The organism is Arcicella rosea, assembly GCF_040543805.1.
Classification (GTDB): Bacteria; Bacteroidota; Bacteroidia; order Cytophagales; family Spirosomataceae; genus Arcicella; species Arcicella rosea.
Genome location: NZ_JBEUMS010000004.1, coordinates 1 through 56,436 on the forward strand (window position 1 = coordinate 1; position 56,436 = coordinate 56,436).

The following is a 56,436-nucleotide window of genomic DNA, read 5'->3' on the forward strand; positions in this document are numbered from 1 at the left end:
GACGAATCTTGTAGTTTGTACTTTTACCAGTTTTTAAATTTAATTTTGCCATAAAATGTTACCGTTGGAGGGCAACCTATTTTAGGCAATGACATAGATTCATTCATAATTCATAATTCAAAACTCATAACTATTAAAGTCTCACAATTTCAGCGCCGATGGCATTCAGACGAGTATCAATGTTTTGATAACCTCTGTCAATTTGCTCAATGTTTTCAATGATTGAAGTACCTTTTGCCGACATTGCAGCGATTAATAATGAAACCCCAGCACGAATATCTGGTGAAGTCATTCTGATTCCTCTTAATTGTTGTTGACGATTTAAACCAACTACTGTTGCACGGTGTGGGTCGCAAAGAATGATTTGAGCACCCATTTCAATCAATTTATCCACAAAGAATAAACGGCTTTCAAACATTTTTTGGTGAATCAATACAGTTCCTTTCGCTTGAATAGCAGTAACCAAAACGATACTTAGCAAATCTGGTGTGAAACCTGGCCAAGGATGATCAGAAACAGTAAGCATTGAACCATCAATAAATGTTTCTAATTCGTAATGTTCTTGTGAAGGCACATAAATATCGTCGCCTCTGATTTCTAATTTAATACCCAATTTTTGGAATACTAAAGGAATAATGCCTAAATCTGGAATAGAACAATTTTTAATCGTGATTTCAGATTGAGTCATTGCCGCCATACCGATAAACGAACCAATTTCAATCATATCAGGAAGCATGGTATGTTCTGTTCCATTCAATGATTCAACGCCTTCAATGGTTAATAAATTTGAACCAACGCCTGTAATTTTAGCGCCCATTCTATTCAACATTTTACAAAGTTGTTGCAAGTATGGCTCGCAAGCTGCGTTGTAAATCGTTGTTGTGCCTTCTGCTAAAACTGCCGCCATTACGATGTTAGCTGTACCAGTTACAGAAGCTTCGTCTAAAAGCATGTAAGCTCCTTTTAAATGAGAAGCATCTACTTCATAAATTCCACCTTCTTCTTGGCTATAATTGAATTTTGCACCCAATTTCATAAAACCATAAAAGTGCGTATCCAAACGACGGCGACCAATTTTATCACCTCCTGGTGAAGGGATTCTTCCTTTTTTAAAGCGTGCTAAGGTTGGTCCTAATAACATGACCGAACCACGAAGAGCCGCCGCTTTTTTCTTGTAAGTTTCTGAATTTAAGTAATCTAAGTTTACTTCTGAGGCATCAAATTTTACCGAAGATTCTGCAATGCGTGTACAACGAACGCCCATATCGCCAAGTAGGTCGATTAATTGATTCACATCTCTGATATTCGGAATGTTATGAATCGTTACGGGTTCTTTTGTTAATACTACTGCACACAAAATTTGTAATGCTTCGTTTTTTGCTCCTTGCGGAATAATTTCGCCTTTCATTTGGCGACTACCAGTTACTTTGAATGATGCCATGTTTAAACCTTAAATTGTCTATCTATAATTTGAGATAAGTATTTTGGATTTACCTAAATCAAAAACTATCTTCTATTGCGATTGTTGCTATTATTATTGTTGTTACGATTATCGTTTCTTCCACCATTATTGTTATTACGATTATCGTTTCTTCCACCGCTATTTCGGGTATCTCCACCACGATTACCGTCGTTTCTTCCTCCAAAATTCTGACGACCACCACTATTGTTATTTCTGTTGTCGTTTCTACCTCCATTGCTACTTCCGTGTGTATTTGGCGGAGTAGGGCGATTGTTGGCATTACGTAAATTTCCTAACGATGAATGCCCTGAAATAGCATGAACGATAGGAGCGAGCGTATTGTTAGAAATTTCAAGAATATGTCCCCAAATTACTTCATCATCAACTACTTCACGATTCCAGTTTTGATAGAAAGTTTTCATCAAACGAGCGATATGAGCAACCAAAATGCGTTTTTCATTATCGTCTGTTTCTGCAATCGCTCTAGCAATCAACAATTCTACGTTACGACCATAATAACGGTAACGTAAATGATGCGTGTTATAAGGAACAGTTTTTGGAAGTTTACCAACAGCATCTGGTGATGGTGGAGGGAAGGGACTATCAACATCCAACTTAAAGTTTGACATGATGTATAAATCATCCCAAAGTTTGTTGGTATAATCTTGCGTATCACGCATATTTGGGTGAACCTGACGCATCAATTCAACCAATAAATAAGCATATTTAGTACGCTTTTCTCTATCTTGAACCGTCAGGATATGGTTCACTAATTTCTGGACGTTGGTTCCGTATTCTTTCATGATATAATAAGGACGATTTGCGGTATTCGTCGTGAATGGCTATTGCTAAAAGGCAAAAATAGGAATATTTATTCAATGAATTTCTGAAAGCCATAAAACTTTCAGCAAGATGAATATTTAAAGTGAAAGTTTAGGGAAAAAGATGATAATTCCTACGATTACAGAAAAGATTGACGCAATTAAAACCGCCGCCGCCGCAATATCTTTGGCTTTGCCTGCCAATGGGTGAAAATCTGGAGACGCCAAATCTACCAAAGCTTCAATGGCTGTATTGATAGCTTCCAAAATCCAAACTAAAGCGATTGCCAGTGCAATCCAAAGCCATTCCTGAGCAGAAAGTTCAACATAAATTCCTGTTGAAATAACCACAATACTTGCTAAAAGATGAATCCTTGCATTGTTTTCAGAAATCACCATCGTGCGTATTCCTTTAATGGCAAATGAAGTACTTTTTATGAATTTCTGAAAATCAATCATTTTTTAATTATTGCGTTAAAATTACTGGTCATTCAAATGAATCAAACTGTGAAGCATACAATAAGCTAAACCTATAAAAATCGAAAATTCAAAAGTCATTAAAATGGCAGTTGGATTACTGAACGAATGTAAAACATATTTTAATAATGCCATAGGATGAGTAAATAAATCCCAAGAATTAAAACGTTGAATTCTTCCTAAAAATACTCCGTATCCTGAAAGTGTTACAGACGTTATTACAAAAAATATACTCCAATACTTCGAAAACGTAGTTGCCCAAATTTTCTGAATCCAATACAAAGAAAGTAAACCGCAAATTAAACTCACAAAAGCATAAGTATAAATCATGATTTGATGATGCCAATACGAATTGCCATTATATGGATGTAGATGAACCAAATCGGTAATGATATAAGGTGCGTTTGGAAAAAATAATAGCCATAAAAGGCTAAAAATCAATATTTTGTTTTTTGAAAGGGACTTCTCTTTGATTTGTTTATTCATGTACAAAATAATGAAAAGGGGAATCCAAGCTAAAAATAAATTCCAATTAATTCCTATCAAATAAGTATTATGAAGTACAATAGCTTCAAAAAGAAATAAAACAACTGCTAAAGCAGACATCAGCCCCAAATTGAAAAGTACTTGTTGGCGATTACTCTCTTTGTAAATCTTCATGTTTGAAATAAAATAGATTGTAAAAACAAATATTGATAATTGAATAAAAAAAGAATAACGAGAAAATAGAAACAAAATCTTTGATTGATTCAAAGATGGAAATCTTTGTAAAAGTAATATCCACCATAAAAAATGTTAAAAAATAACAACAGCATATTGCAAAATAATAATAGGTTTTAAAATCGACCTTTTTTAAATAGCTAATTAAAAACAGGCATGGTTCAACAAACAATAACTGAACAAAAAGTGGGATGAGGACGAAAAAATAAACTGCCAAAGTCAGCTCTGTATCAAAATTGAATCCACCGTTAAAAACAAAGTAAATGATAAAATATACCAAGCCTGATAAAATAGGCGATAGAACAAATGCTTTTACTTTCATTATTTATTCAATTGTTTAAAAATCTGCTCATCTGCATAACTCCAAGATTGCCATTGTTTGGCTTTATGTTGTTTTTCAAAGGCTTCAATTTGCTTCAGAATAAATACTCTTTGTGTAATAATAGGTGCAGATTTATAGTATTCATCTTCTTTTAAATAGGTGTAATTGAACACTTTGGTATCAAGATTTACTTTTGGATGTATCAACAATGTTTTTAAAGCTGGCAAAGTATTGTCGCTGAGATTCAATAAATAAGTTACGTCTAATTGATTCGCTTTGCTGATATTATAAGAAGCAATGAGGCTATCCCAATTTGTGAAACTACTGACAATTAACAGGAAGTAAGCAAGCCAAGAATTCTTTCTTAATAAAAACCAAATCGTTTTTTGATGAAGTACTTTCCAGAAAGTACTGATAAGTCCTGCCATCGTTAATATCAAGAAAACATATACTCCGATTCTTTTATAGGTTAAACCGAATTCGTTGATATACAATTGGTTTTTAAAAATGACCCCAATAAGCAAAAGCGTATTTTGGAAAACCCAGATATAAGCAAGTCTTTTTAACCACTGATTTCTTGAATAAAAATTCTGATTTGCCCTGAAATAATATAAAATAATGCTGATAGCGAGAATAGAGCTAAAAATCAACGTATTTACTCCTTGATGCACATAAGCCGAATGATGAAGTCCTTCGGGTAATTTTTGGTCTGAAAAAATGACAGAGAAATCAACAAAATTGAAAAAAAGTAAGAGTAAATTCAGCATTGAAAATACGATAACACCTTTTGTATTTTCAATTTTTAGAATTGTCAATTGGAAAATCTTTTTCTCTTTTTGTTTATTTCTGATTAATGTATTGGGCAATGAAATATCCCATTCAGTTAATTTTTGATCGAAAAATTGATAATAAATGCCAACACTCATCATCGCTCCAACCAGAAAAAATAAGCAAAACTGCAAAGAAATAATATCTTTTGGCAATTGGAAATAACTGCCAAATTCAGGATTTGCAGAGGCATATAATAAATAAAATACAAAAGTGATTAATAAAGGAATAATATAAAATGCCGTAGTTTTCTGGATGGAAATACCTTTCTTTTCTTGCTTTGTTTTATTTAAGAAGTACTCGTCAAAGCTTTCAAATATGATTTTAAATGATGAAAAAGCAATCGAAACAAAACCTTTCAAGAAGCCAATATAAACACTGCTATTTTGATGATTACTTACTCCAATCAATAAAGTTAACGAACAGAAATTTGCTATTATTGAAAGGTTAGAATGATGAAAAACAATCATTCCTGCTGACAAAACACTTCCCATAGCTACAATTTGCCATGCGTTGTTCTTGGTTAAATTTGGTTGGGTAATTAACATGCCAACGATGACGATAATCGTAAAAATCAAGAAATTAATTCCTGCCGATTGTTGATAAAACAAATAGCTAAAAGCTATTGCAGTAAAGGCTAATAATGTTTTTCTATTATTCATGGTAGTGTATTTTGCAAATTACTTTGAATTTCAAAGTAATTAATGATTAAAAAAACGAATGCAAAAGATTCGTTGAATTGATTATAAAGTGCCTTTGATAAGTATTTCCAAAGCATTAAGATGTTCCTGAAAAGCCTGTTTTCCTTCGGCAGTTGCTTGAAAGGAAGTATTGGGCTTTTTGCCAATAAAAGCTTTGCGCACTTGGATGTATTTTTCTTTTTCCAAAGCAGTAATATGCGATGCTAAATTACCATCAGTAACATTGAGTGTTTCTTTAAATTCATTAAAATCTACCCAATCGTTTACCATTAAGATAGACATCACGCCAAGCCTTACACGGTTTTCAAAGGATTTATTTATGTTAGAAATAATAGTTTGCATAATGTTCAATCTGATAATTTTAGGTAAAAAACAATTATCAAATTTTCAAATCAAGATTCATATTTACGGTACATCACAATGCCATAAATAATGTGTAATGCCCCAAAACCAATCGCCCAAAATAACAAACCAAGCTTCCATTGGTCTAAAACTCCGCAAATCAAGCCCAGTACGATTTCAATATAGCCTAAATATCGAATGTCATCATAAGTATATTTTGAAGCATTCACAACGGCTAAACCATAGAAAACCAACGTAGCAGCATCAATTAAATGTGGAGCATGTTTAAGTAAAATTAAGCAGAATAAACCACCCGTAACCAGTGGAATCGCCATGTTTAGTAAAAGTCTTTTAGAAGTATTATCCCAAATTTTTAAGCCTTTGCGTTTGGCATTTCTTAGACTAAAATAGATTGCAAAACTAAGCGAAAGAATTAAAACAACGATTCCATCAACGACAATATATTTTATCAGTGGGATATTGTCTTGTAAATTCAAATAAGTACTTGGGTATTCATCAAGGATTCTTTGGTAGGCTAAATAAGCACCTATCAAGGCAAAAGTGCCTGCGAATATTCCCGATAGTCCACTCAGTGAAATAAATCGGCTTGAACGTTCCATCATTGAACGTATGTCAGAAATATCTTGTAGATGTTGGTTCATGTTTTCAAATTACTTTGTATTGCAAAGTAAGTAGCAAAAAAATAAAATTCCAAATGATTTATTTTATTCTTTGGAATTTTATTGAAGACTAAGATTCCGAAGAGTCATTTCGTAGGCGGTGACATATTCTTTTGCAGGCTCAGGTTCTAAGCCAAATTCAATGGCTTTGATTCGCTCCAAGATGTATTGTTTACGCCAATCTTTCACATAGTTTAAGCCTAAAATATCAATTATATCTTCGATACGTTTGATTAGATTTTCATCAAGGATTGGATTTGGATAAAAAATATGTTCTTCGTGATTGTAGGCTAATAATTCAAATGGATTGTAATTTGGACTGTCTGGTTTCAGAATATTATCTGCTGTTTTCGTACTTTTCTTTCGGTTGATTTTACTTTCAACCATCAATAAATTATCCCATAACCATGCTTTATTATCTTTTAGACTTTCGTCAAAATGCTCTAATTCTCCAAAATGAAAAGGTATTAGATTTATATATCGCCCATCTTCCGACCATTTATCTTGTTCAAAACCATTGAGTAAAATAGCTTTTTCAGTATAAGCACAAAGACCATTTTGGCAATGGTAAAGATTCATTACAATATCTTTATAGAACTCAAATGCACTTGAATTATACTTTGGATGATTTTGATGATTATTTTCTAAGGCTTCTTCCCATGCTTTATAAGCTTTAGAAAGAATTGTAGATTTATCAATTTTTCTCATTTTGTTTTAATTCCCAATTTAAAAGTGTAGCCAATTTTTTATATTCTTCAAATTTTTCTTTCTTGTCTTCCAAACTTAATTCTTTGTTTTTTAACTGACTTTCTAAAGTTGCAATACGGACTAATTGTTTGTTTCTCAAATCATTACCTTCTTGGTCTAAATCAAATACTTTTTGTAAAATGCCTGTCCAAGTTAAGTATTGCGGATTGATGGTATAATTATCAACGTGTCTTCCTTTTCCCTTATCATAATATAGCTCTTGATACACATTGCCTTCGTTATTGAACTTCAATTCAACAATCTCCCAAGGTTCAAAAGAGGAAGCCAGCAAAGGCGAATGTGTAGCAAAGAAAAATTGTGAATCTTTTGCCATACTCGTATAAAAATTGACAATTTCGGCTTGAATATCTGGGTATAACGAACGTTCGGGTTCGTCGAAAAGGATGATAGCTTTTTCAGGTTTTAAACCATAAAGTGGTAAAGCAGTCAAAATCACTTGTTTTGTACCAGTACTTAGCCCTTCAAAAGGAATGTCTTTGCCTTGTTTTGTTTGGATTTTGATGGTTTCAATATCTTCTGTTTTCTCAAAATCTAACTCTGTTTTTACTTTTAGGTTAAAACGATTGAGGATTTTATCTAAAAAGTTATTAGCCAAATAGACCAATGGATTTGGTGATTGTTTTCGCCATGCCAAAAAATCATTCCTTGAGATAATGATGTCTTCTTGAGAATATTTTGGATTTTGTAACAACTTAGAAAGTTCAAGACTTTTTTTGATTTCTAATTCTCGGTCTTTAATAATAGCTTCATTGATAGTTGCCCAACTACTTTGTAAATCATAGTTACTGAAATCGTAAAAATTTTTGTTTAAGGAAGAAGAATTCTCTGATTTTTCCTTTTTGGGTTTATTAATTTTAGGTATTTCAATGTCTGAAGGGTAATAGAATAATTTGAAATGATTTGTTAAAAAATAATTGATATTGCCGTCTTTACTATTGTTATAGTCAATCCAAAAATCACCGCTCATATCGCTCGTATTTTTAATGAAATGAGCAGTTAGTTTATTGTCAAATGAAAGTTTGATGTTTTTTAACAACAATTCTTTAATTCTATCAAATATCAAATATTCATAATCAGATAAGCTAAAAGCAAAAGCATTTTCGCTATAAAATTGTGCTTTTACATTTACAATAAGATAAATTGTCTGATTCAAAATCTCAATCAAACTAGTCTTTCCAGTCCCGCTTTGTCCAATAAAACATACTTTATCTAAAGCTTGCCCAGCTTTTGGATGTCCTTCTGGATAAGTTAAATCCAACCTGAAGTCTTTAAATTGATTGTATTCTTGGATATATAATTCTGTAACTTTCATGGAGTCTATTTTGTATTTCAAATGCAAAATAATTAAAAAAGGTCAGCTTTCTGGGCTGACCTCTAAAATTCTTGGTTTTATACCTTATTCACACTTCCGACGAGTATCTGCCAAAGCAATAATTTTCCAACCGTTTTCGGTTTTGTAAAATTGAAAGGCATCTACACCGCAGTGTTGGCGTTTACCGTTTACATATAATTCGTAGGGCGTCCAAGCGGTTGCCATATTTCCATCAATTCTGATTTCGTAACTTAATACTCTTTCTTCAATTTGCACGCTGGCTGGCAGAGAACCAATTTGTTTGATAAAACCATCCGCATTTTCTTCGGTAGTCAAAGTCATTAAATTAGTTTTGCGATTGATGCCAATTGATTGCATTCTGATAGAAGGATGAAAAGTAGCACGAATCATCGTTGAATCGTGTTTTTGCATGCCTGTAAACAATTGTTCAACGACAGCTTGAACAGCTTTTTCTTCAGAATTTTGTGCGGTAAGGGCGAAAGTAATGCCCAAGAAAAGAAGCAAAAAGAAAATAGAATTTTTTAGCATTGTGGTATCGTTTAGCATTGAAGTGAATAAGTAATTTAGGGATTAATTTACTGAAAAATAATCACTAAATCACTCATTCACTCACTCACAATTACTTAAAATTCTGCTGATTTCGGAGTACGTGGGAAAGGAATTACGTCACGGATGTTGGTCATTCCTGTTACAAACATTACTAAACGTTCGAATCCAATACCAAAACCTGAGTGTGGTGCTGTACCAAACTGACGAGTTTCCAAATACCACCAAATCGTATCTTCATGGATACCAACATCTTTAGTACGTTGTAATAATTTTTCGTAATTATCTTCACGCTGAGAACCACCGATGATTTCACCAATGCCTGGGAACAATACGTCCATGGCACGAACCGTTTTTCCATCTTCGTCAAGCTTCATGTAGAATGCTTTGATGTCTTTTGGATAGTTCGTTAAAATCACTGGTTTTTTGAAGTGTTTTTCCACCAAGTAACGTTCGTGTTCAGATTGTAAATCAATTCCCCATTGAACTGGATATTGGAATTTACCTTCTTTATGACGTTTCGATGATAATAAAATCTGAATCGCTTCTGTATAAGTCAATTTTACATAATCGTTATCAACCACAAAACGAAGTTTTTCAACTAAAGCTAATTCAGAACGTTCTTCGGCTTTTTTAGTTTTTTCTTCATCTTTCAAACGATTTTCAAGGAAAGCTAAATCGTCGGCACAGTTTTCTAAAGCATAATTAATAACATATTTTGTAAAATCTTCCGCTAAACGCATATTGTCTTCTAATTCATAGAAAGCAACTTCTGGCTCAATCATCCAGAACTCAGCCAAGTGACGAGCAGTATTTGAGTTTTCAGCACGGAAAGTAGGACCGAAAGTATAAACTTTCGATAAAGCCATCGCTCCTAATTCACCTTCTAATTGTCCAGAAACCGTTAAATTAGTTTCTTTTCCGAAGAAATCTTCTTTATAATTTACAGAACCATCTTCGTTCAATGGTGGATTTTTCGGGTCTAAAGTGGTTACATGAAACATTTCACCAGCACCTTCTGCATCCGAACCTGTAATGATTGGCGTATGTAAATAGAAGAATCCGTTATCGTTGAAATATTTATGAATCGCAAATGCCAACGAGTGACGAATACGAAGAATTGCTGAAAAAGTATTAGTACGTGGACGCAAGTGAGCGATTTCACGCAAGAATTCTAAAGAGTGTTTTTTCGGTTGTAAAGGATATTTCTCAGGGTCGGCAGTGCCATAAACCTGAGCCGTTTTTACTTGTAATTCTACTCTTTGTCCCGAACCTTTTGATTCAATAAGCGTACCCGTAACGGCAACACATGAGCCCGTAGTTATTAATTTAAGCGTATCTTCATCAATTACACCCGGTTCAGCAACAGCTTGAATATTATGAATAACAGAACCATCATTGATATTAATAAAAATCACATTAGGTTGTACACGTTTTGTTCTTACCCAACCTTTTACAGTTATTTCTTCGCCAACAAGGGCTTCGGCTAAAATTTGCTTGATTTGCATTGCTATAATTTCGGATTTTGGATTTTACATTCGTTCTTCAACAAACAAAAATCACTCGTACTAATCATTTTCTAAGATTCAAAATTACTTACAATTCTTACAATTACCGAATTAGAGTGTATTTTTCGTGGTTTAATAATTCAAGAGATTAAAATTTTCTTCTCGAACGTTAGTATTTTGGAGTATTTCCTTTTTTTATTTTTCCCTAAAATAGCTTAGCAAAGACGGATTCTTTAAATGAATGAAAAGGCTAAAAAAATGATTGCTAATATTTTATGTATTTTTGAAGGAAATAAATTAATAATTAGCACCAATTTGTCATTAAATTCAATAATTTTGGCAAGATAGTTGTTAAGAGCATCTTCTTGTTTTTGTCAACTAATACCTTACTGTTTTATGATGCCCAATCACTTTTAATACTTTATGCAAAAACTTAGTCTTAATCAAAGTCTTCAACAAAGGTTATCTCCACAACAAATTCAGTTTATCAAACTGTTACAGATACCGACTTTTGAATTATCCGCTCGGATTGAGGAGGAGTTAGAAATAAATCCTGCTTTAGAAGAAGGGGCTGAAATTGAAGTAAAAGAAAGTGATGAATACGATGATGATTTTGATGATTATGCTGACGAAGAATTTAAGGAATATGATGATAGAGACATTGATGTAGAGTCGTATTTGAGTGATGATTACAATGGCTATAAAATGCAAGGGGATGGAAATTCGGATGATGAAGATAGAGAAATGCCCATTGCTATGACATCAAGTTTGAACGATCATCTTATCTCGCAATTGGGTTATTTGAAATTAGACGAACAACAAGAAATTATTGGAAAACAATTGATTGGTTCAATTGAATCTGATGGATATATTCGCCGACCATTACAAGCTGTTGTGAATGACTTGGCTTTTACACAAGGAATTTATACGACCATCGAAGAAATTGAAGTAGTTTTAAAGCAAATTCAAACTTTTGACCCTGCAGGCATTGCCGCTAGAGATTTACAAGAATGTCTTTTATTACAATTAGATAGAAAAGATATTCATGACCCTTTTGTTCAAGATGCCATCAGAATTATTGAAGATAGTTTTGAAGAATTTTCAAAAAAGCACTATGATAAAATTCAAAAACGTTTAGGAATTGATGATGAAGAATTGAAACAAACTATCAAACTCATCACCAAACTAAACCCAAGACCTGGCGCTGCAGAAGAAGATGGAGGCGTAATTCAATTCTTATTGCCAGATTATATTTTAACCAATTCAAATGGAAAATTAGAGCTTTTTTTAAATGCTAAAAATGCTCCAGAACTCAGAGTAAGTCATTCCTTTCATGAAATGCTGGATACTTACGACAAAGGGGATAAAAATAACAAAGCTATTAAAGAGACGGTTACTTTTATCAAACAGAAATTGGATTCGGCAAAATGGTTTATTGATGCCATCAAACAAAGACAAAATACTTTGTTGAGAACAATGAAAGCCATTTTGGACTATCAAAAAGAGTTTTTCTTGACAGGCGATGAGTCTAAATTACGGCCAATGATTTTGAAAGATATAGCCACACAAATTGATATGGATATTTCAACGGTTTCGAGAGTGGCAAGTAGTAAATCTGTTCAAACAGAATTTGGTTTGTATCCTTTAAAATACTTTTTTTCTGAAGGTATTGCTACAGATTCAGGTGAAGATGTTTCGAGCCGTGAAGTGAAAAATATTTTGAAAGAATTAATTGATAATGAATCTAAAAAGAATCCACTTTCGGATGATAAATTAGAAAAATTCTTGAACGAAAAAGGCTATAATATTGCCAGAAGAACCGTTGCCAAATACCGTGAACAATTAAATATACCAGTGGCAAGGCTTAGAAAGCAGTTGTGAGAGAGCTTTCAGCCGTCAGCTTTCAGCTTTCGGCAATATTTTCTGTAAAAAAACTTACTGGCTGAAAGCTGATGACTGAAAGCCTAATAAACAAAAACCACTTGAACACACGTTTTGCCCAAATATTATCAGCATTGTTGCATCCATTGGCTATGCCAACCATCATTTTTGCTGTACTTTTTTACATTGGTCCCGAATCAATTCATAACCTTGAATTATTTAATGGTACTTCCAGAGTTGGTATGATGAGCTTAAAGCTTGGGCTTTTATTACTCATCTTTTTACAAACTTTTATCTTGCCAGTGTTCTGTATTTATGCGCTTCATCGTTTCAAAATCATCAAAGATTTAAAAATGGAAACTTTGGCTGATAGGAGAGTTCCCTATTTGGTGACGGTGGCAATTTATACTTTCGTCGCAGTTTTTTTTACTTTCAAACTTCGTCAATTTCCAGAAGTTTCACTTATTCTTACCAGTATTGCTTTTTCTATTTCAGCAGTTTCATTTATTAGTCTTTTTTGGAAAATATCTGCTCATGCCGTAGGTGTAAGTGGAACAGTTGGCGCTTTGGCGGGTATTGGAGCTAAATTTGGGATTGAACAACTGTTTTTCCCTATCTTAATTGCAATTCTTGTTGCTGGTTATTTAATGGCGGCAAGGCTTCATCTCAATGCACATACGCCTGCGCAAATTATAGCTGGAACCGCACTCGGTTTAGCTGTTAGCCTCTCGGTTGTTATCTTCTTTATTTAAAATGTTATGCTTGCATAATAAATAAAAAAATCCCAAATTGGTGCTGATAATCCCAAAAAGCAAATCTCATGTATCAGCATCTCATTTATCAAGTTCAAAACGGCGTTTGCACGATTACGCTGAATCGATCAGAAGTTTACAATGCACTGAATACTTTACTTGTTCAAGAAATTACACAGGCTTTTGAAGTGGCAAAGGCAGATGATTTTGTAAGAGTAGTTGTATTGACAGGAGCAGGTGAAAAAGCTTTTTGTTCAGGAGCAGATTTGAAAAGCGGTATGACTAATGCTACAAGTTTGGGAGATTCTCTTCGAAAAAATTACAATCCAATGATTTTGGCAATCAGGAATTTACCAAAACCTGTCATTTGTCGATTGAATGGTACAGCAGTAGGAGCGGGCTGTTCTTTGGCATTAGCTTGTGATATGATTATCGCTGCTGAAAATGCTAAAATGTCTCAAATTTTCGTCAGTATTGGTTTAATTATGGATGCTGGTTCTTCGTTCTTTTTACCCAAATTAGTTGGTTCACAAAAAGCCTTTGAGCTTTGTTCTACAGGAAGAGTAGTGGAAGCCCAAGAATGTTTAGCTTTAGGTTTAGTCAATTCGGTTGTTACTCCAGAAAACTTAGATTTAGCCGTTTCCAACATGGCGAATCAATATGCCAATGCGTCTACTTCTGCTATTGGATTAATCAAAAAAGTATTGAACCAATCGTCTTTTTCTACTTTAGAAGAGATGTTAGAATTGGAAGCCATTAACCAAGATTTAGCAGGAAAAACTCAAGATTTTGAAGAAGGGGTAACGGCTTTTTTGCAAAAAAGAAAGCCATCCTTTAAAGGTTTTTGATGAAAGATTATCTAAAAAAGTAAAAAAGTCGTTAGCATAACCAACGACTTTTTCAATAACCCTAACCCATAAAAAAATCTGTAAAAAAACTAAAATATGTAATCAGCCAATATAATATTTCTAAAAAATAAGCATGAAAAATAGTCAGGAAAACGATTAAAAGATTGATTTTGCCAAAGGAAAAGAATAAATCAATCTTTATGATTGATACTTAAATATGAAGAATTGTATTCCAAAAAATACGATTTGATTCATATCTTCAATTCATTTGGCGGAATGTTTTGCTGATATTTAATTCTAATACAAGATGAAAAGTAATTTTTATAAAAACAAGATAAGTGCAGATTATTTTTGATTTAATAAGAAAATACCTTTTCGAGTTTTAAAATCATGAAAAGGTATTTTTCTGTTTTATCCTAATTTCATCGTCTCAGGATTCCAAATTACTGGCTTTCCAATCTCTGCACTTTTATTACAAGCCAAGGCTGGAGCTGCGGCTCTTAAACCAAAAGTAGCATCTTCCCACACTTTTTTCCCTGTACGGATTGATTCAAAGAAATTAATAAAATGGTCTAATCTTGAATCATAGCCATCGGCAGCCTTAAATGTAATTTCTTTGCCATATTGCCATTTGGTATCTTCTTCAGAATACATGGCTTTGTAGGCTTTCATTGATTCTTCTTGTTGAGCTTGCGAGAAAGTAGCCAATGAATCATATCCTCCAATTTCTGGAGCTTTCGGACGTTTAAAGTTTTTCACTTTCAAGCCTCCCCATGATAATTCTATTACGCCTTCGGTTCCAATCAAACGAGTAGGAGAGCCACCACTTCCACCATCAGCTAAATTTACTCTAGTGAAAAATTGAAAAGAAGGATTGGTTTTTGAGGCTGGATAATTCATTAAAGCTGTCACAATATCGTAAGCATCTCTGCCATCTTTCCATAAGTTTAAATCGCCCAAAGCAAATATTTTATCTGGACCAGTTGAGCCTGTAATGGTGTGCAAATTGGTGAGTAAATGCACAAATAAATCGCCAGCTACGCCCGTTCCGTAATCTTTGTAATTTCTCCAACGGAAAAATCTTTTTGCATCAAAAGGCATTTTGGGTGCATCGCCGATATAAGTATCCCAATCAACTGTTTGGGTAGAAGCATCCGTTGGAATGGTATATTGCCAAGCACCATTGGCAGAAGTACGGTCGTTTGTAGCTTCCACATAAACCAATTCACCAATAATACCCGATTCGTAGATTTTTTTTGCTTCCCAAGTAACAGTACTACTCGCCACTTGCGAACCTACCTGAAATACTTTGCCTGTTTTTTTCTGTGCATCAATGACTGCTTTTCCTTCTTCAATATGATGAACCATTGGTTTTTCACAATACACATGTTTGCCCGCATTCATGGCATCAATTGAAATTTTATCATGCCAATGGTCAGAAGTACAAACCAAAACAGCATCTATGTCTTTTCTGATGAGAATTTCTCGATAATCTTTTGTCGTGAAAATATCTTTTCCCCATTTTTCCTTCGCTCTTTCCAATCTACCACTATATAAATCACAAACGGCAACGATTTCAACTCCCGGTACTTTTAAAGCCGTATCGGCATCATAATGACCAATAATTCCAGAACCAATCAATGCGATTCTGACAGTATCATTGGCACTGATTTTTGCAGTTGATTCTAAGGTGAAAGTTTTTCCATAAGCATCACTCAGTGCTGTTCCACCGACGAGTAATGCAGAAGTTCCACTGATTTTTCTAATAAAATCTCTTCTTGAATGTGACATAGTTAAATTGAATGTTTGTTTGATTGAATATTTTTAAGCGAGGAATTTCGTTAAATAAATTACTACTTTATTTGAACAAGCGTATGTTACTTTGTCCTGATGCCTAATTTGGCTTTTCGTCTATTTGGAGGTATCTTGCATTATACGTAGGCCTGGGCTATTATTAATTGTACAACAAATAAAATGAACGGAAATCTTAAAGATGGACTAAACCTACTTTCGAAACTTACTCCAAAACGTATTTGGAATGGTTTAAAAGTGGTCACTAGTTTTTATAACTCTAAACTTTTAGGGAAGCCAACGCAATGGGGAATGCCTATCAGTATTTCTTTTGAACCTACTACTTCATGCAATTTGCGTTGTCCTGAATGTCCGAGTGGCTTGCGTTCTTTTACTCGTCCAACGGGAATGTTGGAAGGCGATTTATTCAAAAGAACGCTCGACGAACTGGAAAGTACTTTACTCTATTTAATCTTTTATTTTCAAGGAGAACCTTATCTTCATCCACAGTTTTTAGATTTAGTTGGCTACGCTTCCAAAAAAGGAGTCTATACGGCTACGTCCACCAATGCCCATTATTTAACGGATGCGAATGCTAAAAAAACGGTAGAATCTGGTTTGGATAGATTGATAATTTCAATTGATGGTACAAGTCAAGATACTTACGAACAGTATCGTGTGGGTGGAAAATTGGAGAAAGTACTTGAAGGAACAAAGAATATTATTAAATGGAAAAAGGAATTGAAATCAAGTACGCCACATATTGTTTTTCAGTTTTTGGTCGTAAAGCCAAACGAACATCAAATTGAAGAAGTACAACAATTAGCCAAAGATTTAGGTGTGGATGAAGTAGGCTTAAAGACAGCTCAGATTTATGATTACGAAAATGGCTCTGACCTGATTCCGACGATTGATAAGTATGCTCGTTATAAAAAACAATCGGATGGAAGCTATAAAATCAAGAATGAATTAATCAATCATTGTTGGAAAATGTGGCATTCTTGTGTAATTACTTGGGACGGTTTGGTGGTTCCTTGCTGTTTTGATAAAGATGCGCATCATCGTTTGGGTGATATGAAAACCCAAACTTTCAGAGAATTATGGCATGGAGCTTCATACAAACAATTCCGACAAACATTAATTCGCTCTCGTTCAGAGATAGAAATGTGTAAAAACTGTACTGAAGGAACGCAGGTTTGGGCTTAGAAATGTAGCACGAGTTTCCAACTCGTAAAGCAATCTAAAACCGTGTTCTGTGGCACTTACTTTTGGGCAATGGCAAACTCTACTTGTGAAAAATAGTAAAAAAAGCAAATATGATAAGATGGAAATAAATCTTAAATTATTAGGTGAAGAATTAAGTATAGAAGAAATTATATACTTATGTCAATATTATGATAATCCAGATTGGAGAGTTTGGGGAAACATATCAAATAGTATTTCAGACAATCAATTAGACCAAGTATTAAATTTTATCAGCGAACGAGAATTAAAAAAACAAAAAGCTTGGTTCGATTCGGCAACACAAGATGAAAAAGATGGCTTATTTAGAAGTAGTGCTATATTTAATGCCCGTGACCACTGGTTTGCAACAATCTTTGATGTATATGAAGTAGTCAATAATACAGGAGATTTCGCTAATTGGGGAATTGATAAAATTAGAAATAGTTCCCCTATCAATTATGCCATCGAAGAAATAGAAATGAGACTTAGTTACATGAAAGAAGAGGAACATTTTTACTTTTGTTCAGGGTCAAAACATCCATTTTCTATGTGTTTTCCTGTAGAAATAAAAGCTCATGATACTGTTTTTAAATCTGCTCTTCATTATTTGGTTTATGAAAAAGCATGTTTGTTTTTGGATAGAGATAATATGGATAGTTTATTATCTGATAAAATCGTATTGCAAGACTTGCCCCGAATCAACAAACAAATTAAGTATTATAACAAGATTGTGTGGAACATGGAGGTAGGAGGCACGCTAAGAAAAGTATTGATAGCAAAATTTACACAAAATGAAGAGCTAAAAACGGCTTTGTTCAATACAAAAGGAAAGACCATTGTATTAGCCGATGTTAATGATAATAGATGGGGAGTTGGCTTAACAGAAAACGACTTAAGGATTCTTAAAAGAGCAACTTGGCAAGGGAAAAACTTATTGGGTGAATTATTAACTGTCATTAGATTTGAAATGATGGGAGAATATTAACTATTTTGCTCTACGAGTTTGAAACTCGTACTACGGTAAAATCTTCCCTAACTAGCACAAGTATCAAGCAAAGCGTTACTTGTGCTAGTTTCTAAATTCAGTTTTTAACTGAATTTAGAAAAACGTCCAAGACTTAGTCTTGAACTAGTAGGGGAACGAGTAGGGTTTTATTGGCAAAATTTCAAGTCAGCTTTTATTTTTGTGAGTTCGCCAAGTAGTTTTGTTTGTACTACTTGATTCTTTTTGCCTAATTTTTGAGCAATAGCTACTACTGCAAAATTTAGTGTTTCAATCTCCGTTTTTCGTTTATTATTAATGTCTTGTAAGGTCGAGATAAGCTGTCCATCGCTCATTTTACTAATCATTAATACACTTTCAATTACCTCCTGTTCAGTTATTTCAATACCAGATAAATTGGCAATTGCCACACATTCGCTAATTACATTTTGGGCTAAATCCATAACACCTTTATCTCTTAAGAATACACCATTATCAGTATCTAAAAGCGGGCAAATGGAATTGAAAACACAGTTTGCAATCGCTTTTTTCCAGATAGTATATTGAATATTTTCTTCAGATCTAAATTGAAATATTGGGTTGTTTAGATGGTTTACAATATGTTGTAGGGTATCTTCTTTACCATTAATTATCCCAATTTGTGATACTGCTACAGGTTTGAACCTTACTAGGTTTTCTGCTACTACTTGGCATGTGGTAAACAACACACATCGATGAATATCTGTGAATCCTTTTTCAAGAAATGGAGATTCTACACCTAGTCCATTTTGTAGAAGAACTATCGGTGAGTACTTAGCACTTAACTTTAAGGTTTCAGCTAATTTTTCATTTCCAAAAGATTTATTGGTGACTACCAATATGCCATCGAATGCTGAATGGCTTGAAAGAGAAGTCACTTCGATGTCGGCTTTCAAAATAGTTTGTGTATCTATTTGAACAGATATTGTCTCATATTGTGTAGGAATGTTGTCTACACTTCCCCTGATGATATATACGTTTTTACCCTCTAATTTCAAAAAAACCGCTAACGCTTTACCAACTGCACCTGCTCCAATAATGTATATATTATTTTCCATTTGTTGTATTTGATAAAATGTTTACGGATATTTTACTTTCGCTGAATATTTTATTGTTGCTTTCTGAAAATCTGATTCCTTGGCTTTATAAATATTGTTCACGAATTTTTGAGGATTAATATCGAATAAAGGAAAGGCGGACGATTGTACCTGAATGATGATTCTATGCCCTTTTTTAAAAGTGTGGTAAACATCTTGAAGTCTAAAATCCAGATTCGTTTTAAGGTTTGGGACAATTGGTTCGGGACTGGAGAATGAATTTCTGAATTTTGCTCTCATTATCTCACTTCGTACCATCTGATGGTAGCCAGCCAATTTGATGCCCACAGGAGTGTAGGGACTATTAGGTTCATTTTGAGGATAACCGTCAATAAGTTTAACAAAAAAGTCAGCGTCAGTTCCTGATGTCGAAAATTTTAGACTCACCTTTATCTCTCCAATAAAGGTAATATCGTTCTTTAACTCTTCAGTTTGGAAAGTTAGAACGTCCTTTCTATGAGTAACAAACCTTTGGTCGTCACTCATGTAATCAGGTAAAAAATCAAGGGTTTCAAACACTCCTTCAGCATAAGGAACTGGATTCTTAGGGTCGGATAGATATTCCAGAAATCCTTTTTTGGGAGGATCTGATGATAGTTTTTTATCTGCATGAAGGTATAAATCTAAGCCTGTACCACCTTTAATGGGATATTTCGAAAAACTAGTCCATTCTTTTTTACCTGTATCAAAAAGGTAAGCTTTAGGAACTACCGTACTTTTGTCTATTGAATTTTTTAAATGTTTTTTATAAAATACTAATTCGATGTTTTGCTGAAAAATGTTGCTAAACTATCACCAAAATAAATGTTTCCTTGCAGGTGGTGGCCTTGTTCTCTTGACCAATCTCCATGACCAAACGGCCCCATAATCAAAGTATTTGAAACAGCAGTGTTGTTTTTTTCTATATGTTTATATATATCCAACACACCAATCATATCTTCGGCATCGAACCAACCGCCTACATTTAATATTGAAGGCATTTTTATAGATGTATTCAAATGGGGAATTATGCTCCGTTTTTGCCAAAAATCATCATAGTTAGGATGCTCGATTATTTCATTCCAAAAGAAATTATCTGAATATAGTTTCCCGAAATTTTGTAGAGGTGTCATCGACTTGTACCAATTGAAACTATTTTGAGTTTTAATTTCAGGGAAATGTGCTAGAAACCAATGATTTTCGGTTGGTTTTGGGGTATGAATACCGAAAACTGGCAGGGCATTGCCAACAGCCAAAACAAAAGCTCCATTATGATGGAAGTCTTCAAAGAAAAAGTCTGAAATAGGTGCTTGGGGAGAAACAGCTTTGATAGCAGGATGTCCGCTTAAAGCACCAGAAATGGCATAAAAACCTGTGTAGGAAATGCCATATAATCCTACATTGCCATTGTTGTTCGGGATGTTTTTCAATAACCATTCTATGGTATCGTATGTATCAGATGCTTCATCTACGTCTTTTGTAGTTTTTTGGGATGGAATGAAAGGACGCATATTTGTAAAAATACCCTCTGACATATATCTTCCTCTTACGTCCTGCTTGATAAAAATGAATTTTTCACGCATTACGTGGTTAGAATAATATAGTAGCTTTGGGTAATTATTAGACCCATAAGGTGAAGAGCCAAAACATGTACGATAAATTAAAAAAGGATAGGGGTTTTTACTGGAAATGTCTTTAGGAATATAAATGGAGGTGAATAATCTAATGCCATCTCGCATAGTGATATATACTTCTTGTTTTGAGAAGTTTTCTCGAACAAAAACTGAATCCTGTTGAGCTAATGTTAGCTTTTGTCCCATTAACATAAGAGGCAAAAGAACAAATAAGATGGCAGATAGAAATGTTTTCATGAGCTGAATATTATTTTAGATACTCATCTGTAAAATGAGTGTTCTGTTTTGGCTTAGAGAATTTGTTACTGTTGTAAGTACTCGAATTACCTTTTGGGATAGATAAAGATTGCCAGTTATCAGTAGCCATTTTACCGATATAAACAATTTGCCCAACATGGTATGGATAATGAGCAAGCTGTCTGTTGATGGCTTCCTGCACGGTATGCCCTTGATTTCGGATATAAATGATAGTGTCTAAATCGGAATTAGTTAATGTTTTGAGGGTATTGAATAGACAAGTCCACCCTTCATCCCATTTAGTCATTAATTCATTTTTGGTGAGGATGATGTTTTCAAATTCAGCATCCCTATTTCTCCATTCTTTTTCACCATCTGTAGTTAAGAAATCTGAACATCGAGAGAGCATATTTCCAGCAAGGTGGTTTACAATCATAGCAATACTATTACTTTCCTCGTTGTATTGCCAGAAAAGTTTGTCATCGCTTACTTGGTCAAAGGTCTTTTCAGCAAGCATTTTGTAATACTCAAATTGCTTAATGGCACTATCTAAATAATTGTTATCCATCTCGTTGATATTTATAGTGTTCCTTCTTCTAGTTTTTCTAAGTAAATAAACTCAGGAGCTTTTACACCTGCTTTTATTCTAATTTGAACTAACTCGGGTGACTCAAAGAACTTTCTTGCATTGTCGAGCGAAGTCCATTCAGAGAAATGCACGATGTTGTTAGCATCCTGTTCATATTTAAGCAACTGATAAGAAATTTCGCCTGCTAATTTCCTAATGGTGGCGGCTTCGTCAAAGACTTTTTTCCACAATAGATAATCTTTTACTTCGTGTATAATTAAGACGTATTTCATTTTAAAAGAGTGTTTTTGATTAAGATGTCTATTTTATAAAATTGATAACCTCATGCAGTAATTCTTCACTTTTCAATTCATGCCCAAGTCCTTTAGTAAGTTTCAGTGTTGAGCCTTTCCAAACCTGACTTAGGTTTTGTGAATCTAGATAATTGGTAGATTTATCACCTGTATCATGAACAATGAAGGCCTTTGTTTTAATATGTTGGGCAAAATTGATAGCTGAAAAGTATGATGGCTTTTGATTTAGTTCTTTTTCAAATTGCTCAGCAATTAATCTGATGGCTTTATTTGAAAGTCCCAAGAATTGAACATAAAACTTGAAAAACTCTTCTACTTTTCCTGGAGCAGCCAAAATAATAGCATTTTGAATGGATGTCTGTGGATTTTTACTCAGATAATAAGTAGTCGCAAAACCACCTATTGAGTGCCCAATGATTGTGTGTAAATCGGGGTGCTTTGCTAAGAATGCGGACAAAGTTCTTTCATAGATAACTAAATTCATGATTTTACCAGTAGAGTTACCATGTGCAGGAGCATCTAGCGCCAAAACAGTAAAGTCATTTTCGACCAAAGCCTTGATATATGATTTCCACCTGAAACTATGGCTTGCCCAACCATGGACCAATAGTACTTTTTTGGAACCAGTACCCCATTGGTACGTTTGAATCTTGTTTCCGTCTACTTCAAGAACTTCAGTAAAGGCAGGAATCAAAAAAGCTTGGTGATGTGGCTTGAGCCCTTTTAAAAATGGTGTACAAAAAAGGTTGAAGCCATCTTTTTTTAGCTTTTTAGGAAGCACAAAAGCTAACAGATTGAAATAAAAACCTGTAAAGCGTGCTGATATTTTCTTGATGATTGCCATTCCGAAATTTCAAATAAGAGTAAATGAAAGTTTTTATAAGTTTGAATTAAAATAAACCGAACGGTTTATTTTTTGATAAAAAAATTAGCGTAAATATTGTGTATTAATAGTAGCTTTTAGGTTTTCTAACAAGCCATTTAATATTTTGGGGTTATCTGCCAATTTACTCATCATCAGACCACCTTGGATAATACTAAATATCAATGTGGCTTCTTCCTGAGCATCCAATTCAGCCCTAAATTCTTTCGAATCGATACCCTTTTGAATGATGAACGCTAAGCCTCCTAATAGTTCATTCAGTGCTTTTTGTGCCTTGATTTTTAGAAAGGGTAGATTGTCATCAGATTCTATCGCTGTGTTAAGAAGCGGGCAACCTCCTTCTGTTAAAGGGTTTATGCTATAGTTTTTGTAGAAACTTAAAATGGCGAAGAGTTTTTCTTTGGCAGTATTTTCCTTTTTAATTTTAAAACGTAAAGCTTCTAAAAGCTTTCCAATAGAATGTTCAAAAGCTTCAATAGCAATTTGGTCTTTACTTTCAAAATTCCCATACACACCACCCTTGGTTAATCCAGTAGCCAATAAAATATCGTTCATAGTGGTAGCACTATAACCCTTAGTATTGAAAATAGGAGCCGATTTTTCAATAATGGCTTGTCTGGTAATATCTGATTTCGTAAACATAAAGCAAATATAAACCTATCGGTTTGTAAAATGCAAATGTATTTTTGTTTTTTTATAAATTAATTCAGCTCGCTGAAAATCTTCTCTTTTTCAAAAAGGAGAAGATTTTTTTGTTTAATTCAAAAAAACATTTAAAATTTGCGTAATCACTTACGTAATTGTTTACATAAAAATGGATTTAATATCAGAATTAGGCCCTTTGGCTTTTGGAAGTAGGCTCAAACGACTCAGCGAGACCATCATGCGTGGTGGTGAAGATGTGTACCGTTTTTACGGAGTTGACTTTCAACCAAAATGGTTTCCTATTTTCTATTTTCTTTCACAAAAAAGCGAAGCAGGAATTATGGAAATCGCTGAAGGACTGAATGTTACGCATCCTGCCATTATTCAGATGGCGAAGGAATTGGAGAAAAAAGGTTTGATAATTTCAAAAAAGTCTGACGAGGACGCTCGTAAACGTAATCTGAAATTATCAAAAAAAGGGAAAGTGTTGTTGCCTACTCTTCAAAAAATTTGGGAAGAAATTAGACAGATGAATGCTGAAATTATTGAAAATCAGGAGCATAATTTACTCATTGCCGTCAAAGAAATTGAAGATGCTTGGACGTCCAAAAGTTACTTAGAACGCTTTAAGGAATTTCACAAATTAGGGTGAAGCCGTGAGCTATGAGCAATAAGCTTTGAGCTTTTATACTTCTAAAATCTTGTGTATTGAATCTTATTTTAAAAAGCTAATCGCTCACTGCTCATAGCTAAAAAACCATTTAAAGAAGCCGAAAGCTCATTGCTGAAGGCTGATAGCTAAATATGAACCTAACAATCTATCAATTAGACGCATTTACGAATGAAGTATTTGCGGGTAATCCTGCCGCTGTAGTACCACTTAGGGAATGGATTTCGGATGAATTAATGCAAAAAATTGCAGCTGAAAATAATCTCGCTGAAACGGCATTTTACGTCGCCGAAGGAGAGCAATTTCATATACGATGGTTTACGCCAACAGTAGAAGTAAATCTTTGCGGACACGCAACTTTGGCAACGGCTTATACCATTTTTGAGTACGCCAAATATCCAAAAACAATTATAGAATTTAAGTCCAGAAGTGGCATTTTGAAAGTAGAAAAAAAAGGAGATTTATTAGAATTAGATTTTCCAGTGGATGTTCCAGTACCAGCAGAAACTCCCGAAGAATTACTCATTGGATTTGATGCAACACCAATACAAACACTGAAAGGAATTTCTGATTACTTCTTAGTTTTTGAAAACGAAAGTCAAATAAAAGCTTTAGAACCTGATTTCAGAACGATAGCCCAAGTTAAATGTAGAGGAATTATCGTAACAGCCAAAGGTGATGAAGTAGATTTCGTTTCTCGATTCTTTGGGCCGCAATCAGGGATTGATGAAGACCCTGTGACTGGTTCGGCGCATACAACGCTGACGCCATTTTGGGTGGAAAAACTCGGTAAAAGTACTTTGTCAGCCAAGCAAATTTCAGCCAGAGGTGGCGAGCTAACTTGTACTTTAGTAGGCGACAGAGTAAAAATTGCGGGCAAAGTTGCTCCGTATTTAAAAGGTGAAATTTTTGTTTAATTAAGATGTTAGAAAATGATTAATATACAATCCTTTGAAAATCAATATACTGACCAAGTGGTCGATTTGATTTTAACCATTCAGCAAAAAGAATTTCAAGTTCCGATTACCATTAATGAACAACAAGATTTATTAGATATTCCGAACTTTTACCAACAAAATCATGGTGATTTTTGGGTGGCTTTACACGAAAATCAAGTAGTAGGAAGTATCGCTTTGATTGATTGTGGCGAAAATGTAGGAGCGATTCGGAAGATGTTTGTCAAAAAAGAATTTCGTGGAAAAGAGTTTGGTATTGCCCAAAAACTACTGGATTTATTAACCAGCGAAGCACAAAAAGCAGGAATGAATAACTTGTATTTAGGAACTTTAGAGCGTTTACAGGCTGCCATTCGCTTTTATATCCGAAATGGTTTTGAGGCAATCGAAAAGCAAAATATTCCTTCTGTTTTTCCTTTTATGGCGGTTGACACGCATTTTTTTGAAAAAAACATTCATCCAATTTCTTAAAATATCATGGACAATAATTTGCAAATCATTGAATATAATTCAGCATATAAAGAAGATTTCAAAAGAATCAATGTAGAATGGATTGAGAAATATTTTAAAGTAGAACCACACGATTTAGAGCAATTGGAAGCTCCTGAAGAGATTATAGCCAATGGCGGACAGATTTTTCTAGCAAAATTGGGCGATGAAATTGTAGGTACTTCTGCTTTAATCCATGATGGCGATGACGTGTACGAGTTGGCTAAAATGGGCGTTACGCCCAAAGCCCAAGGTTTAGGTTTAGGTAAAAAATTGTGCATTATCACCATCGAAGAAGCCAAAGCTCGTAAAGCAAAATCATTATATTTATTATCGAATACGGCTTTAAAACCTGCTATTTCCATTTATAAAAGTATTGGTTTTGTTGAAGTACCCATTGAAAAGACTTTTTACGAAAGAACCGACATTAAAATGGATTATCCGCTATAAAATGGAAATAAGAGTAATCAAGGATGAAGACGATATCAAAACTTATTACCAATTGTTGCATAAAGCAATTACGGAAGAAGCACAGTTTTTCAGGCTTACACCAACTGATATTATTGGTGAAGTTTTTCCAACAGAAGATACTTTTGAAAGTTTTACATTGGGAGCTTTTGCTGAAAATGGTGATTTGATTGGAACGGTCGGTTTTAAAAGAGAAAGTTTTTTGAAACTCCGACACAAAGGTTTGATTTTCAGAATGTACGTTGCTCCAGAAGCTAAAGGTTTAGGATTGGGCAGAAAGTTACTTCAAGCGGCTATTGAGAGAGCCAGACAGGGCGAAGGGTTAAAACAAATTGTATTGACGCTCATTGCGGATAATCATCGAGCTAAAAATTTGTATCTTTCGGAAGGTTTTGAAGTATTTAGTTTTGAAAAACAAGCTATCAGAATGAGCGAAGAGCTTTTTGTGGATGAAAATGCGATGGTGAAGTATATTTAGCGAACAGATTTCAGCCTTGAGCTTTCGGCTTTTAAAATTTTGCGGTTTTGACAATTGATGAAGTAATCTTAAAAATTGCAGATTTACAAGAAACTGCAAATAGAAAATATTTCCCCGATGGACTTTTTGAGTCGTATCGGGGAAATAGAATATTGCATTATTATCGTCCAGATACAAATGTTTTTTTTACGGCAATTACTGTTTTTACGTTAAATTCCATTAAAGGAAAATTGCCCCTTTCTTCACAAATACTCATTGAAAAAATCACAGAGAAAGCTATTGCTACTTATCCGCTTTTTCAGAATAAAGATGGCTTAAATACTTATAATTTCTTTCAAACAAAACCATCTCAGCATTTCCCACATGGGAATATTTTGCACAAACTGAATCACTTCAAAATTCCTGATGATATTGATGATACTGCTATGGTTTTTCTGACGAAGAAACATAGTCAGGAAGAAATTATTTGGTTGAAAATCAAATTGATAGTTCATTCAAATACTATTCAAAAAACTATTCAAAATACTTTTCAAGAATACAAAAACTTAAAAGCTTATTCTACTTGGTTTGGCAAAAATATGTACATCGAATTCGATGTTTGTGCTTTGTCGAATATGCTTTACTGTTTGTTAGCTTATGATTTGGAATTGGATGAACATGGAAATGATTCTCTGAAATACATTCAGCAAACTATTCTTTCAAATCAGTATTTAGAAAAGCCTTTTAGTGTTGCGCATCAGTATGCCCGAACGCCACTAATTATGTATCATGTTGCAAGGTTAATGGGGAAATTTACGATTCCTGCTTTGGAGATTTGTAGAGAAAAATTTGTAGAAGATATGTTGAACTATTTGAAGAAACCAGACTTGGCTTTGATGGATAGAATGCTGATAGAAACAAGTCTTTTACGATTGAATATCTCCTTTGAGAAAACCAATCTTACTGATTTTTCAAAGGAGATATTTAATGATTTTCACTTCTTTATTGCGGGTTTTCTGACAGCCTACGAAAATCCTGTTTTGTATAAAATGGCTTCTTCAAAACTCTTTCATATCAATTGGACTTGCGAAGCACATTGCTGGGCTTTGCTGGCAGAATGGATGACTATTTCTTCACAAAAGGATTCATAGCATTTCCCTCAATACTGATACTTGCCGAATCACTTAAATTGAAAGTTGGCGATAAAAGTGAAGTGTTTTTCAACGATAAACTTGCTTTTCCTTTCAATGTAATATCGGTACTTGCTACTTTTGAATCAATTAAGTGAAAATGATAATATTTTTGCCAAGAATCCCACCATTTATTGTTGATAATTTTTGCGTTTTCAGTATTGATATTGATACTTTTCAAATCGCAATTATTTAGGTTTAAATCTCCAGTAGCAGTGCTATTTACTTGCAAAGTATTATTCGCAAACTTGCTTGCATTTCCTTTGATATTTAATGCAATTTCATAACCCTTCAAAGTAATAGCTGGAAGTTTTGGCATCGTGATAATTACTTTTCCATACACATCCGTTAGGCTATCAATCTTCAACGTTGACCCAATTACTTTGGCATTTGGAGCATTTTTGATACTATAAGTTGTGCCTTCTTCAATACTGATGTTAACGCCATCTTCTGTCAATACTTCCAATTTATCAAAAGCCTTTAATTTGATTTCTTGTTTAGAAATATCCGATTTGGCAGCCGCTTTTTTATATTCAGTCTTCAATAAAATCGTGAAGGAGGTCATTCCGATAACGATAATAATAGCTAAAGCCGCTAATAATTTATTTGATGTTTTCATAAGGTTTATATGCTTAAAAATTAGCTGTTTTAAATGCCTCGTATTTCTCTTTAATAAAGTCAAAGTCTAAGCCAAGTAGATGAACATTTTTAAAGAATACAGGTAATTCATTACCTAGAAATTCATCTTTCCTAAATGCCAATACTTTGTCTTCTGCTTCATCTGACACAAAGAAACCCATTCCTCTTTTCGTAAAAATGATTTCTTTTTGCTGTAAGAATTCGTAGGTTCTCACCACTGTATTCGGGTTTACTTCTAACTGAACAGCCAGTTCACGGACAGATGCGATTTTATCGCCAATCTTCCACTGTTTCAGTAGGATACGCTCACAAATATACTCTGCTATTTGGAGGTAAATTGCTTGGTTATCTCTAAATTCCATCTTAAACCTCCTTTTCTTTTAATTTAAAATAGGCTACTACAGCTAAAAATGGCGCAAGTGCATAATACAAAGCATATTTTGAAGCATCAAGAATGAACTTGAAAGCAGGCGATAGATTTGCTCTGTTTTCTATACTCAAGTTGATGTTGTGATTGTGCTGAGAGTCGTCGCCAATGATGATTTTGAATAATAAATATTCAAATAAAATGAATATTGCTACAATCAAAAAGCCTGAAAAAGCCGTTTTGATATACGACATTTTACCAAAGTAAATAGCACCTAACAATGCAAATACTTGTAAAGCAACCCAGACATTTACAAAAAATGAATACTCTTGATAAGTATCTAAGATGACTTTGTAAAGTATTTCGTTAGATTGGTTTCCAGACAGAGTTACGAAAGTGTAATCAACTGCACCGAAGACAAAAAAGAGAGTAATCGGGAAAGCAATCAGGGCGTAAAAAAGACCTACACTGAGTTTTTCAAAATGTGAGGCTGGAGTCATCAAGAAGCTCATTGTTTGGATATTATTCCCAAAATCTTTGAAGATATAATTGGTAAAAAGAGTTCCTCCAGCAAAAAGACCCAATATAAACATCGCTGTTTGCTTACCTTTTTCTAAGGTATAATTGCTCTCAACATCAAAATTGATTGAATAAATGACAGTGACGATACTTGCATAAACAACGACGCCCATCATCAATATAAAATAGTTTTCAGTCCACTGCCGCTTGACAAGTAAAGAGAAACGCTCATAGCTAAAAAAGTTGTTCATAATATTGTTGTTTAATTAATTGATAGCCATTTCGTAAAATGCCTATTGGTTTAAACAGATAAAGGTTATTGAAAGATGTCTTTAATTGCCTGACGATTCGTTAAAGCAGCATTGAATAATAATTCTAAATCTACTTTATTGTTTTCGTGTCCATTGTTTGGCATTACTACTGAAAAACCTCTAATAGAATGTTCTGAGTACAACACTTTTTCATGGTCGGTTACGACAGAAACTGTTTTGAAAGATAGTTTTTCAGAAATTTCCTCGGTGGTTGCATGCAATAATACTTCTGAGCCATCCAAAATGATGATAGGATCAATCAATGAATCTAAATCACGAACTTGGTGCGTTGAGATAACAATGATACGTTCGTCGGTAGCAACAGAAGCGATAATTTTACGAAACTGACTTTTTGAAGGAATATCCAAACCATTGGTAGGTTCGTCCATTATCAATACTTTCGTATTTGTTGCCAAACCAAAACCGATTAAAGCTTTCTTCTTTTGTCCTAATGATAACTCTGTAAACTTCTCGTTATCAGAAATTTGAAATTCTTCCAAATACTCCAAAAATTGTTTCAAAGAGAAATTTGGATAAAATGGCGAATAAGTCTTTACAAAATCCTTAATCTTCACAGGTGGCGTATAAAATTCTTCTGGTAAGAAATACATTTCCTGTAAAAAACTAGGCAAACGATCCTGTGCATTATATCCATTTACCGTACAAGTACCTTCACTTGGGAAAAGCAAACCTGCCATGTTTCTGAGTAATGAAGATTTACCCGCACCATTCTTTCCCAATAATCCATACACATTTCCAGCTGATAGTTTTAGGTTTAAATGACGGAATACGGGTTTTCGTTTTCCATAATTAAACGAGAGGTTGTTGATTGTTATCATATGCTGTATTAGTTTAATAGTACACTACAAATATAGCACAATGACTTTTAAAAAAACAAATGTTACAGAAAGGAAAAGTAGGAGTGGTTTTTAATTATGATGAATGGAAAACGGCTCATGAAAAGATTCTTTCGAGATAATCTTTCGAAGAGAAAACTTTACTAAATTTTGTAATTCTTTAAACGAGAGATATTTAAGGAGGATAAAAATTAATATCTTTAGTAAACCTTTAACTGTAGGATGTTTGCGGTTAATACTCGGTTAAAAACATTTTACTTACCAACATAAACTAGAAAAATATGCAAAAGCATGGAGTACCTGCATTACTGTCGGCCTTTATTCCGGGTTTGGGACAATTAATCAAAGGACAAATCATCAAGGCAATCCTTATTTGGATAATTGGAGGAGTAGCATCCTTCTTCTTTTGGTGGACATGGATTATCCCATTCGCCATTTGGGCTTGGAATGTTTATGATGCTTATAATGATAATTAAGGAAAGAAAAATCAGCTCTTTTTTAGCAATTAAAATTAAGAGTTGTAATTAGATGAATTTTTAATGACATTGAAAAAAGGTCGTCAGGAAAAACATCTCCTGACGACCTTTAAAAAAAATAATATAAAATTCTTACTTCTTATATCTTAGAGTCTCCTAAAATTACTCTACAGTAACTGACTTAGCCAAGTTTCTAGGTTGGTCAACATTGCAACCTCTCAACACGGCAATATGATATGAAAGTAATTGCAATGGAATCGTTGCTACTAATGGAATCAGAGCCTCGTGCATTGCAGGAATTTCAATGGTATAATCAGCCATTGTTGGAATCAATTTATCGCCTTCGGTTACGATAGCAATTACTTTTCCTTTTCTAGCTTTTACTTCCTGAATATTTGACACTACTTTTTCATAAGAACTATCTTTAGTAGCAATAAAAACTACAGGCATTTCTTCGTCGATTAAGGCGATTGGTCCGTGTTTCATTTCTGCCGCAGGATAGCCTTCTGCATGGATATATGAAATTTCTTTCAATTTAAGCGCACCTTCTAAAGCTACAGGGAAATTGTATCCACGGCCTAAATAAATGAAGTTTCTTGAGTCTTTAAATTTTGCTGCAATCTCTTTAATCTTTTCGTCAGTTTTCAGAACAGTTTCAATTTTAGAAGGAATTCTTTCTAATTCAAACAATAATCTTCTGAAAGTATCTTCATGCAAAGTTCCTTTTTTGCGAGCAACTGCAATTGCCATCATTGCCAATACTGTTACTTGTGCAGTAAATGCTTTGGTTGAAGCCACACCAATTTCTGGACCAGCATGTGTGTAAGCTCCTGCGTGAGTAGCTCTAGGAATTGATGAACCAACAGCATTACAAACCCCAATAATTGTTGCTCCTTTTGATTTTGCCAATTCGATAGCCGCTAAAGTATCAGCCGTTTCACCAGATTGCGAAATGGCAATTACAAAATCACCTTCTTTGATGATGGGATTACGATAACGGAATTCAGAAGCGTATTCTACTTCTACGTTAATTCGGGCAAGTTCTTCAAAAATATATTCAGCTACCAAACCAGCATGCCATGAAGTACCACAAGCTACAATGACGATACGTTTTGTTTTGGCTAATTTATCAACATAATCACGTAAGCCACCTAATACTAAAAGTCCGCTATCAGCATTTACACGGCCACGCATACAATCTGCTACAGAACGAGGTTGCTCATAGATTTCTTTAAGCATGAAGTGTTCATAACCTCCTTTTTCTATCGCTTCAAGTTCTAATTCTACTGTTTGGATATAAGGCGATTGAAGAATATTGTCAACGTTTTTAACCGTTAATGCTCCATCACGAACTACAGCTAATTCATAATCATTTAAATAGATTACTTCATTTGTATATTCTATGATTGGCGTGGCATCAGAAGCAAAAAAGAATTCATTATCGCCAACACCAATTACTAATGGAGAACCTTTACGAGCTGCAATTAATTGTGAAGGATTAGTGGCATCCATAATAACAATGGCATAAGCACCTACTACTTCTTTCATTGCCAAACGAACGGCTTCTTCTAATAAACAACCAGTATTTACTTGAATGTCTTCAATGAAATGAATGAATACTTCAGAATCAGTATCAGAATAAAAAACATGCCCTTTTTTAATGAGGTTTTTCTTGATAGAAGAATAGTTTTCTATAATACCATTATGAATGATTGCTAAGTTTTTTGAAGCTGAATAATGTGGGTGAGCATTTACATCATTAGGTTCGCCATGTGTAGCCCAACGAGTGTGACCAATACCTATAGTACTTGTTAGATTTTCGTTTATAAGAGTCGCTTCTAGGTCAACAACCTTTCCTTTCTTTTTATAAATGTTTAGTCCATCGTTCAACAAAGCAATACCTGAACTATCATATCCACGGTATTCTAAACGTTTTAATCCTTTGATAATTAAAGGATAGGCTTCACGATGCCCAATATAAGCCACAATGCCACACATATATTTATAGTTTATTTGGTTAGCACTATTTCTTTTAAATTGATGATTTAAATTAATAATCAAATCATAGAAGAAATAGTCAGTAATATATTGCCACAAAAATAGAGCGGAGAATCCATATTATGGTTCTCCGCTCCAGAATTATTTCGAGAAATTACATTTTATCTTGCAACGTAAGTATAATAGACTTTAAGTTTAATATTACTATGGTCGAAAATTGCACGAGTAATATCAGGATTTAGTACACTTTTTCCAAGTGCTGGTCCTCTTGTACCAGTTGTAGAGTTAGTCGTAAATAACGTTGGTGTAATAATCCAACCATTATTTTTGCCTCTACCTGCGATGATATTTTGTAAAGAACTTGTTATGTTAAAAGTAAATAAATTAGTTCGGCTTGCATAAGAAGAAGTAGTTCCTTCACCTGTTACAAAAACAAAATTACCTTCACCAGTCGTTGTAGTTCTTAATGGTTGATTCGCTGGAGTAGCTTCAACTAAGATTAAATCGCTAGGTAGTGTATAGCCAGCAGTATTTGATTTTGGTTCAAGTACTAATTCCGCTTTATTAATGGCAATGTCGTTACGTTCTTTTAATTTCAGCAAATTAGGGAATTTAACTTTCATCGCAATACCTGTACCAGACTGAAGAAAAACTTGATTATTCGCTTCGCTACTTGTTAAAACATCAGCAGGTTTAGTCAATTTACTTAATGCTCCAGTACGTGCTGCTGTAATTTTATTAAATCTAGCATTAAAGTTTGTACCATCTGCATTGGTAATAGCTACATAGAAATTGTTAGATTTTGTCGTATCTACTGTAATTAAACTATCAGCCGTATTAGCAGTATTTCTAACAGTATAAGTATATTTATAATGATAATATAATTGCATTTGAATACCACCAGCAGAAAAACCGACAACAGCTGCATTTTTATTACTTTCAGAAACTAATGCTAAACCTTTTACTACTCCTTTGAAACCCGTTCCAACAAGTGCTTCACTTTTAGCGATGTCTCTTTGACTTTCTAAAAACTTCACAAAAGACGGTTCAGTAATTGGAATTCTCAATGAATCAAATTTACCAGCTGTTCCAGAAATTACTCTTTTATCTCGGATTGGACGAATTTTTACATTGTTCAATTGTCCAATCGGAGTAGGATTCAAAGCAGGAGCAGCGCTATTGTTATAATAAACAACTGTGGGGTCAAGACTTGCAGTGGATGCTAATTGATATAATTTGAACGATTGATTTTGAAGTGTATCGCCTTGAACAAAACTATAAGGTAAAATCAAACGGATAGAGTCATTTTTACTTGGGTAAGTTATCCATTTTACATTACTTCTACCAGCAGTATCAACATTCGAACGGATAGTATCTGCGGTAAGGTTTGAAATTTGGAAGTAACTTACAGCGTTTACATCTCCAAAAACTGGATCAGTAAAACGACCCACCAAAAGATTGCTAGTAGTATATGTTGCGATAGAGTCTAATAAAACGGTAGAAGGATCAACACTTAGCGTATCAGTATAGAGTAAGCCAATGTCTTGTACAAACACGTCAGAACCTATTTCTTTAGGGTCTTCACAAGCCGATAAAATTGCGAAAAAAGAAAAGAAAACACCAAAAATGAATGCTTTACGCACTTGCCAACTCCGTGTAAATATTGTAGTAACTGTCAATACTCTCTTCTGGAACGTATTCCAATTTTTTTGCGGGTAATTCATTAAAAATAGTGTTAAATTTCTCAGATACTTCTTCTTCCATCGTAATTACGACGTCGGCATATTCTACGCCAATCTTAACAAAACCTTGATAATCTGCTGATTCTAAGCTACCAAGCATATCATCTTCAACATTTAACATTTTTACTTTGTCGTACAGTCCTTCAAAGGCAAATTTATGAGCAAAGTCATTGTTGAAAACAGAAAATACCGTTTTAGAATCTTTAAACATTGGATCGTTTCTGTAAGTCGTCTTTAAATACAAAGGTATTAAAGCTGTCATCCAGTCGTTACAATGCACAATATCAGGAGACCATCCCAATTTCTTTACAGTTTCCAGCGCACCTTTACAGAAAAATATTGCACGCTCGTCGTTATCGGCATAAAATCTATCTTCTTTGTCCGTAAAAACGTACTTTCTTTGAAAATAGTCTTCGTTATCAATAAAATATACCTGTAATTTTGCTGATGGCAAAGAGGCTACTTTAATTGTTACTGGCTTATCGTCGTCACCAACTGGTACCGTAAACCCAGATAACCTTACTACTTCATGAAGTCGGTTTTTACGTTCATTGATTAACCCAAAACGAGGTACTAAGATTCTTATTTCAAACCCTTTTTCCTGCATAGCAGCAGGGAGTTTTCTAACAAAATTAGCTACTTGAGTCGTAGAGAGAAAAGGGTCAACTTCACTGGCAACGTAAAGGATACGCAATTTAGACATTGTTGTCGTTGTTAGGAGCCTTGATGCTGTTAAAAAGTGTTAAACAACTAAAACAGACAATCAAAGCAAGAAGGATTCACATAAAAATTATGCAAAAATATAAAAAAAATACGGAAATTCCACAAAAAATTGAACGTGAATCTGTTTGGAACGAATAATAACACTTGCAGAGTTATATAAATACCATTCATATTTTACTCATTCAACCTTCAAGAAATTAAAGAATAGAACATCATGCAAGTATTTTTTGAGATAAAGACTTTACAGGAATATTTACAAAATCAACGTAAATTAGGTAAATCAGTAGGTTTTGTACCCACCATGGGAGCACTCCACCAAGGACATTTATCTTTGATTGAAACCGCTAAAAATCAGAATGATATTGTTGTTTGTAGCATTTTTGTAAATCCAACTCAGTTTAATAATCCACACGATTTAGCGGTTTATCCTCGTACTTTAGAAGCCGACTGCCAAATGCTTGAAGAAGCTAATTGCGATATTGTATTTGCACCAAGTGCCGCTGAAATGTACCCAAGTTTACCAACGTTAAAGTTTGATTTCGGTACATTAGAAAATGTTATGGAAGGGAAATTCAGACCTGGACATTTTAATGGTGTAGGAATCGTGGTATCAAAATTATTTAACATTGTTCAACCCAATAAAGCTTATTTCGGACAAAAAGATTTACAGCAATGCGCAGTCATTAATTGTTTGGTGAAAGATTTAAGTTTTTCTTTGGATTTAGTGATTTGTCCAACTCAACGAGAAAAAGATGGATTGGCGATGTCTTCAAGAAATAGAAACCTCAGTGAAGAACAAAGAGTAATTGCTCCAGAAATCTATAAATCATTAACTGCTGCCTCCGAATTACTTAAACATCAATCATCAACGGTTGTAAAACAATTCGCCAAGGAGTATTTTGAGGTGATTGAAGATATTGAATTAGAGTATTTTGAAATTTCTGATTTTGATACATTATTACCAATTGAGGAACTTTCAGTTGGTAAAACTGCTTTGTGTATTGCAGCTTTCATGGGCAAAACCCGTTTGATTGATAACATAATTATTTGAAAAGCCCAGTTATTATATAAGCTTAAAAATAATCTATCTTTGCAACATAATTTTCAAATGGTGTTGTAAAACTGTTTGATATTCACGTTTATTAAAAAATTATTATGTTTCTTCATATAATGAAATCAAAACTCCACAGAGTAAAAATTACTCAAGCGGAGTTGAATTATGTCGGAAGTGTCACGATTGACGAGGATTTAATGGATGCCGCCAATTTGATTGAAAATGAAAAAGTACAAATTGTAAACAATAACAATGGCGAGCGTTTTGAAACTTATGTTATAAAAGGTGAGCGTGGTTCTGGAATGGTTTGTTTAAATGGTGCAGCTGCACGAAGAGCTCAAATAGGCGATATTGTTATCATTATTGCTTATGCAATGATGACTGAAGAGGAAGCTCGTACTTACAAACCAAGTTTGGTTTTTCCAGACGATAATAACAGATTGGTAAATTAGTACATTGTGTCTTTGTAGTTCAAGTTGAGTATTGTTAGGATGATAGAAAATACGATTCTTAGCAATACTCAATTCCTTTTTTTGAATCTATTATGAAAAAAATCCTTCAATACACCATATCGCTTGTTTTGGCGGGAGGCTTACTTTGGTTTGTTTTTAAAGACATTAGTTTGTCTGAAATGCTTGATGAATTTAAGAAGGCGGATTATAAATGGTTAATGCTTTCAGCAATTTTATCAATTACAGCGCACGTTAGTCGAGCGGCAAGATGGCGGATTTTGATGAAACCGCTTGGCTACCAACCTTCTACTTTCAATACTACTTTAGCAATTTTTATTGGATATTTTGCCAATTATATCATTCCAAGAATGGGAGAGGTTTCTCGCTGCGGAAGCTTGAAAAAGACAGATAATATTCCTTTCGAAAAATCATTTGGAACAGTACTAACGGAAAGAATTTTTGATGTAGTATCCTTATTGATTGTATTAATGCTGAACTTAATTTTAGAATATGATAAGCTTCAACATTTCTTTATAGAACAGTTTGCTTCTAAAGTATATCTGATTGTTGGCCTTTTGATTTTCCTTTCGATTGCTGGAGTTTTAAGTATTTATCTTTTCAGAAAGTACCAAGAAATATTATCAGAAGTACCCATTTTGAGCAAAATAGTAGGCTTTCTGAATGGATTGTTGGATGGTTTGATGAGTGTAAAACATCTTGAAAAACCATTTGCCTTTATCTTCTTTTCAATACTTATCTGGGTGATGTACTGGCTTTCGGCTTATGTACTTTTTTTTGCTATTCCAGAAACTGCTCATTTAGGTTTGTTGGCAGGGCTTACTGTATTAACAATGGGTTCTTTTGGCATGGCGGCTCCAACGCAAGGCGGAATCGGTCCTTTCCATTTTTTGGTAGGAAATGCCTTGGTACTTTATGGTTTACCACAAAAGGACGGAATTATCTTAGCAACATTTATACACGGTTCTCAGATGATTACGTTGTTGGCTTTAGGAGCTGTAAGTTTTTTGATTACTTTATTTATTAAACCGAAAACAAATGACTGAAAATAAAATTGTTAGTCTTGAAGAAGCCATTAAGCGAGCTGAGGACTGGCAAAAAGAAGGCAAGAAAATAGTTTTTACCAATGGTTGTTTTGACATCGTTCATCTAGGACACATTGATTATTTAGAAAAAGCCAGAAATTTAGGAGACAAATTGATTTTAGGATTGAATACCGATGCTTCCGTAAAAAGATTGAAAGGAGAGACTCGCCCAGTTGTGAATGAGTACGCTCGTTCAAGAATGATGGCAGCTTTTGAATTTATAGATGCAGTAATTCTTTTTGACGAGCCAACTCCGCTTGAAGTAATTCAGGAAATTCAACCAGATATTTTGGTAAAAGGAGATGATTACGTAGTTGAAACTATTGTTGGGGCTGATTTTGTTATGGGTAAAGGTGGGGAAGTAAAAACAATTCCTTTGGTAAAAGGTTATTCAACCACTTCGTTAATTGAGAAAATTAAACAAATTTAATAGCTATGATAGGCATATATTTAATTACTTTAGTTTTTGCAGGAATCGGGATGTTCGTGCAATGGAGATTGAAAAGTAAATTTCAGGAGTATTCAGAAATTGGTTTGGCGAATGGGCTTTCTGGAAGAGAAATTGCAGACAAAATGCTGAGAGACAATGGAATTTTTGATGTAAGAATCATTTCTGTTGAAGGACAATTAACAGATCATTACAATCCAGCAGATAAGACTGTTAATTTGAGTCCAGATGTATATTATGGAAGAAGTGCTTCTGCGGCGGCAGTAGCAGCGCACGAATGCGGACATGCTGTGCAACATGCTACGGCTTATTCGATGTTACAATTCCGTAGTGCAATGGTGCCAGTATTAAGCATTGCTAATAATTTTATGCCAATTGCTTTAATGATTGGTATGATGCTTTTGTATTCTACAGGAAATAAATTGGTCTTGACGATTGGCGTGGCGATGTTTGCCCTAGCGACACTTTTTAGTTTTATTACTTTACCAGTAGAATTTGATGCTTCAAGAAGAGCATTAGCTTGGATGAGTCAGCGTAATGTAGTAACCCAGCCAGAGCATGAAATGGCAAAAGATGCTTTATGGTGGGCAGCGATGACTTACGTAGCCGCAGCCTTAGGTATGTTAGCACAATTGTTATATTATATGTCTTTACTTTCAGGAAGACGAAGTAATGATTAATGAACAATTTTTGAAATAGTTTATCATAATAAAAGGCTTTCAGAACACTCTGAAAGCCTTTTATTATATTTATGGTTATCGAAATTACTTCGCAAGTTTACTGTTTTTGTAACCGTACATAAAATAGATTACCAAACCGATAGCGAGCCAAATTAAGAATATTGTCCAGTTCGTTACACCCAATTCTGTCATTAAGTAAAGGTTGGTCAAAATACCTAAAACTGGAAGAATTGAAAACTTGTGTTGATAAGCTAGTACTGATAAAATTCCCCAAACTAACCAGAAAACTGCTAAAAGAGGTTTTGCTTCAAGTTCCGAGAAAAAAGTATTGTTATAAATGACGAAACTAATTGCAACAAGTAATAATGGACCCACAATAAATTGTCCATTTAAATAAGGAATTTTAAATTTAGCATCTTTCGATAAACCTTGATAGTCTAAATACAAAACACCACCACAAACCAAAATAAAAGCAAAGAATGTTCCAACACTTGTTAAGTCAACGAAAAATCCCATATCTAAGAAAAGAGAAGGAACTGCTACTACAAAACCAGTAACAATCGTTGCAAAACTAGGCGTTTTGAATTTTGGATGAATTTTTGAAAAACGTTTCCAAAGTAAACCATCTCTGCTCATTGCCATCCAGATTCTTGGTTGTCCCATCTGATAGACTAACAAAGCACTTGTAATGGCTACTACGGCAGAAACAGAGATAATTCCAGCCATGAAATCGAAATTGATTTTCTGAAAAACATAAGCCAATGGGTCATCTACTTTTAGTTCAGTATAGTTTACCATTCCTGTCAATACCAAAGTGATACAAACATAAAGTACCGCACAAATTATTAGACAGTAAATCATTGCTCTTGGTAAATCTCTTTGTGGGTTTTTACATTCTTCGGCAGTGGTTGATATAGAGTCAAAACCAATAAAAGCAAAGAAAACTGAAGCAACTCCTCCTAACACTCCTTGCGCTCCGTTGGGTGCAAATGGTGACCAATTTTCTGGTTTAACATAAAAAGCTCCCACAGAAATTACCATCAATATTACCACTAATTTCAGCACAACCAGGAAATTACTCGCACTTCTCGATTCTTTCATCCCAACATATACCAAAGAAGTGACAAGCATCGTAATTACTCCAGCAGGAAGGTCAATAAGTAATTTTACGCTTCCTAACACAGGAGCGTGTTCATAAGCTTTGGCAGCGAATAAAGTGCTGTCAGTAAACTTAGAAGCGCCAGCTTGGGTTTCTAAAAATGCTTTATGGGCTGTCCCATAATCAATAGTTAAATAATCGGGAAAGTTAATACCAAAACCATGTAGCATTCCAACGAAGTACTCCGACCAAGAAATAGCCACTACCATATTGGAAACGGCATATTCAAGAATCAGTGCCCAGCCAATAATCCAAGCGAAAATTTCACCAAAAGATACATAAGCATAAGTATAAGCACTTCCAGAAACTGGAACCATTGAAGCAAATTGAGCATAACAAAGTGCTGTGAAAATACAAGCAATAGAAACGAATACAAAAAGTAATGAAACGGCTGGACCACCTTCAAAACTTGCTCTACCAATTGTACTAAAAATCCCTGCGCCAATAATGGCTGCAATCCCAAATGAAGTAAGGTCTCGAACACCAAGAATCTTCACTAAACCCCCACCGTGGGAGTCTTCACTTTGTTGTAAAACGTTATTAATTGATTTGCGTCTGAAAATAGAATTGTCTGACATTTAGTTTGAAGTTAAGTATTTGTCATTGAAAATATCCTTAAATCTAAACAAGTAAATTGATAAAGCCATAAATAATTAAGATAGATTAGTATTTCAAAAAATCAAATTATCTTTGTCAATAAGTCATTTTAATATTTCGATAATTATTGAAATATGTTCAAATCTCATGAATCCAGTCTGTTATCAGCTTGAAGAAAGAAGTAGTATTACCATCAATTTAATGATACACTTTTTCCTAAAATAGCTAAAATTCCTTTATGAATCAAATCGCAGTAGTCATTTTAAATTATAATGGTCAAAAACATTTAGCTGATTTTTTACCCTCTGTTATACAATACTCTTCTGATGCAACTATTTATGTTGCTGATAATGCTTCTACCGATTGTTCTCTGGAATTATTAAAAACAGCATTCCCTTCCGTTAAGATTATTGAGCTCAAAGAAAATCACGGTTTTGCCCAAGGATATAACGAAGCACTTGAATTCGTCGAAGCTGAATATTACGTGTTGCTGAATTCTGATGTGGAGGTAACTCCTAATTGGATTGAGCCAGTGATTGAATTGATGAATAATGATAAAACAATTGCTGCCTGCCAACCTAAAATAAAAGCATTTCATCAGAAAAGCCATTTTGAATATGCTGGTGCGGCTGGTGGATTTATCGACCATCTTGGTTATCCTTTTTGTCGTGGAAGAATCTTTCAAGAAATTGAACAAGATTTAAAACAGTATGACGATAACCATGAAGTTTTTTGGGCAACTGGTGCCTGCATGTTTGTTCGTGCTGAAGTGTTTCATCAAGTCGGAGGTTTTGATGGCGATTTCTTTGCACACATGGAAGAGATTGATCTTTGTTGGCGAATCCACCATGCTGGCTATAAAGTTTATGCTTGTGGAAGTTCTGAAGTATATCATGTAGGTGGTGGAACCTTGCATAAATCAAATCCTTATAAGACTTTTTTGAATTTCAGAAATGGATTAGCCATGTTGTATAAAAATCATCCTGACAAAGGCTTTTCCTTAGCAATTTTTACAAGATTAATTTTGGATGGAGTGGCTGGAATTAAATTCCTTTTGTTTGATAGTTGGGAGGATTGTTGGGCGGTAGCCAGAGCACATTTTGACTTTTATGCTCATTTCCTAAGTTGGTATAAAAAAAGGAAACAAATTCAACGAAAAGACGTTATATCAACTGTTTACAGAAGAAATGTTGTTTGGCAACATTTCGTAGATGATGTACAAACTTACAATAAATTACAGAAGTAATTTTATAATTCCCAAACTGATGGGCTTTTGTATTGGCGTAAGTAACGGCGGATATTCATCCAAAATGCCAATACTAAATAAATGATAATAGGAGAGCCAACAGTAATAAATGAAACATAAACAAAATACAGACGAATACTACTGGTAGAAATTCCTAATTTCTCACCAATTTTTGTACAAACACCAAAAACGTGGTGTTCAACAAAGTATTTTAATCTTAATGTGTTTGGCATGGCTTTAGGGCAAAATTCTGAATTTTAATTGGTTACAGTATAAAAACTGTATTAAAGTTACATTGTTTTGCTGGTTTATCAAAAAAAGAGAGTAATCTAAAACGTATTTTCAGAGCTTGTATTATATTAATACTAATTTGTATTGAAATGGTGTAAGTGTTTATAAATATAGTTATATTTTTGTTTATTTTTTTTAAAAAATATTCATATAAAAATAGGAATACACAAAATTATACTTACATTTGGATATTAATAGTAAAAAGAGTGACAAGTTTTTAGTACAAAGTAATTAGTTTTCAAGAGTCCGTTGGTTCCCTTAGATTCACATTCTCCTTGATTATCACATGCTTCGAATATCAATCTTAGACTTTTAGGGCTATTAATTTATCAAAAACATTAATGTTTTTTGGTAACTTTTGTCTCATTATCAACCATTCTTTTTTACGTCATGCAAACAGGAACAGTTAAATTTTTTAATGAAAGCAAAGGCTTTGGCTTTATCGTTGACAGTGAAAGTGGACAAGAAATCTTCGTTCACGTTACAGCATTAGGCGGAACACATTTACGCCAAGATGACAAAGTATCATTCGATATTGTTGAAGGTAAAAGAGGTCTTAACGCCGCAAATGTTAAGAAATTGTAGTTAGTGTAAGTATTGTTTTAATGGGGTTCAGTAATATGAATCTAAAGTGAAATTCAGTACAAGTATTTTGTGAATTATTTAAAGTTTTGGTTTCATTACAAATGTAGCAGAACTTATTTTAGACCTGATTGCTATGTTGTTTGGAATTAAATTCTAATTCTATATTAAGGTTATTAATTACTTTTAAACCATTTAAGTTAAGAAGTAAAAGGCGAAAGCCGAGTTAGCTTGACAAATCTTATTCTTTTACGAGATTTAAACATATAAGTTTTGCATATATTGATAGCAGTATAATCAGAACAAACCGATAGTATTTTTATTTTTTTTTAATTTTTTTATATCAATTTTTATGCAAACTGGTAAAGTTAAATTTTTCAACGAATCTAAAGGTTTTGGATTTATCGTTGATGACGAGTCTAATGAAGAAATCTTTGTACACGTAACAGGATTATCTGGAACAACGATTCGTGAAAATGACTCTGTTTCTTTCGACGTACAAGAAGGAAAGCGTGGCTTAAATGCTGTGAATGTGAAGAGAATCTAATTTTTTTTAGATAGATAGTCATTTAAAACCCCGGCCTATAGGTTGGGGTTTTTCTTTTTTAGCTAATTTGGGTTTTGAAAATTAAATATAAAGATGAAACAAGTTGAGCACATTGGTATTGCCGTAAAAGATTTGAATATTTCTAATGATTTATTTACCAAACTTTTGGGTGTAGCGCCTTTTAAGCAAGAAGAAGTACTTTCAGAAGGTGTTATTACTTCTTTCTTTCAAGTTGGACAAACGAAAATAGAATTGCTAGAGGGAACTCATGCTGATAGCCCGATTGCAAAATTTATCGAGAAGAAAGGAGAGGGTATTCATCACATTGCTTTTGAAGTAGGCAATATTTATGAAGAAATGGATAGACTAAAGAATGAGGGTTTTACCCTTTTAAATGAAGTGCCAAAAGATGGTGCAGATAATAAGTTGGTTTGCTTTTTACATCCTAAAGGAACTAATGCTGTGTTGATAGAGCTTTGTCAAAGTAAAAATAGCCCAGTTTGACGAAAACTACTTGTCAAACTGAGCTGTAATTTTAATATCTTTTTACTTTTAATTCTTGTAAACCTCCATCAAAACTGATGTTAATTTTCTTGGTAGATTTTTCAAAATTTGGAGTTTCCCAATGTCCATTTTTTTGAATAAAACCATCGAAATCTTTGGAGTTTAGTCCGCCATCAACATCAATTCTACAGCCTACTGATTCTGGAATATTAAATTCGATTGAAGTTAAGCCTGATTCAACTTGAACATCTAGGTTATCTACTTTATCGCCTAATTTAACGTCTGTTTCGGTTACGCCTGTCTTAATTGATAGTTTATTGATTTTGTACTCACTCAAATCAAAATCTGCTTTACCGGCACCAAATTCAAAATTCATATCCCAAATTACATTAGGATTAAGTTTCAAATTGATTTTATTGTGATTATCGTCACCAAAGTGAATATTATTCTTCTTTCCTTTTAAGGCAAAATGAATATTAGGGTTGCTTGAATCTCCTGTTTTTTTAAGTGAAATATTGCCGAAATCTAAATCAGCATCCGCTTCAACTAAATCACTTGAAGTGCCATTGATGATGAATTCAGCCGCACCGCCTGAAAACTCAAATTTAGCATTCTTCACGAGTGGATTCATTGACTCTACAAGCTTTTGTTTGGTTCCTTTGAAATGATAATCTTCATCATCATGGTTATCATTATCGTTGTCATCATCATCCATATCAATATGAATGTCATGGTCATTGAATGTTGTTTCTACTTTTTCTTTACAACTTCTTACAATGACAATCGGAATAGCAACACAAAGTAGAATGATTGTTATAACTGTTGCCGAGCGACTACTTTTACCAATAAAAGCAACTAGCCCTAAATAGATTAATAAAAGTGGCCAAAGTCTTGAAATTTCATGCCAATCGATATTAAACCAGCCAAATTCTTTTCCAAGAAATAGAAAGCCAATTAAGATTAAAAAACCTCCCGTAAATATATTTTTAGAATTCATTGTTAAAAAGCTTTAAGGTTAAAATCCGCTATCAAAATTAGTATTGTATTTGATAACGGATTTCAACGTGTCGATTTAGAAGTTATTTTTGTCGTTATTGAAGTCAATCTTATCTTTTTCTTTAAAGATGATATAACCACCCACACCGATTAAAATAAGAGGCCAGAATTTACCAAAGTCGAAATCAGGAATCCATTCATCTAATAAGAAGATTGTACCTAAAACTATTAAAATAATTCCCCAAACTTTGCTTGAATCTTTTTTCATGTTAGTAAATGTTGAGTTGAAAGTTGCGTTATCTGGCGTGGCCGTTGTTTCCCATTGATGTTTTACCGGCAATGCTATCCACAAGATAATATACATCCAGAAAAAAATACCATGAGTAAACACTAAACCTAAAAATAAAAGTACTCGAATAATGGAAACATCAATGCCGAAGCGTTCTGATAATCCAGCTGCTACACCTCCTAATTGTCCTTTTGAAGGTATGCGATAAAGTGAATCGTTCATGGTTGTTGCTTGTTTAGTTTTCTTGTTTAGAGTTTTGAAAAAAATAGGTTTAAATGATACTTTTAAATAATTCTTTTCGTTTGATGGGTGAAATTTATCACGAGCTTCAAGATTATCAACCTGAAAATGAATAGACGGTACTTTTGACTTTATGAATGGATATTTTTGATGGCGAGTTTTGAAATGAAAAAATCCTTTGAGCTTTTTACCCAAAGGATTCACCTTAGTTTAAATGATTATTGTTTCTTAGACTTGATTTTTGCTTCTTCTACTTTTTTTTGCTGATTAATCAACCCTTCGTTCATTAGTAGTTGGTCTTTTTTATTTTGTTCTACTTCCATTTGCAGGCGCTCAAGTTCGATTCTATTTTCTTCTATTTTTAGTAAAAGCCTGTCTTTTTCTCTTTTATTATTTTCCAGTGCTCTTGTCAGGCGGTCAGCTACAGTGACAGCTTTGATTTGTTTGGTTTTAATGTCATCCAAATTTTTTTCTTCCATCCTAACTTCTCCTTGTCGTTTAAGCTGGTCAACAATATCATTAAGTATTCTTTCTGCTGCCAAATATTTTGGATGTGAGCTATTGACATAAACTTCATCACCAAAACCAATTGAAAGAAATATTTTATTTTTCCCTTTGTCTGAACTAATCTTACTTACAACCATTAGTGGGTCTGATGAAATACTTGAAATTCTTGCGCCTGTAATTCTGAAAACATTACTTCTGCCTACTTCTACACTACCATATTTGGCTAGTTCATTTTGCAAAATAGGTTTGATGTACTTATCTTCAATTGCTACAGTTGTATATAATCCTTCTTTTGTAGCCCTTTCAATTTCCTGAGTTCCTGTAAAAACCTGTGCACGAATACTCTGAATACTTAGCAATAGAATATAAATAATGAATAGCTTTTTCATAAAGAAAGATAATGTTAAATGATTTTGGAAAATGCTTTGCAAGATAAACTGCTTGATTTGTTTCAGCAAAATAAGACAAAGTTTAATGAGAAATTATTATTAACGTTAATACGGATTAGCCAGTAGTTAAATTGTTTAATTTTAGATAGCTTTATTAAAAACAATCATCACAATATAATTATGAAATTAAAATTACTCGTCCTTTTCTGTTTACTCGGAAATATAACGATAGCTCAAAACACGAATTGGGCTTTAACTGATTTTTCAAAACCTAAGGAAAATCCTATTCTAAGTGCAGATTCTAGTTATGAATTTGCTTGCCCGATGAAACATATTCCAGTAAAATGGCAGAAAGCCGATGTTTTTAATCCTGCGGCTATCGTTAGAAACGGGAAAGTTTATGTTTTATTTCGGGCAGAAGATACTCCTGGAACAAATATTGGTTTTCGTACTTCCAGAATTGGTTTGGCTGTGAGTAATGATGGCATACATTTCACAAGAAGAAAAAATCCTGTTTTGTACCCTTCAAAAGATGAGTTTGCTAAATTTGATAATCCCGGCGGTTGTGAAGACCCACGAATTGTTGAACGTGCCGACGGTACTTATGTAGTAGCTTACACGGCTTGGAATCGTGATGTAGCTAGATTGTGTATTGCCAGTTCAAAAGATTTGATTCATTGGAAAAAACATGGACCAGCTTTTGCCAAAGCACATTCTGGAAAATTCTTGAATATTTGGTCTAAATCAGGTTCAATAATTACTAAAATGGTGAATGGTAAAATTATAGCTACCAAAATCAAAGGAAAGTACTGGATGTATTGGGGTGAAAAAGGAGTAAATATTGCTACTTCGGATGATTTAATTAATTGGAATCCATTAGTTGAAGAAAACGGTGAACTAAAATATGTAATGAACATTAGAACTGGAAAATTTGATAGTGATTTAACGGAACCGGGTCCGCCAGCTTTATTGACATCAAAAGGAATTTTGTTATTGTACAATGGCAAAAATGCGAAAGAAGAAACTAGAGACCAACATCTTCCTGCTGAAACTTACTCTGGCGGACAGGTGCTTTTTGATGCAAATGATCCAACAAAAATTATCAATAGATTGGATGAATATTTTATTAAGCCAGATTTACCTCACGAAATGCGTGGACAATACAAAGCTGGTACAACCTTTATAGAAGGTTTGGTCTATTTCAAAAAAAAATGGTTTTTGTATTATGGTACAGCCGATAGCATGGTGGGTGTAGCTGTTAAAAATTCTGTATAAAATGTATGAAAATATCATCTTTAATCCTTGCTGCGGGCAGTTCTAGTCGCTTGGGAAGTCCTAAACAACTTGTTGAATACAGAGGGGAAATACTTGTAAGTAAAATTGCTCAATTAGCATTATCAATTACTGATAATGTACTGGTTGTTTTGGGTGCTAATGAAAATATCATACAACCAAAGTTGACAGAGTTAGTCCAAGAAAATCAGCAAAAAATAAAAATAATGGTCAATACTGACTGGAATGAAGGAATTGGAAGCTCCATCAGTTTTGGAGTAAAACAACTTTTTGATACTTCTGATGCTATTTTGATACTATTATGCGACCAACCTTTTGTCAACTACTTACTTTTGCAAGAAATGGTGCAAGCTTTTGCAGAAGCAAAATATTCGATAATTGCCTGCAAGTATGCGAATCAACTAGGCGTACCTATTTTATTTGATAAAAAATATTTTTCAGAACTAATGAAATTAAATGGTGATGTTGGGGCAAAAGTTCTATTAAAAAAGCACGCAGATGAAATTATGAGTATTGATTTTCCAGAAGGTATTTATGATATTGATACACAGGAAGATTTAGTGAAAATATTGCTCAATTAGAAGCTTTTTAAAACAAAAAAGCCGAAGGGTTAGCTTCGACTTTTTGAAAAATAATCTACTTAATGACAACAAATACACTGGCGGAAGTACTGCGCAGTCAGATTATTTTTACTAATGGATCAAGTTAAAGTTGTGGTCAAGCATTTTTGAAACGATTCTTTACAGTAAATAAAAGTAGCTGACATTGACTAATGACAGTTTTTATTTATTAAATTACTTCAAGACCTATTTCTTATGCAAAGTTATGCAATCTTAAAGTTTCATTAAATAGCCAAAGTGTCTATTTTACACATTTCTTTGAATTTTTTTAGTATAAAATACTCATTTTAAATGTATTTGCTAAAACCTTGTAAATTCTACAAATACTATGGAATCGTTATCAAATAATTCTATTGAACAATTGTTTCGTAAATGTTTAGATGCAGTGAGTCTTGTAGCAGGAAGTGCTTCGGAAAAAACGGTTGAAAAATATTTACAAGAACTAGGATATTTTAGTCTTAGCTCTACTTTGCCAAATGCAGTATATCAAATTCTGGATATGCGAACGCTTACCTACAAATTTGTAGCGAATACTGAATTGGCGTTGGGAATCCATCCAGATGCTTTTTTGGAGAAGGGAGTACCGATGGTGCTGAGTATGATGGTTCCTAAAATGGAGAATGTTTCGGCTATTCCTGAATTACTGAAATTTATGTACAATTCTATTAAAGAAGCTCCTCGTGAAGTTCGTGAGAATTTTGTAGCTTATGGATATGGTATTCAGTATTTAAGACCGAGTAAAAAATCATTTCATTCAATGGTGCAATTAATCGGACTAGAATTTGATGAAGAAGGCTTGCCAACTTTATGTTTTTTGATTAATCAAGATATTGAACATTTAGTAAAGAAGTTGGATAATTATTTAGGAAGAACAAGTTTTAGAAATAGCGATTTTGTAACCACGTTTTCTTCGAGCGAAATGCAAATGAAGAAACAAGATATTTTTTCGGACAGAGAAATTGATGTACTTAAAATGCTTTTGAAAGGTTACGATTCTAAACAAATTGCTGAAAAACTATTTATTAGCTCGAACACGGTTGATAACCATCGTAAAAATATGATTCGAAAACTAGATGCACGAGATACCACCGCTCTAGTACAACTCGCAAAACTTTTAGGTATTTTGAAGTAAAAAACATAAAATAAAAATATTGCAATCGCTTTCTGAAAAGGAAGCGATTTTTGTTTATTCGTTGTCAGAAATATATTTACCTTTAACAAAATAAACCATTACGCTTTCCGAGGTACAATAAGATATTTTTACAAACATTAAAAGACACTAAAAGTGGAACAACAAGAGTCTCGTCAAACACTGGTAAGCCCATCAGTTGATGAAATGAAAGAAACAAAGTATTTCAGTATTGATACTGTGGAAGATGTAAATGATGATGAACTTATATTAGTAGTAAAACATCTTTTAAGAACGTGTTTCAATAAACAAGCTTCAAATCAAATAGAAAGTGAAGACAGCATAATGACGATTGATTTCAAAAATGATGACGATTTGATTTACTTGGTAGGCAATTCTACAAATGACATTGCTTCTTCAGCATACTTATATTCTTACAGAGGAATAGAATCATTACCATCATCAGCTTTTGATTTAGACGAAGAAAAAGAAGTTCTGGATGTAATAACTAAATTGGTTTCCAATAAAGCGATTCAATCTGCTCATCGTTTATCAAAAGGTGGTTTGTTTGTTGCATTGGCAGAGTCGGCAATGCCACGTGGTTTAGGTTTTAGTATTAAAACAAATTCTGCTTTCCGCAAGGATGCTTTTTTGTTTGGGGAAACACAAAGCCGTTTTTTAGTATCAATCGCTCATGAAAAACATAATATTTTTGAAGCAATTATTGCTGAGACAGATGTGAAATCAAGCTTTTTAGGAAAAGTAAAGAAAGAGAATTTCGTGGTTGATTCTGAAATAATTATTTCAACTGCAGAGGCAAAAGCGTTGTCAATTTTATGACTTAGTTTTTTAAAGTAGAGGTTGTTGCAAAACAAATTATTATTCTGTGTTTTCAACAACCTCTTTTTTGTTAAAAAAATGATTAAGGGTCAATGAGTTTATGCTTTTTATTATATTCTACAATAAAAACGATTACTTCGCCAATAATACCTACAGTCGCCGTGAAGGTATCTCCAAGCCAAATAAGTAAAGTAGCAAAAACAATAAACAGAACAATCAATTGAGCAGTTGAAAGTTCATTTTCTTCTGAATGTTGTGTTGAATTTGACATAGTTAACATTTTGTAATTTAGATAATTTATTACTAAGATATGAAAAAGTATAAAAAAATCAAGCCAATTCTTGTGTTAAATTGTGTTTTTTTTCTGTTAATGTTGCAAACTTCTACTTATGCGCAAGAGAAAATCATTTATTTAGGAAATACGGCTGTTAAATTAAATAACAATAATTTTTACTTGTTGAAAATTATCGACGAGCGACCTGATAAACGTAGAATTGGAACTATTTACAATGAAGAAAAAGAAGATGTTTATTTGAAATTATTAAATGGAACAGTAAAAGCAAGTAATGAATTTCTGACGAAATTTTCCAAGAAGAATAACGCTTCTTACCCAATTGTACTTAAAATAAAAGAGCTGAAAGTTGTTGAAAAAATAGTTAACTCAAAAATTGTGAATGGTTCTAGCGAAATTAAAGTAGAGTTTGGTTTCATGCGAGATTCCACATTAATAGATTTAACACCCTTTCAAACAAAAATTACTTTTACTCGCAGTTTTAATGTAACTGACCGTTATCAGTATTTGATTGGAAGATTATTAGATAAATCAATTCTTTATTTTGACCAATGGATGACTGTCAATTTTGATAAAAATCCATTGTTAATAAAAGCTGTTCAATTGAATATTAAACCTGATTACGGGATTGACGAACCCATAAGTGGAGATACCGTTTTTTGGTCAAACAAGTATAAACTTTCATGGAAAGATTTTGAAGGCAGTAAACCTTTGAGTACTAAATATGCGGCACAAGTTTTTACCAATTTTGAATATAATGCACTGGCGAATCTTAAAAACGGTGTTTTAAATATTGATTTACAATTAAAAGCTTATATGCTCAAAAGTGCATCTTGGACTTCGCTATCACTTTCAGAAGAACATCTTGCTCATGAACAATTACATTTTGATATTACCAAAGTGATTGCAGAACGATACAAAAAGAAAGCTTCAAAAATGTTGACTATTGATGATTACGATAGCGAATTACAACTTTTATTTATTGAAATGTATCGAGAATTGAATCGTTTACAAAAAGAATATGATGCAGAAAGTAATCATAGTATTAATTTTGTAGGACAACAAAAATGGCAATCACTCATTTCGGATGAATTGAGAGTAATCCGATAATCATAAAATTATAATTTAAAAATGCGCAAATTGTCAATGGATGATCTTAACCGCCTTTCAGCGGAGGAGTTTCAACAGGTAGAAAAATTTCCTTATGTTTTAATTTTGGATGATATTAGAAGTATGAATAATGTTGGTTCTGTATTCAGAACCGCAGATGCTTTTAAAGTAGATAAAGTATTTCTGGGTGGAATTACGGCAACCCCTCCGCACAGAGAAATTCAAAAAACAGCTTTAGGGGCTGATGAAACTGTAACTTGGGAGCACGTTGAGGATGTTTTGGCATTAGTCAAAACATTACAAGCTGAAGGTTATACTGTAGCAGCAGTAGAACAAGTTGAAAATAGTGTATCTTTATTAGGTTTTGAACCTGAACTTGATAAAAAGTATGCTTTTGTATTTGGGAACGAAGTTTTTGGTGTAAGCCAGCAAGTGGTTGAACAAGCAGATTTTTGTTTAGAAGTACCACAGTTTGGCACAAAGCATTCTTTAAACATTTCGGTAACTACAGGAGTAATTTGCTGGGATTTTGTAAGCAAATATTTAACGGCAAAAAATAATTAATATCAGTTATTCGAAAACTTAACACAAAAAACTTTTTTGCTTTCAAGCTTATTGATACCTTCGTTTCAATTAAATAATAATAATTTAATATTAAATTAATATTGATCATGAAATCAAACAATAAGACTCTTACCAACGAAATCTCAGCCCTTATTTTAGGAAAACTCCACGGGTTAAATGCAAAAAGTGCTAAAAAATTAGTGAAAGCGGTTGATGAAACTGCTAAAGAAATTGTAAAGAAGTACGCTAAACTTCAGAAAGAAGAGACTGAGGAAAAAGAGAAAGAAGCTAAAAAAGAAGCAAAGAAAGCTAAGGAAAAAGCAGAGAAAGTAGAAAAAGAAAAAGCAAAAGCAGCAGCAAAAGCAGAATTAGCAGCTAAAATTGCAATTGTTACTGAAGATGAAGTAGTTGTTGAAAAGAAAGAAAAGTCTTCAAAGAAAAAAGCAGTTGAAGCTTCAGAAGAAGTAACAAGTACTGAGGCTAGCGAAGAAGCAGGAGCTTAATATTGCCGACTATCAAACAAATGAGAGAGTTTATCAAAAATGATATTAGTTTTTGATAAACTCTTTTTGTTTTGTACCGTCGTTGTAATTCTGTTAGACTTTCTGCGACTCATTCCAAAACTAAAAACAAACTAAACCCACACCGTTGATGTCGAATATTTTAGAAGCCCACCATGTGGTAAAACGCTATGCAGGACACACTGCCTTAGACGAAGTAAGTATTGAAGTACCCGCAGGTTCAATTTTTGGTTTGCTAGGACCAAACGGAGCAGGTAAAACCTCTTTGATTCGAATTATTAATCAAATTACTGCTCCCGACGAAGGTGAAATCATTCTTCTTGGGGAAAAATTACAACCCAAACATATTGAGGTAATCGGTTATTTACCCGAAGAACGTGGTTTGTACAAAAAAATGAAAGTGGGCGAACAGCTACTTTATCTTGCTCAATTAAAAGGAATGAGTAAAGCCGAAGCCACTGAAAAACTAAAACATTGGTTTATAAAATTCGATATAAAAGATTGGTGGAATAAAAATGTTGAAGACCTTTCAAAAGGAATGCAACAAAAAACACAATTTATTGCAACCATCGTTCATGAACCTAAATTGATTATTCTTGATGAACCTTTCTCTGGTTTCGACCCCATCAATGCCAATTTATTGAAAGATGAAATCCTAGAATTAAAAGAAAGAGGAACAACCATTATTTTTTCTACACACAGAATGGAGTCCGTTGAAGAGTTATGTGACCACATTGCATTGATTAATAAATCGAAAGTGGTACTTCACGGAGCTAAAAAAGAAGTGAAAAATCGTTTCAGAGATAATTCTTATACCATAGAATTTGTTGGGACACTCAAGGAAAATCCTTTGTTTTTTGAAGTGTTAGATAGTAAGCCTTTGGATGATGGTATTACCCAATCTCATATCAAACTTGTTGAAGGAGTATCTGTAAATCAAATGATTACTGTTTTGCTTGAACAAGTAACACTAATTTCTTTCAATGAAAATATTCCTTCATTCAATGAAATTTTCATCAAAGTGGTTGGTGGCGAAGCTAACGATATTCTTTGAAATAATCCTAAACCAATTTTATACTCCCTTTTAAATCCCCAAAACGATGAATAAGATTTTACTGATTATACAGCGAGAATATACCACCAGAGTAAGAAAAAAATCTTTTTGGATTGCTTCGCTTTTAGTGCCAATTCTTATTGCCGCAGTTTATGCTATTCCACTTTACTTATTTTTAAATTCAAACGATACCAAAACGATTGAGGTTGTCGATGAAAGTAAATTATTCAAAGGCAAATTGCAATCTGAAGAAGATATTACTTTTAAATTCATTGAAACTACCTTTGAACAAGCCAAGAAAAATTTATATAAAAGCAATGCCGACATTGTTGTGAATATTCCCAAAGATATTCTTGATAATCCTAATGGTGTAAAAATGGTTGGTAAAAAGAGCATTGGCTTATCAGTTCAATTTAGTATTCAAGGAAAAATCCAGAATGAATTACGTAACATAAAATTACAAAGAGCCAATATTGATTTAAAAGTACTGGAAGAAAACAAGGTAAACGTAAATGCAAAAACCTATACTTTGGATGAAGATGGTGGCGAACAAAGCAGCAGTTCGACTGGTGCAATGATTTTGGCGGGTATTTTTGGAATGATATTGTACATTTCAGCATTCTTGTATGGTTCACAAGTAATGAATGGTGTAATCGAAGAAAAAAGTAATAGAATTATTGAAGTAATGATTTCTTCAGTGCGTCCTTTTCAATTAATGATGGGCAAAATTGTAGGAGTTGGTTTGGTTGGTCTTACTCAGTTTTTATTGTGGGGCGTACTTACTTTTGGTGCTTCAACAGCCACAACTGCGATTATGTCCGGAAAAATTCAGGAAAAAGTGGAAACCTTAAAAAAATCTGGAGCAGGCTCAGACGAAATCAAGAAGTATCAAGACTCAGTAAAAGATACAAATCCGCTTTCTAGTATCTCTCAAACAATTGAAAATATTTCGCTTGCAAAAATCATTATCTGTTTCTTTTTATTTTATATCGGAGGATATTTATTGTACAGTTCACTTTTTGCGGCGATAGGCTCGGCTGTTGAAAACTCATCCGAAGCACAACAATTCATGTTTCCCGTCACGATTCCGATTATCTTATCGTTTATTTTAGCACAAGTAATTATTCAAAAACCCGATAGTCCGATTGCTTTTTGGGCATCAATTTTCCCGCTGACTTCACCAATTGATATGATGGTAAGATTACCTTTTGGAGTACCAAACTGGGAAATCGCCTTATCTTTTGTACTGTTAGTCTTTGGCTTTTTAGGAACAACTTGGTTTGCAGGAAAAGTATATCGAGTAGGAATTTTGATGTATGGCAAAAAGCCTTCTTGGAAAGAAATTAGTAAATGGGTTTTTTACAAAGGATAAAATCAAAAAAAATGCTTTTCAGAATACTGGAAAGCATTTTTTTTGTCATGAGTTTTTATTTGGGTTTGTTCAATAAGCCTAAATCTGGCTGTGAATACTTTAGGATTTTGATATACATATCCGTTTTAGTTTGATACACTCCTTCAATATTCGGAATACGTTGATTAATTACTTCCAATAAGTGATTATTGTCTCTACACATCACATCTACCTGAATATCGAAATCGCCAGAAGTAACTGCTAAAAAACTTACTTCCCTAAATTCTTGAAGCTGAGCAGCCACCGACTCGATAAGGTTGGCTGGACGAACAGAAATTTTAATATGCACATAAGCATGAAAGCCTACTCTTGCAGTATTTACACGTCCAACAATTTGGATGGTTTTATCTTCAATGAGTTTACTTGCTCTGCTTCGGATAGTACTGGCAGAGGTTTTTAAGTTTTCGGCCATGTCCGTAAATGAACGGCGTCCGTCTTCTTGTAATTGACCTAAAATAGCGAAATCTAATTCGTCAAGAACAACAGCATTTTCGTTTGTATTGGTTGGTTGTGTAAGGCTCATAAAGTAGAAAAAAGTAAGTTCATTATTAATTTCCGAAATTTTAAGGAAAAATAAAAACTAAATTTTAGCTCGTTTTTGAAAATTCATCAAAAAATAGGCGTTTTTTGGTTAAAAATTAGAAAAATAGACGAATTTTAGAGAAAAATAATAGAATCTACTTAGATGATAATTTTGCTTTTTTTTGATAAAAAATGATACTTCATCACATTATTTTAAAGCATTGAACCTAAGCCAAAAATTAATAGTTGAAGAGATAAGTGTCAATTTGTGTATAGAACTATTTTCAGAGAGCCAAAAAATTAATTATGATTTCGACCACCACTACTTACCAAGCAGCTCAAATGGTTTCTGAAACTGTTGAAAGCCATTTTATATTTCATCATCAAAAAGCGATTAATCATGATGGGAAAGTCCTTGCACCCATTCCTAGTAATCAGGTAATAGAATCAATTATTGATACTACTTTTTGGGCAAGTCTTCGTCGTGAGGAAGGACGTTTCCCTAAAATTTCCATCGCTTTTTTACCACCACATTTAGCTGAACAACCACTTATTTTTGAAAATAGCTTATCGTTTAATCCTAATGTGTTAACCAAATTAGCACCTTCTGTTGAACATGCTGGTATTCATCTTGGCGTTTGGATTGAAAACGATGAATTATATATTTGGGGAACAACCACCAGTATTCCGGGTTTATGTTTTGTTTTAGAAGTAGTTGAGCCGGGTTTGTTAGTTGTAAAACATAGAAGAAC

General features: G+C 33.6%; 63 protein-coding genes and 1 pseudogene (1 of these 64 only partly in view). 31 read left to right on the forward strand and 33 right to left on the reverse strand.

The features are described from left to right. Window positions 1-133: 133 nt before the first annotated feature. From murA to asnS, 11 genes and pseudogenes are all read right to left on the reverse strand, one after another. The gene (gene murA, locus ABID42_RS06195) at window positions 134-1,441 is read right to left on the reverse strand and encodes a UDP-N-acetylglucosamine 1-carboxyvinyltransferase (protein WP_323260049.1); all 1,308 of its coding nucleotides are present in this window, start codon (window positions 1,439-1,441) and stop codon (window positions 134-136) included. Window positions 1,442-1,506: 65 nt separating this feature from the next. Beyond that, window positions 1,507-2,271: pseudogene (locus ABID42_RS06200) on the reverse strand (DUF4290 domain-containing protein); the annotation flags it as partial. A gap of 111 nt (window positions 2,272-2,382) precedes the next feature. Further along, window positions 2,383-2,742: a diacylglycerol kinase family protein gene (locus ABID42_RS06205; protein WP_367282905.1), complete on the reverse strand. Its 360-nt coding sequence runs from the start codon at window positions 2,740-2,742 to the stop codon at window positions 2,383-2,385. A 21-nt stretch (window positions 2,743-2,763) separates the two neighbouring features. Next, the gene (locus tag ABID42_RS06210; RefSeq protein ID WP_367282906.1) at window positions 2,764-3,420 is read right to left on the reverse strand and encodes a DUF1361 domain-containing protein; all 657 of its coding nucleotides are present in this window, start codon (window positions 3,418-3,420) and stop codon (window positions 2,764-2,766) included. Between the two features lie 381 nt (window positions 3,421-3,801). Next, a complete protein-coding gene (locus ABID42_RS06215; protein WP_367282907.1) occupies window positions 3,802-5,292 on the reverse strand; it encodes a DUF4153 domain-containing protein in 1,491 nt (496 codons plus the stop codon). Window positions 5,293-5,373: 81 nt separating this feature from the next. Beyond that, window positions 5,374-5,673, reverse strand: a complete 300-nt coding sequence (locus tag ABID42_RS06220) for a winged helix-turn-helix domain-containing protein (protein WP_323260057.1) — start codon at window positions 5,671-5,673, stop codon at window positions 5,374-5,376. 50 nt (window positions 5,674-5,723) lie between these two features. Continuing rightward, window positions 5,724-6,335 (reverse strand): hypothetical protein, encoded by a 612-nt coding sequence (locus ABID42_RS06225; RefSeq protein ID WP_323260059.1) that lies wholly within the window; start codon window positions 6,333-6,335, stop codon window positions 5,724-5,726. A gap of 78 nt (window positions 6,336-6,413) precedes the next feature. After that, entirely contained in the window at window positions 6,414-7,061 is a 648-nt protein-coding gene (locus ABID42_RS06230) for a hypothetical protein (RefSeq protein WP_367282908.1), read from the reverse strand. Further along, window positions 7,048-8,433, reverse strand: coding sequence for an ATP-binding protein (locus tag ABID42_RS06235; protein ID WP_367282909.1), 1,386 nt, complete (start codon window positions 8,431-8,433; stop codon window positions 7,048-7,050). Before ABID42_RS06235 ends, ABID42_RS06230 begins: the two co-directional genes overlap by 14 nt. 84 nt (window positions 8,434-8,517) lie before the next feature. Then, the gene (locus ABID42_RS06240; protein WP_323260060.1) at window positions 8,518-8,982 is read right to left on the reverse strand and encodes a nuclear transport factor 2 family protein; all 465 of its coding nucleotides are present in this window, start codon (window positions 8,980-8,982) and stop codon (window positions 8,518-8,520) included. A 95-nt stretch (window positions 8,983-9,077) separates the two neighbouring features. Then, a complete protein-coding gene (gene asnS / locus ABID42_RS06245; RefSeq protein ID WP_367282910.1) occupies window positions 9,078-10,508 on the reverse strand; it encodes an asparagine--tRNA ligase in 1,431 nt (476 codons plus the stop codon). 423 nt (window positions 10,509-10,931) lie between these two features. Between asnS and rpoN the strand changes: the two genes are divergently transcribed. The 3 genes from rpoN (at window position 10,932) to ABID42_RS06260 (ending at window position 13,989) form a co-directional block, all read left to right on the forward strand. Continuing rightward, the gene (gene rpoN / locus ABID42_RS06250; protein WP_323260065.1) at window positions 10,932-12,389 is read left to right on the forward strand and encodes an RNA polymerase factor sigma-54; all 1,458 of its coding nucleotides are present in this window, start codon (window positions 10,932-10,934) and stop codon (window positions 12,387-12,389) included. A 101-nt stretch (window positions 12,390-12,490) separates the two neighbouring features. Continuing rightward, the gene (locus ABID42_RS06255) at window positions 12,491-13,141 is read left to right on the forward strand and encodes a hypothetical protein (RefSeq protein WP_367282911.1); all 651 of its coding nucleotides are present in this window, start codon (window positions 12,491-12,493) and stop codon (window positions 13,139-13,141) included. Window positions 13,142-13,209: 68 nt separating this feature from the next. Beyond that, window positions 13,210-13,989, forward strand: a complete 780-nt coding sequence (locus ABID42_RS06260) for an enoyl-CoA hydratase/isomerase family protein (RefSeq protein ID WP_367282912.1) — start codon at window positions 13,210-13,212, stop codon at window positions 13,987-13,989. 411 nt (window positions 13,990-14,400) lie between these two features. Here ABID42_RS06260 and ABID42_RS06265 read toward each other — a convergent pair whose 3' ends face one another. Continuing rightward, window positions 14,401-15,780, reverse strand: a complete 1,380-nt coding sequence (locus ABID42_RS06265) for a Gfo/Idh/MocA family protein (RefSeq protein ID WP_367282913.1) — start codon at window positions 15,778-15,780, stop codon at window positions 14,401-14,403. Between the two features lie 183 nt (window positions 15,781-15,963). Here ABID42_RS06265 and ABID42_RS06270 point away from each other — a divergent pair, with 183 nt between their 5' ends. After that, window positions 15,964-16,986 (forward strand): SPASM domain-containing protein, encoded by a 1,023-nt coding sequence (locus ABID42_RS06270; RefSeq protein ID WP_367282914.1) that lies wholly within the window; start codon window positions 15,964-15,966, stop codon window positions 16,984-16,986. Between the two features lie 118 nt (window positions 16,987-17,104). Then, complete coding sequence (gene ybiA / locus ABID42_RS06275) at window positions 17,105-17,989, forward strand: riboflavin biosynthesis intermediates N-glycosidase (protein ID WP_367282915.1); 885 nt, start codon at window positions 17,105-17,107, stop codon at window positions 17,987-17,989. A gap of 167 nt (window positions 17,990-18,156) precedes the next feature. Here ybiA and ABID42_RS06280 read toward each other — a convergent pair whose 3' ends face one another. The 7 genes from ABID42_RS06280 to ABID42_RS06310 form a co-directional block, all read right to left on the reverse strand. Continuing rightward, entirely contained in the window at window positions 18,157-19,083 is a 927-nt protein-coding gene (locus tag ABID42_RS06280; RefSeq protein ID WP_367282916.1) for a ketopantoate reductase family protein, read from the reverse strand. Between the two features lie 21 nt (window positions 19,084-19,104). Beyond that, window positions 19,105-19,902, reverse strand: coding sequence for a CocE/NonD family hydrolase (locus ABID42_RS06285; RefSeq protein ID WP_367283149.1), 798 nt, complete (start codon window positions 19,900-19,902; stop codon window positions 19,105-19,107). Continuing rightward, window positions 19,878-20,972: a CocE/NonD family hydrolase gene (locus tag ABID42_RS06290; protein ID WP_367282917.1), complete on the reverse strand. Its 1,095-nt coding sequence runs from the start codon at window positions 20,970-20,972 to the stop codon at window positions 19,878-19,880. The genes ABID42_RS06285 and ABID42_RS06290 overlap by 25 nt, the downstream gene beginning before the upstream one ends. A gap of 10 nt (window positions 20,973-20,982) precedes the next feature. Next, window positions 20,983-21,540 carry a DUF1572 family protein gene (locus ABID42_RS06295; RefSeq protein WP_367282918.1) on the reverse strand — a complete coding sequence of 186 codons (558 nt, stop codon included), beginning with the start codon at window positions 21,538-21,540 and terminating at the stop codon, window positions 20,983-20,985. A gap of 11 nt (window positions 21,541-21,551) precedes the next feature. After that, window positions 21,552-21,833, reverse strand: coding sequence for an antibiotic biosynthesis monooxygenase (locus ABID42_RS06300; RefSeq protein ID WP_367282919.1), 282 nt, complete (start codon window positions 21,831-21,833; stop codon window positions 21,552-21,554). Window positions 21,834-21,861: 28 nt separating this feature from the next. Continuing rightward, entirely contained in the window at window positions 21,862-22,698 is an 837-nt protein-coding gene (locus tag ABID42_RS06305) for an alpha/beta hydrolase (protein WP_367282920.1), read from the reverse strand. Window positions 22,699-22,782: 84 nt separating this feature from the next. Further along, window positions 22,783-23,379, reverse strand: a complete 597-nt coding sequence (locus ABID42_RS06310) for a TetR/AcrR family transcriptional regulator (protein WP_367282921.1) — start codon at window positions 23,377-23,379, stop codon at window positions 22,783-22,785. 172 nt (window positions 23,380-23,551) lie between these two features. Between ABID42_RS06310 and ABID42_RS06315 the strand changes: the two genes are divergently transcribed. The 6 genes from ABID42_RS06315 (at window position 23,552) to ABID42_RS06340 (ending at window position 27,573) form a co-directional block, all read left to right on the forward strand. Then, window positions 23,552-24,034, forward strand: coding sequence for a MarR family winged helix-turn-helix transcriptional regulator (locus tag ABID42_RS06315; RefSeq protein ID WP_367282922.1), 483 nt, complete (start codon window positions 23,552-23,554; stop codon window positions 24,032-24,034). A gap of 152 nt (window positions 24,035-24,186) precedes the next feature. After that, the gene (locus tag ABID42_RS06320) at window positions 24,187-24,969 is read left to right on the forward strand and encodes a PhzF family phenazine biosynthesis protein (protein ID WP_367282923.1); all 783 of its coding nucleotides are present in this window, start codon (window positions 24,187-24,189) and stop codon (window positions 24,967-24,969) included. A 15-nt stretch (window positions 24,970-24,984) separates the two neighbouring features. Further along, complete coding sequence (locus tag ABID42_RS06325) at window positions 24,985-25,479, forward strand: GNAT family N-acetyltransferase (protein WP_367282924.1); 495 nt, start codon at window positions 24,985-24,987, stop codon at window positions 25,477-25,479. Window positions 25,480-25,485: 6 nt separating this feature from the next. Further along, the gene (locus ABID42_RS06330; RefSeq protein ID WP_323260093.1) at window positions 25,486-25,947 is read left to right on the forward strand and encodes a GNAT family N-acetyltransferase; all 462 of its coding nucleotides are present in this window, start codon (window positions 25,486-25,488) and stop codon (window positions 25,945-25,947) included. A gap of 1 nt (window position 25,948) precedes the next feature. After that, the gene (locus ABID42_RS06335) at window positions 25,949-26,443 is read left to right on the forward strand and encodes a GNAT family N-acetyltransferase (RefSeq protein WP_367282925.1); all 495 of its coding nucleotides are present in this window, start codon (window positions 25,949-25,951) and stop codon (window positions 26,441-26,443) included. A 47-nt stretch (window positions 26,444-26,490) separates the two neighbouring features. After that, on the forward strand, window positions 26,491-27,573 hold the full coding sequence (locus tag ABID42_RS06340; RefSeq protein ID WP_367282926.1) for a hypothetical protein: 1,083 nt from the start codon (window positions 26,491-26,493) through the stop codon (window positions 27,571-27,573). Here ABID42_RS06340 and ABID42_RS06345 read toward each other — a convergent pair. The 4 genes from ABID42_RS06345 to ABID42_RS06360 all read right to left on the reverse strand — a co-directional run bounded on the left by ABID42_RS06345 (window position 27,548) and on the right by ABID42_RS06360 (window position 30,287). Continuing rightward, entirely contained in the window at window positions 27,548-28,231 is a 684-nt protein-coding gene (locus ABID42_RS06345) for a hypothetical protein (RefSeq protein ID WP_367282927.1), read from the reverse strand. The genes ABID42_RS06340 and ABID42_RS06345 overlap by 26 nt on opposite strands. Before the next feature lie 13 nt (window positions 28,232-28,244). Beyond that, a complete protein-coding gene (locus tag ABID42_RS06350) occupies window positions 28,245-28,613 on the reverse strand; it encodes a GntR family transcriptional regulator (RefSeq protein WP_323260101.1) in 369 nt (122 codons plus the stop codon). A gap of 1 nt (window position 28,614) precedes the next feature. Next, entirely contained in the window at window positions 28,615-29,388 is a 774-nt protein-coding gene (locus tag ABID42_RS06355) for a hypothetical protein (protein ID WP_367282928.1), read from the reverse strand. Window positions 29,389-29,453: 65 nt separating this feature from the next. Further along, complete coding sequence (locus tag ABID42_RS06360; RefSeq protein WP_367282929.1) at window positions 29,454-30,287, reverse strand: ABC transporter ATP-binding protein; 834 nt, start codon at window positions 30,285-30,287, stop codon at window positions 29,454-29,456. A 299-nt stretch (window positions 30,288-30,586) separates the two neighbouring features. Between ABID42_RS06360 and ABID42_RS06365 the strand changes: the two genes are divergently transcribed. Continuing rightward, the gene (locus ABID42_RS06365) at window positions 30,587-30,781 is read left to right on the forward strand and encodes a hypothetical protein (protein ID WP_323260107.1); all 195 of its coding nucleotides are present in this window, start codon (window positions 30,587-30,589) and stop codon (window positions 30,779-30,781) included. A gap of 162 nt (window positions 30,782-30,943) precedes the next feature. Here ABID42_RS06365 and glmS read toward each other — a convergent pair whose 3' ends face one another. The 3 genes from glmS to ABID42_RS06380 form a co-directional block, all read right to left on the reverse strand. Continuing rightward, entirely contained in the window at window positions 30,944-32,779 is a 1,836-nt protein-coding gene (gene glmS, locus ABID42_RS06370) for a glutamine--fructose-6-phosphate transaminase (isomerizing) (protein ID WP_367282930.1), read from the reverse strand. 161 nt (window positions 32,780-32,940) lie between these two features. Beyond that, entirely contained in the window at window positions 32,941-34,422 is a 1,482-nt protein-coding gene (locus ABID42_RS06375; RefSeq protein ID WP_367282931.1) for a DUF4270 family protein, read from the reverse strand. Then, the gene (locus ABID42_RS06380; RefSeq protein WP_309919185.1) at window positions 34,415-35,224 is read right to left on the reverse strand and encodes a glycogen/starch synthase; all 810 of its coding nucleotides are present in this window, start codon (window positions 35,222-35,224) and stop codon (window positions 34,415-34,417) included. Before ABID42_RS06380 ends, ABID42_RS06375 begins: the two co-directional genes overlap by 8 nt. A 234-nt stretch (window positions 35,225-35,458) precedes the next feature. On the opposite strand from ABID42_RS06380, the gene panC reads away from it, so the two are divergent. The 5 genes from panC (at window position 35,459) to ABID42_RS06405 (ending at window position 38,981) form a co-directional block, all read left to right on the forward strand. After that, window positions 35,459-36,295, forward strand: coding sequence for a pantoate--beta-alanine ligase (gene panC / locus ABID42_RS06385; protein WP_367282932.1), 837 nt, complete (start codon window positions 35,459-35,461; stop codon window positions 36,293-36,295). 104 nt (window positions 36,296-36,399) lie between these two features. Next, complete coding sequence (gene panD / locus ABID42_RS06390; RefSeq protein WP_323260116.1) at window positions 36,400-36,750, forward strand: aspartate 1-decarboxylase; 351 nt, start codon at window positions 36,400-36,402, stop codon at window positions 36,748-36,750. A 92-nt stretch (window positions 36,751-36,842) separates the two neighbouring features. Beyond that, window positions 36,843-37,814 carry a lysylphosphatidylglycerol synthase transmembrane domain-containing protein gene (locus tag ABID42_RS06395; protein ID WP_367282933.1) on the forward strand — a complete coding sequence of 324 codons (972 nt, stop codon included), beginning with the start codon at window positions 36,843-36,845 and terminating at the stop codon, window positions 37,812-37,814. Then, window positions 37,807-38,283: a D-glycero-beta-D-manno-heptose 1-phosphate adenylyltransferase gene (rfaE2, locus tag ABID42_RS06400; RefSeq protein ID WP_323260120.1), complete on the forward strand. Its 477-nt coding sequence runs from the start codon at window positions 37,807-37,809 to the stop codon at window positions 38,281-38,283. The genes ABID42_RS06395 and rfaE2 overlap by 8 nt, the downstream gene beginning before the upstream one ends. A gap of 5 nt (window positions 38,284-38,288) precedes the next feature. Continuing rightward, the gene (locus tag ABID42_RS06405; RefSeq protein ID WP_367282934.1) at window positions 38,289-38,981 is read left to right on the forward strand and encodes a zinc metallopeptidase; all 693 of its coding nucleotides are present in this window, start codon (window positions 38,289-38,291) and stop codon (window positions 38,979-38,981) included. Window positions 38,982-39,065: 84 nt separating this feature from the next. Here ABID42_RS06405 and ABID42_RS06410 read toward each other — a convergent pair whose 3' ends face one another. Then, complete coding sequence (locus tag ABID42_RS06410) at window positions 39,066-40,718, reverse strand: APC family permease (protein WP_367282935.1); 1,653 nt, start codon at window positions 40,716-40,718, stop codon at window positions 39,066-39,068. A 257-nt stretch (window positions 40,719-40,975) separates the two neighbouring features. Here ABID42_RS06410 and ABID42_RS06415 point away from each other — a divergent pair, with 257 nt between their 5' ends. Then, window positions 40,976-41,983 (forward strand): glycosyltransferase family 2 protein, encoded by a 1,008-nt coding sequence (locus ABID42_RS06415; RefSeq protein WP_367282936.1) that lies wholly within the window; start codon window positions 40,976-40,978, stop codon window positions 41,981-41,983. 2 nt (window positions 41,984-41,985) lie between these two features. Here the strand turns inward: ABID42_RS06415 and ABID42_RS06420 are convergent, their stop codons facing one another. Continuing rightward, window positions 41,986-42,216: a PspC domain-containing protein gene (locus ABID42_RS06420; RefSeq protein WP_184132982.1), complete on the reverse strand. Its 231-nt coding sequence runs from the start codon at window positions 42,214-42,216 to the stop codon at window positions 41,986-41,988. A 448-nt stretch (window positions 42,217-42,664) separates the two neighbouring features. Here ABID42_RS06420 and ABID42_RS06425 point away from each other — a divergent pair, with 448 nt between their 5' ends. The 3 genes from ABID42_RS06425 to mce all read left to right on the forward strand — a co-directional run bounded on the left by ABID42_RS06425 (window position 42,665) and on the right by mce (window position 43,907). After that, window positions 42,665-42,859 (forward strand): cold-shock protein, encoded by a 195-nt coding sequence (locus tag ABID42_RS06425; protein ID WP_184132985.1) that lies wholly within the window; start codon window positions 42,665-42,667, stop codon window positions 42,857-42,859. Between the two features lie 349 nt (window positions 42,860-43,208). Next, window positions 43,209-43,403 carry a cold-shock protein gene (locus ABID42_RS06430; protein WP_184132988.1) on the forward strand — a complete coding sequence of 65 codons (195 nt, stop codon included), beginning with the start codon at window positions 43,209-43,211 and terminating at the stop codon, window positions 43,401-43,403. A 93-nt stretch (window positions 43,404-43,496) separates the two neighbouring features. Then, window positions 43,497-43,907, forward strand: a complete 411-nt coding sequence (mce, locus tag ABID42_RS06435; protein WP_367282937.1) for a methylmalonyl-CoA epimerase — start codon at window positions 43,497-43,499, stop codon at window positions 43,905-43,907. A 31-nt stretch (window positions 43,908-43,938) separates the two neighbouring features. Here mce and ABID42_RS06440 read toward each other — a convergent pair whose 3' ends face one another. From ABID42_RS06440 to ABID42_RS06450, 3 genes are all read right to left on the reverse strand, one after another. Continuing rightward, on the reverse strand, window positions 43,939-44,904 hold the full coding sequence (locus tag ABID42_RS06440; RefSeq protein ID WP_367282938.1) for a toast rack family protein: 966 nt from the start codon (window positions 44,902-44,904) through the stop codon (window positions 43,939-43,941). 75 nt (window positions 44,905-44,979) lie between these two features. After that, window positions 44,980-45,414 carry a PspC domain-containing protein gene (locus tag ABID42_RS06445; RefSeq protein ID WP_323260133.1) on the reverse strand — a complete coding sequence of 145 codons (435 nt, stop codon included), beginning with the start codon at window positions 45,412-45,414 and terminating at the stop codon, window positions 44,980-44,982. Between the two features lie 236 nt (window positions 45,415-45,650). Then, window positions 45,651-46,328, reverse strand: a complete 678-nt coding sequence (locus tag ABID42_RS06450) for a hypothetical protein (protein WP_367282939.1) — start codon at window positions 46,326-46,328, stop codon at window positions 45,651-45,653. Window positions 46,329-46,508: 180 nt separating this feature from the next. Here ABID42_RS06450 and ABID42_RS06455 point away from each other — a divergent pair, with 180 nt between their 5' ends. The 4 genes from ABID42_RS06455 to ABID42_RS06470 all read left to right on the forward strand — a co-directional run bounded on the left by ABID42_RS06455 (window position 46,509) and on the right by ABID42_RS06470 (window position 50,210). Then, window positions 46,509-47,603 (forward strand): glycoside hydrolase family 130 protein, encoded by a 1,095-nt coding sequence (locus tag ABID42_RS06455; protein WP_367282940.1) that lies wholly within the window; start codon window positions 46,509-46,511, stop codon window positions 47,601-47,603. Window positions 47,604-47,608: 5 nt separating this feature from the next. Further along, complete coding sequence (locus ABID42_RS06460) at window positions 47,609-48,202, forward strand: nucleotidyltransferase family protein (protein ID WP_367282941.1); 594 nt, start codon at window positions 47,609-47,611, stop codon at window positions 48,200-48,202. 367 nt (window positions 48,203-48,569) lie between these two features. Continuing rightward, the gene (locus tag ABID42_RS06465) at window positions 48,570-49,373 is read left to right on the forward strand and encodes a response regulator transcription factor (RefSeq protein WP_323260140.1); all 804 of its coding nucleotides are present in this window, start codon (window positions 48,570-48,572) and stop codon (window positions 49,371-49,373) included. Window positions 49,374-49,526: 153 nt separating this feature from the next. Next, window positions 49,527-50,210 carry an AIR synthase-related protein gene (locus ABID42_RS06470; RefSeq protein ID WP_367282942.1) on the forward strand — a complete coding sequence of 228 codons (684 nt, stop codon included), beginning with the start codon at window positions 49,527-49,529 and terminating at the stop codon, window positions 50,208-50,210. Window positions 50,211-50,292: 82 nt separating this feature from the next. On the opposite strand, the gene ABID42_RS06475 is transcribed toward ABID42_RS06470, so the two are convergent. After that, the gene (locus ABID42_RS06475; protein WP_323260144.1) at window positions 50,293-50,481 is read right to left on the reverse strand and encodes a hypothetical protein; all 189 of its coding nucleotides are present in this window, start codon (window positions 50,479-50,481) and stop codon (window positions 50,293-50,295) included. A gap of 39 nt (window positions 50,482-50,520) precedes the next feature. Here ABID42_RS06475 and ABID42_RS06480 point away from each other — a divergent pair, with 39 nt between their 5' ends. From ABID42_RS06480 to ABID42_RS06500, 5 genes are all read left to right on the forward strand, one after another. Beyond that, complete coding sequence (locus tag ABID42_RS06480; protein WP_367282943.1) at window positions 50,521-51,612, forward strand: hypothetical protein; 1,092 nt, start codon at window positions 50,521-50,523, stop codon at window positions 51,610-51,612. 21 nt (window positions 51,613-51,633) lie between these two features. After that, the gene (locus ABID42_RS06485; protein WP_323260148.1) at window positions 51,634-52,176 is read left to right on the forward strand and encodes an RNA methyltransferase; all 543 of its coding nucleotides are present in this window, start codon (window positions 51,634-51,636) and stop codon (window positions 52,174-52,176) included. A 107-nt stretch (window positions 52,177-52,283) separates the two neighbouring features. Continuing rightward, window positions 52,284-52,679, forward strand: a complete 396-nt coding sequence (locus ABID42_RS06490) for a hypothetical protein (protein ID WP_367282944.1) — start codon at window positions 52,284-52,286, stop codon at window positions 52,677-52,679. A gap of 148 nt (window positions 52,680-52,827) precedes the next feature. Next, a complete protein-coding gene (locus ABID42_RS06495) occupies window positions 52,828-53,751 on the forward strand; it encodes an ABC transporter ATP-binding protein (protein ID WP_367282945.1) in 924 nt (307 codons plus the stop codon). Window positions 53,752-53,797: 46 nt separating this feature from the next. Further along, window positions 53,798-55,123 (forward strand): ABC transporter permease, encoded by a 1,326-nt coding sequence (locus ABID42_RS06500; protein ID WP_367282946.1) that lies wholly within the window; start codon window positions 53,798-53,800, stop codon window positions 55,121-55,123. Window positions 55,124-55,178: 55 nt separating this feature from the next. Here ABID42_RS06500 and ABID42_RS06505 read toward each other — a convergent pair whose 3' ends face one another. Then, window positions 55,179-55,685 carry an Lrp/AsnC family transcriptional regulator gene (locus ABID42_RS06505; protein WP_323260156.1) on the reverse strand — a complete coding sequence of 169 codons (507 nt, stop codon included), beginning with the start codon at window positions 55,683-55,685 and terminating at the stop codon, window positions 55,179-55,181. A gap of 305 nt (window positions 55,686-55,990) precedes the next feature. Between ABID42_RS06505 and ABID42_RS06510 the strand changes: the two genes are divergently transcribed. Next, window positions 55,991-56,436, forward strand: partial view of a putative sensor domain DACNV-containing protein gene (locus ABID42_RS06510; RefSeq protein WP_323260158.1) — the beginning only. The gene runs 697 nt beyond the window's last position; 446 of the gene's 1,143 nt are visible here — the first part of the coding sequence; the start codon lies at window positions 55,991-55,993; the stop codon falls past the right edge of the window.

What these genes read in the sequence shown, in the direction of transcription:
- murA (WP_323260049.1), bottom strand. Translation starts at nt 1,441, where the DNA reads ATGGCATCATTCAAAGTAACTGGTAGTCGCCAAATGAAAGGCGAAATT.
- ABID42_RS06205 (WP_367282905.1), bottom strand. Translation starts at nt 2,742, where the DNA reads ATGATTGATTTTCAGAAATTCATAAAAAGTACTTCATTTGCCATTAAA.
- ABID42_RS06210 (WP_367282906.1), bottom strand. Translation starts at nt 3,420, where the DNA reads ATGAAGATTTACAAAGAGAGTAATCGCCAACAAGTACTTTTCAATTTG.
- ABID42_RS06215 (WP_367282907.1), bottom strand. Translation starts at nt 5,292, where the DNA reads ATGAATAATAGAAAAACATTATTAGCCTTTACTGCAATAGCTTTTAGC.
- ABID42_RS06220 (WP_323260057.1), bottom strand. Translation starts at nt 5,673, where the DNA reads ATGCAAACTATTATTTCTAACATAAATAAATCCTTTGAAAACCGTGTA.
- ABID42_RS06225 (WP_323260059.1), bottom strand. Translation starts at nt 6,335, where the DNA reads ATGAACCAACATCTACAAGATATTTCTGACATACGTTCAATGATGGAA.
- ABID42_RS06230 (WP_367282908.1), bottom strand. Translation starts at nt 7,061, where the DNA reads ATGAGAAAAATTGATAAATCTACAATTCTTTCTAAAGCTTATAAAGCA.
- ABID42_RS06235 (WP_367282909.1), bottom strand. Translation starts at nt 8,433, where the DNA reads ATGAAAGTTACAGAATTATATATCCAAGAATACAATCAATTTAAAGAC.
- ABID42_RS06240 (WP_323260060.1), bottom strand. Translation starts at nt 8,982, where the DNA reads ATGCTAAAAAATTCTATTTTCTTTTTGCTTCTTTTCTTGGGCATTACT.
- asnS (WP_367282910.1), bottom strand. Translation starts at nt 10,508, where the DNA reads ATGCAAATCAAGCAAATTTTAGCCGAAGCCCTTGTTGGCGAAGAAATA.
- rpoN (WP_323260065.1), top strand. Translation starts at nt 10,932, where the DNA reads ATGCAAAAACTTAGTCTTAATCAAAGTCTTCAACAAAGGTTATCTCCA.
- ABID42_RS06260 (WP_367282912.1), top strand. Translation starts at nt 13,210, where the DNA reads ATGTATCAGCATCTCATTTATCAAGTTCAAAACGGCGTTTGCACGATT.
- ABID42_RS06265 (WP_367282913.1), bottom strand. Translation starts at nt 15,780, where the DNA reads ATGTCACATTCAAGAAGAGATTTTATTAGAAAAATCAGTGGAACTTCT.
- ABID42_RS06270 (WP_367282914.1), top strand. Translation starts at nt 15,964, where the DNA reads ATGAACGGAAATCTTAAAGATGGACTAAACCTACTTTCGAAACTTACT.
- ybiA (WP_367282915.1), top strand. Translation starts at nt 17,105, where the DNA reads ATGGAAATAAATCTTAAATTATTAGGTGAAGAATTAAGTATAGAAGAA.
- ABID42_RS06280 (WP_367282916.1), bottom strand. Translation starts at nt 19,083, where the DNA reads ATGGAAAATAATATATACATTATTGGAGCAGGTGCAGTTGGTAAAGCG.
- ABID42_RS06290 (WP_367282917.1), bottom strand. Translation starts at nt 20,972, where the DNA reads ATGAAAACATTTCTATCTGCCATCTTATTTGTTCTTTTGCCTCTTATG.
- ABID42_RS06295 (WP_367282918.1), bottom strand. Translation starts at nt 21,540, where the DNA reads ATGGATAACAATTATTTAGATAGTGCCATTAAGCAATTTGAGTATTAC.
- ABID42_RS06300 (WP_367282919.1), bottom strand. Translation starts at nt 21,833, where the DNA reads ATGAAATACGTCTTAATTATACACGAAGTAAAAGATTATCTATTGTGG.
- ABID42_RS06305 (WP_367282920.1), bottom strand. Translation starts at nt 22,698, where the DNA reads ATGGCAATCATCAAGAAAATATCAGCACGCTTTACAGGTTTTTATTTC.
- ABID42_RS06310 (WP_367282921.1), bottom strand. Translation starts at nt 23,379, where the DNA reads ATGTTTACGAAATCAGATATTACCAGACAAGCCATTATTGAAAAATCG.
- ABID42_RS06315 (WP_367282922.1), top strand. Translation starts at nt 23,552, where the DNA reads ATGGATTTAATATCAGAATTAGGCCCTTTGGCTTTTGGAAGTAGGCTC.
- ABID42_RS06320 (WP_367282923.1), top strand. Translation starts at nt 24,187, where the DNA reads ATGAACCTAACAATCTATCAATTAGACGCATTTACGAATGAAGTATTT.
- ABID42_RS06325 (WP_367282924.1), top strand. Translation starts at nt 24,985, where the DNA reads ATGATTAATATACAATCCTTTGAAAATCAATATACTGACCAAGTGGTC.
- ABID42_RS06330 (WP_323260093.1), top strand. Translation starts at nt 25,486, where the DNA reads ATGGACAATAATTTGCAAATCATTGAATATAATTCAGCATATAAAGAA.
- ABID42_RS06335 (WP_367282925.1), top strand. Translation starts at nt 25,949, where the DNA reads ATGGAAATAAGAGTAATCAAGGATGAAGACGATATCAAAACTTATTAC.
- ABID42_RS06345 (WP_367282927.1), bottom strand. Translation starts at nt 28,231, where the DNA reads ATGAAAACATCAAATAAATTATTAGCGGCTTTAGCTATTATTATCGTT.
- ABID42_RS06350 (WP_323260101.1), bottom strand. Translation starts at nt 28,613, where the DNA reads ATGGAATTTAGAGATAACCAAGCAATTTACCTCCAAATAGCAGAGTAT.
- ABID42_RS06355 (WP_367282928.1), bottom strand. Translation starts at nt 29,388, where the DNA reads ATGAACAACTTTTTTAGCTATGAGCGTTTCTCTTTACTTGTCAAGCGG.
- ABID42_RS06360 (WP_367282929.1), bottom strand. Translation starts at nt 30,287, where the DNA reads ATGATAACAATCAACAACCTCTCGTTTAATTATGGAAAACGAAAACCC.
- ABID42_RS06365 (WP_323260107.1), top strand. Translation starts at nt 30,587, where the DNA reads ATGCAAAAGCATGGAGTACCTGCATTACTGTCGGCCTTTATTCCGGGT.
- glmS (WP_367282930.1), bottom strand. Translation starts at nt 32,779, where the DNA reads ATGTGTGGCATTGTGGCTTATATTGGGCATCGTGAAGCCTATCCTTTA.
- ABID42_RS06380 (WP_309919185.1), bottom strand. Translation starts at nt 35,224, where the DNA reads ATGTCTAAATTGCGTATCCTTTACGTTGCCAGTGAAGTTGACCCTTTT.
- panC (WP_367282932.1), top strand. Translation starts at nt 35,459, where the DNA reads ATGCAAGTATTTTTTGAGATAAAGACTTTACAGGAATATTTACAAAAT.
- panD (WP_323260116.1), top strand. Translation starts at nt 36,400, where the DNA reads ATGTTTCTTCATATAATGAAATCAAAACTCCACAGAGTAAAAATTACT.
- ABID42_RS06395 (WP_367282933.1), top strand. Translation starts at nt 36,843, where the DNA reads ATGAAAAAAATCCTTCAATACACCATATCGCTTGTTTTGGCGGGAGGC.
- rfaE2 (WP_323260120.1), top strand. Translation starts at nt 37,807, where the DNA reads ATGACTGAAAATAAAATTGTTAGTCTTGAAGAAGCCATTAAGCGAGCT.
- ABID42_RS06405 (WP_367282934.1), top strand. Translation starts at nt 38,289, where the DNA reads ATGATAGGCATATATTTAATTACTTTAGTTTTTGCAGGAATCGGGATG.
- ABID42_RS06410 (WP_367282935.1), bottom strand. Translation starts at nt 40,718, where the DNA reads ATGTCAGACAATTCTATTTTCAGACGCAAATCAATTAATAACGTTTTA.
- ABID42_RS06415 (WP_367282936.1), top strand. Translation starts at nt 40,976, where the DNA reads ATGAATCAAATCGCAGTAGTCATTTTAAATTATAATGGTCAAAAACAT.
- ABID42_RS06420 (WP_184132982.1), bottom strand. Translation starts at nt 42,216, where the DNA reads ATGCCAAACACATTAAGATTAAAATACTTTGTTGAACACCACGTTTTT.
- ABID42_RS06425 (WP_184132985.1), top strand. Translation starts at nt 42,665, where the DNA reads ATGCAAACAGGAACAGTTAAATTTTTTAATGAAAGCAAAGGCTTTGGC.
- ABID42_RS06430 (WP_184132988.1), top strand. Translation starts at nt 43,209, where the DNA reads ATGCAAACTGGTAAAGTTAAATTTTTCAACGAATCTAAAGGTTTTGGA.
- mce (WP_367282937.1), top strand. Translation starts at nt 43,497, where the DNA reads ATGAAACAAGTTGAGCACATTGGTATTGCCGTAAAAGATTTGAATATT.
- ABID42_RS06440 (WP_367282938.1), bottom strand. Translation starts at nt 44,904, where the DNA reads ATGAATTCTAAAAATATATTTACGGGAGGTTTTTTAATCTTAATTGGC.
- ABID42_RS06445 (WP_323260133.1), bottom strand. Translation starts at nt 45,414, where the DNA reads ATGAACGATTCACTTTATCGCATACCTTCAAAAGGACAATTAGGAGGT.
- ABID42_RS06450 (WP_367282939.1), bottom strand. Translation starts at nt 46,328, where the DNA reads ATGAAAAAGCTATTCATTATTTATATTCTATTGCTAAGTATTCAGAGT.
- ABID42_RS06455 (WP_367282940.1), top strand. Translation starts at nt 46,509, where the DNA reads ATGAAATTAAAATTACTCGTCCTTTTCTGTTTACTCGGAAATATAACG.
- ABID42_RS06460 (WP_367282941.1), top strand. Translation starts at nt 47,609, where the DNA reads ATGAAAATATCATCTTTAATCCTTGCTGCGGGCAGTTCTAGTCGCTTG.
- ABID42_RS06465 (WP_323260140.1), top strand. Translation starts at nt 48,570, where the DNA reads ATGGAATCGTTATCAAATAATTCTATTGAACAATTGTTTCGTAAATGT.
- ABID42_RS06475 (WP_323260144.1), bottom strand. Translation starts at nt 50,481, where the DNA reads ATGTCAAATTCAACACAACATTCAGAAGAAAATGAACTTTCAACTGCT.
- ABID42_RS06480 (WP_367282943.1), top strand. Translation starts at nt 50,521, where the DNA reads ATGAAAAAGTATAAAAAAATCAAGCCAATTCTTGTGTTAAATTGTGTT.
- ABID42_RS06485 (WP_323260148.1), top strand. Translation starts at nt 51,634, where the DNA reads ATGCGCAAATTGTCAATGGATGATCTTAACCGCCTTTCAGCGGAGGAG.
- ABID42_RS06490 (WP_367282944.1), top strand. Translation starts at nt 52,284, where the DNA reads ATGAAATCAAACAATAAGACTCTTACCAACGAAATCTCAGCCCTTATT.
- ABID42_RS06495 (WP_367282945.1), top strand. Translation starts at nt 52,828, where the DNA reads ATGTCGAATATTTTAGAAGCCCACCATGTGGTAAAACGCTATGCAGGA.
- ABID42_RS06500 (WP_367282946.1), top strand. Translation starts at nt 53,798, where the DNA reads ATGAATAAGATTTTACTGATTATACAGCGAGAATATACCACCAGAGTA.
- ABID42_RS06505 (WP_323260156.1), bottom strand. Translation starts at nt 55,685, where the DNA reads ATGAGCCTTACACAACCAACCAATACAAACGAAAATGCTGTTGTTCTT.